Origin of the sequence: Paraburkholderia sp. 22099 (assembly GCF_052045835.1) — a bacterium.
GTDB lineage: Bacteria > Pseudomonadota > Gammaproteobacteria > Burkholderiales > Burkholderiaceae > Paraburkholderia > Paraburkholderia terricola.
Map to the genome: position 1 here is coordinate 114,235 of NZ_JBQEPU010000017.1, position 45,997 is coordinate 160,231.

Consider the following 45,997-nt stretch of genomic DNA (forward strand, 5'->3'; position numbering starts at 1 on the left):
CAATTGCCGGATCGATGCCTTGCTGACCGCGCAGCACGGCGACTTCTTTTGTCAATGCATCCACTTCGTCGGATTGCTCGCGCAATTGGGCATCGAGCCGGTCGCCGCGCGCCTTGGCCGCGGCGAGTTGTTGAATGAACTCGAACTCCTTGCGGCTCGCGTCACGTACCCCGGACTGATACGTCGCCGCCATGCTTCGCAATGAATCGAGTTCGACCAGCATCGGTTTCACGCGCCGCTCGGCTTCGGTCACCGCGTCTTTGATCTGTTGCGCATAGTGTTCCGTGCTTTGCCGCAGTTCCATGTGCAATGCGTCGATCCGGTCACGCAGCGTCGCATTGGTCGCCAATTCATTATCAAGGCGTTGACGAAGCGTCTCGTTTTCCTGATCGAGTCGCCGCACCGTTGCCTGCAAACCTTCCTGGTGGGCGTTGCCATGCGTCGTCGTGCTGGATAGCTCGGCCTCGAGCGCGCGGACACGTTCCCATGCGGCCTCGGCCCGCATTTCGCTGCGCTGGATCGCTTCCTCAGACGCATGTTGTCGAATTTCCGCATCTCGCGCACGCTGGTCGGCGGCGGAGAGTTGGGCGCGAATTTCCTCGCGCTCGTCGTCGAGCGTCGCGCGTGCATGGACAACAGCTTCTTCGAAGAGCGTGCCTAGCAGTTCACCAGCACGATCTTCCAGCGCTTTCGGGATGGCGCCAGCGCCGACCCTGACACGCGATACGTTGCGCAGGCGCTCCCAGAAATGGTCGATGTCTTTGGGAATATCGCTTGCGCTGCCGGTCTGGGTCAGATCGCGGACTGCGGCCATCGACGGACGGATGCCCAGATCGAAGAAGAGTCGCTTGCATGCATGCAGCGAAAGTTCTTGCCGTCGAGCCCCGGTATTTCGCATCGCTTCAAGCTCATTGCGGATGGCCTGCCTTTCCTCGTCCAGATTCATATGTGCCCCGATCTTGCGTAAATGGGATGAATCATAACAATTTACGTAACGTTTGCTACGTATTTAGCGCTAACCAACGCTGTGAGGCGAATTGCCCGGCTTTTGGGGTGAAGGTGGAGTGATGGACTAGGTCTAACGGGTTTTTTCCGTGAAACAAAACGAAGAATAGCCGATAAGTCCTTGTTGTAGAAAAGAATTGATCCGTTTCCAAACGATTGTGCACTGTTTCACGGATCCAGCGCCGGGTCGTGGCCAGGGTCGATCTGTTTTGTCCATGGACACGCGGGGTAAAGCTAGAGAGTAATAAAAGTAAACACCCTTGAACCCTAGTTAAAGACGTTAACGCCACGGCAAACCCTTGCTGGACGGGCGTTCGCGCCCGATGAGGTGAAGCTTTTCGGGAGCCAGGGTGAGGTATCTCGGGACCGTTGAGTGATGAGGTTCGGGGGACTCGGTGAGCAGGTGCGGGACAGAACGTGAGCGAGTTCAGGAACCGCCTAAAAATGCCGGCTTTCCAAAGGTGAGGTTTTGCGGGAGCTGAATCTGGGAGACTGCCCGCCAGGGCTCGACGCTCGCATGGAAGGGAGGAATGCCGAAGGTGAGCGCTTTCGGGACAGCCTTGTACGCCGGTTTTTACCCTCATTTCGATCCTGGCAGTGCGATTGGTGAGTCAAGACGGGAGAAAACGCGAGCCGGAGGTGAGACTTTGCGGGGCTTGCGTGGTTTTTTTGCCCAGATTAAGGGCATCCAGGGCTTAAGGTGAGCGTTTGCGGGAGTCGGGCGGCGTATTGGTGATGCGGTTCAAATGGGAACATCGATGTCGCTACTGTTGTCGTCGCCAGAGGTGAGGAAATTCGGGAGGCAGCAAATCGCGTCGATTATCGGTCGGCGAAATCCTCTGGCTCGAGGCAAAAGGTGAGGTTTTTCGGGAGCCGTTGCGTAGCATTGTGATCGATCAGGTGAGTCAATACGGGAAGAAACTAGCTGCGATAGCTCGGAAAGGCGCGACGGAGGCCGTCGGAGAGTCCGATCTTTATTGTCGGCCGGATTGCAATGGTGAGGTTTTTCGGGACTCTGGGGACAGCGGTTGATATCCAGAATTTCATGGAAAGGCTGCTTGAGGTGAGGATCTACGGGAGCGCCAGACGAGATCTCCGCCAATACGATTGATCTAAGCCCATGAAATCATTGAGAAATTGTAGCGATGTACGTTGAGGTGAGGTTTTTCAGGAGCGTATCATTGCGCCCGGTTGGAACTTCAAGCGAAGGAAAGGTGAGGCTTTTCGGGAGGGCTTCTCGGCGGTTCACTTGCAACGACGGTCGGAAGGCCGCGCCGTTGCAAGAGCTGGTTGTGGATTAAGGTGAGCCTTTTCGGGATCTTTGACGGCTGACTCCTGATGCAATCGCTTGGGCGCCCCGGTCAGTCATTGTGGCGACTTCCGCGCAAAGGATTTCAGGACCATTCATGCGAGCACGGTTTTCATGGCCGCGCGGCTGGCGAGCGGCATTCGCGCTCTGTATCGCCTTGCATTCTGATATGCCCATCTTGTCGAGCAGGCCGCAGTTGTAGGCGTGTCGCCCCTGCGTGCGATCTGCTGCCCATTGTTCAAAGCGGCAGCGGGCGTTCCCGCCGGCTCGGCACACGCGTTCCTTGCTCGGCGCACGGGTTCGAGCGCTGCTTGTCAGCGCGGTGGCGGTTCGACAGTGCGTTTTGCCACGCTGCCGGTTTGCCCGTGCTCTCGTTTGGTTTGCAGACAATCCGAGCGGTTCTCCCCCTCCGGGCGGCGTGAATCAATCGGACTTTCACGTCAGGGTCGCGAAATATCCAAAATTTTTTTAAGGTGAGAAGATTCGGGATTGGTTGGCTCCTGTTCGTTTCCCCGCCAAAATAGCGCCTATTTTCTCCAGGCCGCAGCCTGCAAGGATGGCCCGAACCTGGCGCCAAACGGTTGAGGTGAGGGTTTTCGGGAGCTACTCGAGGTGAGTTTCGCCTCGTAAACTTGCTTCACCCCGAACGGTGAGATTGGCGCTATAGACGCGTATCACCACAGTCGGTATGCTCTCGCCAAATCCCCTCCTCGATTCAGACGCATGGCCACGAAGCGCGCGAAGAAGACCGACGTTGTCAGCCCGAGCTCCGCCGAATTGCGCAAGGCCGTCGAGGCGATAGCGATTCAGCCCAAAAGCGGCAAAATCACGCTGCTTACCCGCAAGCTGTTCAACGTGCTGCTCGCCGTGGCGCAGCAAGCCGACGAATCTGGCGACACTTACCGGGCATTGCTGTCCGACATCGTCGCGAATTCCGCATTCGACTCGAACGATACCGCGCTCGTCAAGGAGCACTTGCGGCGCATGGTGTCGGTACAGGTCGAATGGAGTACCGGCACGTCGAGTCAGAAGCCGGGCCGGAAATGGGGCATCTCCACGCTGATCGCCGACGCGGAAATTCTCGAAGATCCCACCACCCGCCGCGTTTGGGTGGAGTTTTCCTTCGCGCCGAAGATCAAGAAGAAACTGCTTGATCCCGTTCAATACGCGCGTCTGAGTCTCCAGTTTCAGAGCCAGTTGCGCAGTAGCGCGGGGCTTGCGCTGTATGAGATTTGCGTGCGCTACCTGACCAACCCGAGTCATCTGACCATGCGGGAGTCTTGGGAATGGTGGCGCCCTATCCTGTCCGGCACGCCGGATACGGAGGCCGGTGACGAGGCGAAGCGCGAATACAAGTACTTCAAACGTGATTACTTGCGCCCGGCTATCGCGGAAGTCAATGCGGTTACCAATATCTTCGTCGAATTGATCGAGCACCGGGAAGGACGGCGCGTTGCCGAGATCCAGTTCCGCGTGACCGAGCGCAAGCAGCCCATGCTTGCACTCGATGAGCATCCGAATGTGTTCGACAGCACACTGGTCGACCGGATGGTGAAGATCGGCATCCCGCTGAAGGAAGCGCAAACGCTGTATGCCGATAGCGAGGAAAACCGTATTCGCGCGGCTTTGCAAATGACCGAACAGCGCATGCGCAGCACATCCTTGCCGCCTGTGCGCAGTGCGCCCGCACTGTTCAAGGACGCATTGAAAAAAGGCTACGCGCCGCCGGTCGAGGCACTGCCGTCGGGTGGCGGCAAGGCCGCGATGACTGCGCCGGCCGACGACCTCAAAGCCCGGCTGCTTGGCGAATACTCGGCATACCGTCGCAAGGAAGCACGCGAACTGTACGACGAGCAGGGTGAGTCTGAGCGGGAGATCGCGCGACAGTCCTTTGAAGAAGACGAGCTGCCGGGGCTAGGCACGCACATGCGCGACGACTGGCGCCGTCGCGGCCTGGACTCGAAGATTGTCGAGACGGCATTCTTCGACTGGCTGGCGCGCAAGACCTGGGGCGAGCCGACCGATGGCGATTTGCTCGCCTTTACGCTAAGTCAATCGCGCGCGGCGTAATCATTCATTGAGACGGCGGACACGATCATGTGCCGCAGTATCGTGTTCCGCGGTCATTCCAGCATCTCTTACTTCAGCATCTTTTCGATCTGCCGGAGGATGTCGTCGCGCTTTTCGCGCGTGAGCCCCTTCAGTCGCAATTCGATTCGATCGTCACCGTACGATTTGAGATCGCCCACCGAAACGCCCCCAAGCTTGATTTCGAGACGTTGAGCATAGCGTTGCCGGCCCGCCGGTTTGCTGCTTTCCTGGGCGGTGGCTCGGCCCTTCACGATGTCGGCGACTTGCCGCGTGCTGAGGTCATCGGAAATGATTTTGTTGATCAGGCGCAGCGTTGCATCCGCGCCGCGAGCGGTGTGATAGCGACCCACCTGATACGCCATGTTCGAGCCAAAACGGTCAGGCCGCGCGACCATTTCATGCATGACGGCCTCTGGCAACTTGGCGATCGACAAGGCAACGGCAACGGTCGACTCGTCCAATCCGAGATGTTCGGCGAGCTCCTTTTGGCTCTGGAAATGCCGATCATCGAGAAAGCGTTTCCATACGACTGCGTTGTCAAATACCGTCTGCGAATCGCGTTGGACGTTGAGGTCATAACCAAGCTTATAGCTCTGGATCCCGATCGGCAGGTCGATGACGACCGCCTTAACCGATTCCTTGTTCGCTTCTTTCAGCGCCCGCACGCGCCGCCCTCCGTCGCTGACGAAGTAGGTGCCGGGATTGTCGTAATCGGGAATGACGTGAATCGCCTGCTGCTGCCCCTGCCTTGCGAGATTGACGGCAAGCTCGGCAATGGACGGCTTTAGGTAAAAGTGCCGGGGATTGAAGGGGCTCGGCTTGATCGTTTTGAGCGCGAGGTCGATTACCTGGCCTGGCCGATAGCCGTGCTCGATTCGCCATGCGCGATAGGCTGCGGACTCATTGGACACCTCGTCAGCGTCGATTTCTACGTCGCTTTGCGGCACGACCGGTGAGCCTGGGCGCCCCGCTGCCTGGTTGCCCGTCGGGCCGTTCTTGACGAGACCGTCGATTGCATTCAAACGGTCGAGCGCGGTTCGCTTTTCGCTGCTGGTCGTGTCAGGACGTGCTTGAAAGCCTTTGGCGAATTGGGAGGGTTTCATTCAGGGTCCTTTATGCGCATAAATTCACGGGAGCAAGGCGGCGATCTCGTTGGCGCACGCCCGTACTTCGATGGCGGCGAGCTTGGCACCGCGATCGTTCATTTGAAGCACTGTCTGCCCTAACGCCATTGCCTGCTTGTAGGCCTCGCGTGTCGGAATCTGGGTTTTGAGCAACGGGAATCCAAGCTCTTCCAACGCACGCTTCAGTTCGCGCGTGAGCATCCGTTTCTCTTCCGTCTTGTTGAGCAGAAAGACCGCCCGGAGGTCCTCGTTCATTACTTGAGCTTGCTGGACCAGCTTCACCAATCCAACGCTCGACCAATAGTCGGCAGGCGATGACGACGTCGGAATTACCGCGACGCTAGCTGCGAGCAATACGACGCCAGAGACTTTCTCTGTGATAGAGGGTGGGCAATCGACGACGATGATGTCGTAGTCAGCCACGAACTTCTTGATCTCGCGATGGATCTGGCTACCGGCCTCGGAAAGATTGACGACTGGAAACGGGATGCCGGTGTCGCCGTCTGACGATGCACTGGCCCAATGGATCAGCGTGTTTTGACCGTCTGCGTCTACAACGAGGACGCGTTTCCCTTTCTCATGGAATGCGGCGCCTAGGTGCATCGCGATTGTGCTTTTCCCGACTCCTCCCTTCTGCTGGGTTACCGCGATGATTTCTGCTGCCAATCTTCACCTCCTCTTTTTAGACGCAAATGGATTTTACCTGGATGAATTGGCATTTCAATCAATTTGTGTAAACGCGAGAAGAAATAGCCATTTGGCCTAGTTTATGCGCATAAAGGTGTCGGGGGATTAGACTCCCTTTTGCGATGATCCCGGTCCGGTACCTACCGGCGGGTTGGCCTGTCAATGCGTTAAGCCGCGACACTGCGCGCTGTGGACGCGCCGCTGAGGGCTACCGCATGTTGTGTGTGTGGGCGAGGCGACGTTTGATTGATGTTCGTTGACGGTGCACTTCCTAGGCGGCCTCATATCATTGCCGCGGCCTCTAACGCGCGCATACACCGCAAGGGTTCGCGCGGGGAGCTTTATGCGCATAAAGCTCCGGACGAAGAGATTGTTTTGCCCGTTCGCTTGTGCTGGGTCGGCTGCTGTATATCGTTGCGTCAACAGGAAGGTCTATGGCTCAACGCGTAGGCGAACGCCATAAGGGCGCTGATAGCAACTCGGTGATGACGCTGACGTGGAGCCGTCCGCGATCTCCTACTAGGAATGCCCAACCCCGTCCTCATCGGAAACCCCCGCAAGCGCTTTATGCGCATAAACCGTGGATATCCCAACGATGTTGAGGCAGCCAACTTGCCAACGGTCGCAGGTGGGCGCGAAGCCGGCGCTTCAGCTCGGCGCTAAAACATAAAGAAAAGGCCACGGCTCCATCGATCCATCCGACGCCACGCCAAACAACGCATGATCACCATCTACCACGACCCCCGCTGCTCAAAATCGCGCGTCACATGCGACTTCGTCGCCAGCACCTACAACACCGCCAATAATGAGAGGTGATCGAAGTCATCGAATATTTGAAGCAGCCGTTAACGGTCGCCCAACTGGCGCAACTCAACGCGCAATCGGTTGTACCGTCCGCAAGGTGATTCGCGATTCCCACTCCGTCGACGAGCAAGAGCGCATTCGACTGCCGCTTCCCGCTTCGAGGAACGGATCACAGATCGCTCATGCGTCAATTGCGCCTCGCTGAAACGGCGCGCGCGTCCGCGGGCGGCAGAAAGACCGGCTGGACGTCGCTGTACTTCACGCCGCTCTTCCGTAGTGCTGAGACGAGTAACCAATGAACATCGGAACCTTTGTTGATCGCGATTGATCGGCCTGCGTTTTGATCGGCGTCTCTCGATGCACAAGAATGCCTTCGGCACGCGGTGTCGGAATCTCATAGGCGGTATAGACGAAGTTTGGGCCGGCTACCTGCGCAAACACCGCCGGCGCCTCGCCGACATAGCCGAAGTCGATGGCGCCCACGTTCAGTCCTTCGAGCAACTGCGGTCCGGCAGGAAACTCGGTCCACCTGACGGTTACGCGCGAGAAGTGCGAGCCGCTTTTCGAGCGTGCCGTGCAACTTCAGCAGCACAGGCGTATTGGCGGCTTTCCCATAGCCGATGCGAAAATCCTTCGTGGACAGTCGTCGGCAAAGACGGAAGGGGAGATGGCGGGTAGGGCGGCAGCGGCTAGCGCGGCACCCCACGCCGGCGATAAACGAACGGCGCGTGAGCAGCGAATGATGGGACATAAAAATGCTCGTCAAAAAAGACGAGCGCAAAACGGTCCGACTGGCCGCGACGATAATTCGTCCGCAAGCCTAGATGAACCGACAAATTCGCATAAGCAAATCATGTCCATGGACGGAACGAGGAACCTGCTGGTGCGCGGTCTACCCGTATCGGTCCGGACCCAGCAACGCGGTCGCCAGATTGCTGCTTAAAGCAGAACGTCCTTTTCAATACGCTGCGGTGAGCCGTTGGCCGCGCTCACGCTCACCGCAACGCGGTGAACCCGGTTGCTGACGCCGGCATGACGCATGACCGGAGACGGCATTCGGCGCAAAAAACATGCCGTCGATGGCCGCGCGCGTGCTCACCATCGTCGCCAGCGGCGGTCACAAGCAGCGCTGATAGTTGCCGGCATCCGCACGACGATTACCGAGGTCGCGGCCGACGCCCCAATGCCGCTGACTCCTGCCGCACACGGCTGGCTGCCGGCTCGGCGACCCTCCGCATGACCATCGCCCCAGCCGCGACGGCCGGCATCGTCGCACCGGTGGTCGCCAACCCGACATGATCGATCCAGCGTTCTGAACGATGCGAAAACTTCCAAACGATGCGAAAACATTTCGGGTTTCTTCAAAAATCACGACAAATACTCGTGCGCTCGACATACAAACAAATGATGCCCCCGTTGGCCTCACCGCGCCGCGCCGATTGCGAACCGTGCTGAACCCGACAGCACAGCACCAGCCGCCGCCGTGGCAGGAATTGACGCCTGGCTGTCCATTCCGCATGACCCGCGCCGCTTACACTGCAGCCCTGTACATGAGCGTACGACCCGTACCTCACTCCCTGTCACGCGGAGCCATCATGCTTGAACTGAGACCATCGTGCGAAGGATGCGGCAAGTCACTGCCGCCGAACGCCTCCGACGCAATGATCTGCACGTACGAATGCACGTTCTGTGAAATGTGCGCGCTCACCAGGCTGCGCAACGTATGTCCGAATTGCGGCGGCAATTTCCAGCGCCGGCCGATCCGTACCCGCGAGCAACTCGCAAAACATCCGGCTTGTACCGAACCGCATCCCGTCTCCATCGACGAAGCGTCGCACGCGAGTTTCTTCGAGCGCTATCGGAGCACGCCGCCCGGCGAGCGCTAAAAGAGCCTGCGTTTGCGCCGCCAATTGCGTTCAACAGTCGATGATCAACACTCGATGCGCCGTCAAGCACTTCAATCGTCACTACCCGTAGAGTCCGGCGTCGCAATCCCGCTCATCGAACGCGCCGCTACACGCAACAGGCGGATCTGCTTGCGGTAATTGCGACAGCCGCTGCAGGTCGGCAGATGCAGCCGGATCGCCACCCATTCGCCGGTTTTTAGAGGACGGTCGAGCGCGTCGGACAACAGGCGCGTGATGTTCTTACACTTCCCCATTCGCATCCTCCCTCGACAAACCCTTTTCGCTCAGACAAGTGCGTAAGCGCAGCCGCGCGCGGTAGATCAGCACGCTGCAATGATTGGCGGTCATCTTGAGTTCCGCGCAGATCGCCTCGGTCTCCAGGTCGAGAAATTCGCGCATCATGAACACGCGTCCGATGTGTTCCGGCAGATGTTCGAGACACATCTCGAACAAGGTCCAGAACTGTTGCTGACGCAGCGCGGTTTCGGGCGTGGGCCAGGGCCGCGGCTTGGTTTCGCTCGACCAGTGGCCGTTGTCCTTGAACAGTTCGCGATCGAGCAGCGCCTCGCCGTCGAGTTCAGACTCCAGCGCGGACAGGTTCACCGTGCGTTGCCGTGCTCGCAACGTGTCGACGAGCTTGTGACGCAGGATGCCGAACACCCAGGTCTTATGCTCCGATTGCGCGGCGAACCGGTCGGCTTGCGTCCATGCGGCGGCGAGCGCTTCCTGGACGGCGTCTTCGGCGGCGGCGGCGTCGCGCAGTTGCAGCCGGGCGAAGCGAACCAGGTCGCGCCGCAATTGCGTGAGATAAACGGGATCGTCGAGCGCCGGCCCATTTATACGCGCCATGACATGCTCCACGGCCGGGCATTTCTTGTTGAATCGTTGCGGTTCATAAGGGGGTGCTTTTGCTCGCGCGCTCTTTGGGATCGTGCGCCATTCTCCCGCACGTCCTTGCACAAGCGAAACGGTATCGAGCATATTCCCGCCGACAAGCGCTGACCGATGAGCTTGGTCGCGCCGGACGGGACGTTATGACAATCGAAAATAGATTATTGCGCAAATCGAAAAACGGGCGTGTGGGGCATACACACGTCAGCAGGCTGTAAGCGAAGCGGCCGTTGGCGGGCCAGAGCGGCACCCAATCGATTCGGACGGGCAATTATTTCATTCCTTGAAAAAATGTCTTCTTGGCTTCGCGGTTTTTAGGCCGACGCTGAATCGCTATCCTTCGCTCATTCGATCGCCCAGATCGCGAACCCAATGCCAAGGAGTAGCACCATGAAACGCATTCTTTCCGCCCTGATCGCTTCGGTCGCTCTGTTCGCCGCCGCCTCCGGCGCAGCTCACGCCGCCACTCCCGCGCAATGCAACGGCCCGGCATCCTACTGCAATGTGTTCTTCGGTAACTGATCCGGCTGGCTGCGCGCTGCCCGGACGCTCGTCGGGCGCGCAGCGCTAGGATAAGAAAGCCTTGGAAGAAGGGCGCCGCTACCGGCGCCCTTCGTGCATTCAAGCCACCGTGGAGCGAAATGCGACGCTGCCCTACGCGGCAAGCGCCAGCCCGCGACGCCTCGCGGACTCGCCCGACACCGCGCAAGAACAGAGCAAAGAGATAGAGAGCGCTCCCACGAGACACGACGCCGCGAGCGGCCTAAAGCAACACGCGCGCCCGTCTCGTAAATGCGCCTAACACTCGTCCTCTAACGTGTTACAGTGGGCCAACAGCCTGCAGTTCTCCTGCGCGCCTCGCGCAGTCACCGACGCAAACGTCCCTCGCCACGGCGCCCTGGATCGAGCAGGTCCCTTCCTCCTACCTGGTTTGCAGTGCCGTCAGCCCGGCCCAACTGACGCGGCTGCTGTTCACACGCACCCGTCGCTCACATTGTTTTTGCAGAAGCGCCGCGATCCGGCCGGCGTCACGCCACTGCGACACGGTTCACAAAGCCTTCACGGAGATCCGCACATGAGCAATACGATCAGAAGTTACCGCGGCCTTGAGATTTATCCGCTGGTTTATCCGCACCAGCCGAGCGGTCTCGATCGCGTTCGCCATTACGATGCGGGCTTCGATGCGGCCGTGCGAATCAGCCGGCGCGGAGCCGACGACACGGTGACCGGCAGCCGGGTGTTTCGCGTGCCGAGCCGTTCGCCTTTCGGCGCGGCCGGCGACGCCCGCATTGCCTCCGCCAACTACGCTGAACAGGTGATCGACGGCATGGTAGCCGGCCAGTCGATCGCCGGCCTTTGATGCGCGCGACAATGGCAAGTCCCGTTTCCAGGCGCTCGCAGAGCGCGCCGCTTCCCGCTCTCACAGGCCGCGCGAACTATCAGGTGACGGCGTCGTCACGCCGTACCTCGAGCGGCACGGTGCCGACGCTCAAAGTGCTCCGCTTGAGCGACGAACGGGTGATCTACCCGTTCCAGGGTCATGCGGATATGCCCTTTTTCGCCGAAGCCGGCGCGGCGCAGTCCTATGCGGAAGCCTATGGCTGGCAGCTTGTGGATGGCGACATCGCGGTTCCGGAGTGAGCGCGAACGCCCGCGCCTGAACCCGGCGGCAGGCGCCTGCCCTGGCGTCCCGCGCGCGGCATGCATGTCTTGCGGTTTCATCGATCCCGTGTCGCACGCAGCACACTCGCGCGGAGTCATCGCCGGTCAGATTTTTCCGCCGCCGTCCATGCCGTGTCCCTGACGCCATACTTCCTTGCCGCGTTCGGACAGCTCGCCGCTGCTGTGCGTTGCATCCGCTTGCGTATCGTCGACGGCCATGTCGCCGCCGGGCTGTTCCTGCGACCGCTGCTTCTGCTTCTTCCGGGCCGCCAACGCTTCATCGTGCGATTTACCCGCGTAGTCCCGAGTCATCGTGGGTTCCTCCATTGAGTGGCTTACCGCAACCATCCAGCAAGCGCCGTTCTTGCCGCGCGCCCATCCGCCGCCGATCGAGCCATTTGCCTCGAATCGTCCAACCCCGAAAGCACGCTTGATTGACAAGGCAAAAGTACGAGTTATCCACAAGGTTATTCAGTAAATCTGTGGATAACTTTATCGGCGGCGGGGTTATCCACCGGTGGTCTTGCAGGACACCTTCCCGCGCCGTCGACAACGCGCGTTTTTTGCCCTTGGCGACGTCATCCGGCGCGGCTTTGCCTATGATGGACAGTTCATCCCTTTCGCGCGTCAAGCGCCTTTCGTTGAGGAAGTGAACATGGCCTATCACATCGCAGTCGTCGTCGGCAGTCTGCGCCGCGAGTCGTTCAACCGCCAGTTGGCGCAAGCCGTGGTGTCCCTCGCGCCGGCCGATTTCACGTTCGAATTCATCGACATCGGTTCGTTGCCGCTTTACAGCCAGGAATACGACGCCGACTACCCCGAGGCCGGCAAGCACTTGAAGCAGCGCGTCGAAGCCGCCGACGGCCTGCTGTTCGTCACGCCCGAGTACAACCGCTCGATACCCGGCGTGCTGAAGAACGCGATCGACTGGGCATCGCGCCCGTGGGGCACCAATTCGTGGGGCAACAAGCCCGGCGCGGTGATCGGCACGTCGGTCGGCGCAACCGGCTCGGCGCTCGCACAACAGCATCTGCGCAATGTGCTGGCGTATCTCGACGTCGCGACGTTGGGTCAGCCCGAAGTGTTCATCAAGCACGACCCGGCGGTCATCAACGAAAAAGGCGAGATCCTGAACGACGGCACGCGCAAGTTCCTGCAGACCTTCGTCGACCGTTACGTCGCGTGGGTCAAGCGGCATACCGCCGCCTGACGATTCCGCCAGCGCCGAACCCGCCGTTGACCGATGCGGCGGCGTTGCCGCACCTCAGGCACGCCGCCGCGACCGCCTTCCCTATACGTGGTGATGCCCCGTCACCCGTTCCCAGCCGTGGCGCACGGCGAGCTTGAAGCGCTCCCACGTGCTTTCCGTCGACGTGGTTTCCCAATGACGACGGGCCTCCGGCTCGATGTCGTCCCACGGCCTGTCGCGGAAACGCATGTCGTTGCCGATCTCCGCGCCATAGCGATAAGCGGGCACGTAGTCTTCGTAGCGCGAATTTTCGGCTGCATATTGCTCGTCGTAGTGGTTGCGGAAGTCTTCCTCGTATTCCAGATATTCGTTCGGAATCTGGCCGCCCAAACCGGCGGTCGGCTCATCAGCGTTAGGGACCACCTCCGACGGACGCATGACCGCGCCGGAACCCGGCACGGAACCGGCGGCGATCGCGCTGCGTCCCGCGTCGCCCGTCAGCGGCTCCCTGATCGGCTCATTGACCGGGTCCGCCGTCGGCCGTTCGTTGGGCGGCGGCGGCACGAACCGTTCGGCCTCGGTACTGCGCGAGGGCGAGGTGTACATCGGATCGGCCGTCGATGTGGACCGCGCGGTGCTTCCCGGCATCGCTTCGCCGGGCGTCGTCACGCCGGGCGCGGCCGCGCCCGATGCGTTCGGTGTACGCTGCGCGCCGCGCGCCGCGGTGCCGATGCCCAGTTCGTCGAGCACCGAATGCTCGCGCGCGGCCTCCGGTGACACATCCTGATCCGGCGAGCGTTCGCCGACGTCGGTTGCGCCGAGCCGCCTGAACGTGTTGCGGGCGAGTTCCGCGTGCGATTCGCTCGCCGCGTTCACGCAGACCAGCACTGCGCCGCGCCGAATGGCTTCGGCGTAACGCGACTTCTCCGCCTCACGCGAACCGCTTGAGAACAGGCTGGACAGAAAGCGTTCGATGTTGGCGAGCACGCCCGAGCCCGCGACTTCGCCGGTGGCCGATCCGACGGACGGCCCCTCGTTCGCCTGCAATTCGATGGTGTCGCGTGCGAAGCCGGTTTGCACGAGCGTGTCGCGGGCGGCTTCCGCTTGAGAATAGGTGTCGAATAAACCAATCACGGCGTGTCGCATGGCTGTCTCCCGACATATTGAGGCGAGCGGCGGAACGCGCCGCCCTTCTATTTCCTCTGCCTTGCAACGATCGTGCCGGCATCTGCCGATGCGGCCGCGCGCCCGCTGTGAGCCCGCCGATCAACATGTCGGGCAAACGCGCACGCCATGCCGCTTCCGCGCTTTTACAACGCCCGGTAAATGGCGCTAGCGCCGGCTCGAGCCGGTTCTATGGCGCCGGATGCGGCGCCGGATCGGTGTCCGATTGCGCGAGGTCGCGCTGGATCGCTTGCAAAAGCTGGTCCAGCAACGCGATATCGAACGGCTTCGACAGCACCCGCACGTTCACATGACGCGCGCGGTCGAGTTCTTCCGCGTAGCCGGTCATCAGAATGACCGGCAGCCGCGTATCGAACGCGAGAACGGCTTCCGCCAGATCGATGCCGTTCATCTTGCCCGGCATGTGAATGTCCGACAGCACGAGATCGAACGGCAGCGGCTCGCCGGTGCGAGCCTGCTTCGCATGCGCGTCGTCGAACAGACGCAGCGCCGTATCGGCGTTGAAGACGCAGGTGACCTGGTGGCCCATCATCTGCAGCAGGGCTTCGGTGCCCGCGGCCACCTCCTCGTTATCCTCGACGAGCAGAATGCGCAAGCCATGCGGCGCGCCGCTTTCCTCGGCGCGCGCTTCGGCCGGTCCCTCGGCTTCCGGCGCGGCCGTCGCGCGCGGCAGATAGAGACGCACCGAGGTGCCCGCGCCGACCGCGCTGTCGATCGCGGCAAGTCCGCCCGAGCGCTCGCAGAACGCGAAAACCTGCGGCAGCCCGAGGCCCGTACCCATGCCCTTGGCCTTGGTCGTGAACAGCGGCTCGAAGGCGCGCGCGAGCACGTCGGGCGCCATGCCGGCGCCGGTGTCCTCGAGCGAGAGTTGCACGAAGTCGCCGGTCAGCGGAAAGCCGTCTTCGTGACGGAAATGGATGTTGGTGGCCCGCACGGTGAAGCGCCCGCCGTTGGGCATGGCGTCGCGCGCATTCACGGCGATGTTGATCAGCGCCAGTTCGAGTTCCGCCACGTCGACGCGCATCGGCCAGATGCCGGCGGCGACGTCGATCACCAGCGAAATCTTCGCGCCGAGCGACGCGCGCAGCAATTCGCGGCAGGCCGGCAGCCAGCGTTCGAGCGCCAGCGTCTCGTTGCGCAACGGCTGCTTGCGCGCGACACCGAGCAATTGCCGGGTCAGCGACTGACCGCTCTTGAGCGCCCGCTCCATCGCCGACAGTTCACGATCGAGGCCGGGCGCGCCGCGCCGCCGCGCGATCTGCAGGTTGGCCGAGACGATCATCAGCAGATTGTTGAAATCGTGCGCGACGCTGCCGACCAGCGTGCCGAGCGCCTCCATCTTGCGCGATTGCCGATACGCGGATTCGATCGAGCGGCGCATCGACGCTTCGGCCTGCCAGCGCTCCCACGCTTCCTCCTCGGCCCCCAGGCGCCGCAGCGACAGCCAGATCACGCACCACAGCGCAATCGACGGCGTGAACAGCGACAGCAGCAGCACGCTGAGATGCCGGTACCACGCCGCCCAGATCGCCGACGCGCGATACCCGCACAGCACGTACACCGGATACGAGCCGACGTGCCGGTAAGCGACGATCAATTTCTCGCCGTCGATGTCGGAATGCGTGCGCACGACGCCGGCCCGCCGCCCCTGCGCGAACGCTTCGGCGAGCGGCGATTGCGCCGGCATTGCGCTCGGCTCGCGCGGGCTGCGCGGATAGTGAGCGAGGATCGCGCCGTCCGTGCGTACGAGGGTCATCGTCATGGCCGTGCCGTCGCTGCCGCCGAGCAGTTCGCGGTAAAACGCGCTGAAATAGCTGGGCCGCAGCGCCACCGAGACCATGCCCGCGAACGCGCCGTCGGCGCCGCGCCGCTCGACGCCCATGTTGAACACCTGTTCGCCGGCGACGTGCCCCGTCATGACCTTCGACACGTGTTCGAGGTCGCGCCCGTCGCGAATGCCGGTGAAATCCTCGCGCCCGGCCACCGAGAGCGTCGGCACGGGATAGAAACGGCTGCTCGCGAGCAAGCGGCCATCGCGCCCGAAGATCGACACCGCGGCCACCTGCGGATAGCCGCCGCCCATCACGCGCAGCTTCTCGTGAATGTCGGCCTCGCGCGCGCTGATGCCGTCGTCGGTCAGATCCTGTGCGAGATCGACGATGCGCGAGTCGAGCGTCTCGTTCATGTCGAACACTTTCAGCGCGTGTTCTTCCGCTACCCGCACCGTGCGCAGCGCCATGTCGGTGGCGTCGGCCTCGCGCGCGCGGAAGTCGCTGAACGCCATGGCCGCGACATACACGCATGGCAGCACGATCGCGGCGATCAGAAGCGCGATCAGGGTGAGGCGCCGCACCTGGAAGTTCTGTTCCGGCACGGCGGGGAACAACGCCTCGTCCTGCCGGTTAGCGGAAAGGCGGCTCGCTTGAGACGGGTCGAACCGGTCAGGTGTCATTTTTCGATCGTGCTAAATGCGTTCGGCGCGAGGAGGCGGTGAGTCGGCATGATACGAGAAGCATAGACGCGCAGCGGCGGTAGAAGTTACCGCGATGACCCAGCATGCATTCGGCCCACACCTATTTGTCTGTTTTTTTAAACAGTGACGAATCGAGAAGCGCAAACGTACACAAAAGTATAAATATAAAAAATTGGCATCCGATGCTAATAAAATATGTTCAAAATTCGCTTGAAGCAGGAAAAAACGATTAGCGAACATCGAATTGTCGTGTTGCCTTTCCGCTGATTTGCTTCGAAAATCGACGCCACGATAAAAAATGCGCCCGCCATGTTCGGACGCATCTGCCGCGAGGGCCGCCGCACCATGCGTACAACGCGTGAGGGAAGGCGTTCGCGGAAACACGCGCGCGGCAAGAGACCATCCGATCCATCGAGCCGCGCGGGATTCCTCTACGGGGTAGGCTTCGAACATGCCGGTCATCGCCGTCGTCCACCGTGCGCGCACGCATCCCTGCATGCCCGACGGTTCCGCCATGCGCATCCCGCCTCACGCGCGCCCCGCTCGCCCGCAACGTGCATTCCCGCAAGCCGCGGCGCATCTTGCCGCCGACCGGCACATCACGCGCTAAAGAAAACGCCCCATCCGCCGATAACACGCAAGAGCTAATACCGCACTCCCACCGCCCATGCCTTTGCCTATCGTGATCGCCGATGATTCGCTGCTTGCCCGCAAAGTGCTCACCAAGGCATTGCCGCCGGACTGGGATGTCGACGTGTCGTACGCGTCGAACGGACGCGAAGCGCTGCGCCTCTATCGCGAAGGCAAGGCGTCGGTGATGTTCCTCGACCTGACGATGCCGGACATGAACGGCTACCAGGTGCTCGAAGCGTTGCAGCATGAGGATCTCAACACATTCGTCATCGTCGTGTCCGCCGATGTTCAGCCGATGGCCCAATCGCGCGTGCGCGCGCTCGGCGCCGCCGCGTTCATCGCCAAGCCGGTGACGCCCGCGGCGGTACTTCCGATCCTCAAGGAGTACGGGTTGTATGTCTGAGCGAGCCCTCACTGAAGATCAGCGCGACGCGCTGCAAGAGGTCGCCAATCTGGCGATGGGCCAGGCCGCGACGCGTCTCGCGCGGCTGCTCGATGCGTTCATCGAATTGTCGGTGCCGCGCGTGCGGGTGGTCGGCGTCAGCGAAGCGGCGCAAACGCTGCGCGAGATGACCGGCATTCAGGACACGGTGAGCGCGGTGCGCCAGGGCTTTCGCTCGGACATCAAGGGCGAGGCGCTGGTGATCTGCCGCAGCGACAGCATCGAGCAATTGTGTTCGCTCGTCAGCGATCCGTACTCGCGTTCGGCCTACGAGGCGGTGAGCCAGCAGGAGCTCGTGTTCGACGTCGCCAACGTGCTGACGGGCGCGTGTGTGTCCAGCATTCTCGACCAGCTCGGCCGCACGCCGGTGTTCTCGGCGCCCGGCCTGCTCGGCGAGGCCATGACGCTCGAGGAAGTGTTTCAGCCGGGCGTGCTGCAATGGGAAGTGGCGTTGCTCGTCGAAGTGAACTTCGCGCTCGAGGACCAGAGTTTTCGCGCGCACCTCGTGATGTTGATGGCCGAGGAATCGATTCGCCATATGAACGGAGCGCTCGACGCGCTGTTGTCCAGCCTATGACTGTGTCCGTGGATTCGCTCAGCGATCTGGTGGTTGAACGTGTCGGCTTCGGCATCTTCGTGCTCGATCGCGAGATGAACGTGCTCATGTGGAACCGCTTCATGCAGGACCACAGTGGCTTGCCCGCGGAGCAGATGGTCGGCAAGTCGCTCTTCACGCACTTTCCGGAACTGCCGCGCGTGTGGCTCGCGCGCAAGATCGAAAGCGTGTTCCAGCTCGGCAGCTTCGCGTTCAGTTCGTGGGAGCAGCGCCCGTATCTGTTCAAGTTCGATCACGACCGGCCGATCACGGGCGGCGTCGACTTCATGCAGCAGGACTGCACCTTCATGCCGCTCATGCGTGATCGCGAAGTGGTGGCCGTGTGCGTGACCATCTCCGACGTCACGCACGTGAGCATCGTGCAGCGCGAACGCGAGGAGGCGGTCGCCAAGCTTCAGGAATACGCGGACCGCGACGGTCTCACGGGCATCGCCAACCGGCGCTTCTTCGAAGCGCGCCTGCGCGACGAATACACGCGCTGGCAGCGCTACGGCGGCGACATGTCGGTGCTGCTGTTCGATCTCGATCACTTCAAGAAGATCAACGACCAGTTCGGCCACGGCGTCGGCGATACGGTGCTGCGCGTCATGGCGCAGCGGGTCGCCGGGGTGGTGCGGGCCCAGGACACGTTCGGGCGTTTCGGCGGCGAGGAGTTCGCGTTGCTGTTGCCCTGTACGCCGCTTGACGACGCTAAGCGGGTCGCCGAAAAAATCCGCTGCACGATCGCCGATACGCCGGTCGAAGTGCAGGGCACGAGCGTGCCGGTGACGGCGAGCGTCGGCGTGGCGGCGGCGCGCGTGGGTGCGCCGGCCTACGACGTGCTCATCAACGAAGCCGACGCCGCGCTTTACAGCGCGAAGCGGCAAGGGCGCAACCGCTCGGTGGCGTTCGTCTGACGGCGCGGCGTTTGCGCGCGTGGCGGGTGCCGTAAGCCGACACCCTGCACGAGGGTAGTATCGCGCTACGGCCGGACGGGCTTTCGGTCGTGCCCGGCTTCCAGCCCTGTATTGACCCCGCGATTCTGCGGCATCTCAGAAACGTTGCTATACTTTTCGCCGTTTCCGGCGTCCCTGCCGGGTGTTTCGCGCGTGTCCGCGCGCGCGGGCCGCGTGCCCTGCGGGTAGGCATTAAAACTTCTTGAACGCCTTTCAGCGGGCGCCTCCAGCGGAGATCGTCTTGGCTGTTTCCAATCTTGTCGTGGACGATACAGAAATCGACGCCGCTGCCGCCACCTCCGGCAGCTCGTTCTATATCGCAATGCGCATCCTGCCGGCCGCGCAGCGCGACGCGATGTATCAGGTCTACGCTTTCTGCCGCGCCGTCGACGACATCGCCGACAGCGATCTGCCGCGCGCCGAACGCGCCGCCGCGCTCGAGCGCTGGCGCGCCGACATCGACGCGTGCTACGCCGGCGCGCCGCGCGCTTCGTTGCGCGCGCTGACGCGGCACATTCACACGTTCCATCTGCAACGCGAGGATTTCCACGCGATGATCGACGGCATGGCGATGGACGCCGCCGCCGACCTCTGCGCGCCCAACGAAGCCACGCTCGACCTCTACTGCGACCGCGTGGCAAGCGCGGCGGGCCGTCTATCGGTGAGGATATTCGGGATGCAGGACGAGCCGGGCCGCCTGCTCGCGCACCATCTCGGCCGCGCGCTGCAACTCACCAACATCCTGCGTGATATCGACGAAGACGCCGGCATCAACCGCTGCTATCTGCCGCGTGAGTTGCTGGCGCGCGAAGGCATCGCCATCGAGAGCCCGGCGCAGATCGCCGACGACCCGTCGCTGCCGCGCGTTTGCGCGACGCTCGCCGAGCGCGCCAAGGAACACTTCGCCGCCTCCGACGCCGTCATGAACCGCGAGCCGCGCGCTCAGGTGCGCGCGCCGCGCATCATGTCGGGCGTCTATCGCGTACTGCTCGATCGCACGCTCGATCGCGGCTTCGACATTCCGCGCACGAAGGTCAGCAAGCCGAAGCTGCGCATGCTGTGGATCGTCGCGCGTTACGCGTTCTTCTGACCTGATGCAAAAGCTCGTACATGTGGTCGGCGCGGGCCTCGCCGGCCTCGCCGCCGCGGTGCAATTGCAGCGGCGCGGCGCGCAAGTCGTGCTGCACGAGGCCGCCGGCCAGGCGGGCGGTCGCTGCCGTTCGTACTACGACGCCAAGCTGGGCGCGACCCTCGACAGCGGCAATCACATGGTGCTGTCGGGCAACGCCGCCACGCTCAACTACGCGCGCGCGATCGGCGCCGCCGATGAACTCGTCGGCCCGGCGCAGCCCGACTTTCCGTTCGTGGATCTCGCGACGCGGGCGCGCTGGACCGTGCGGATGTCGCCGGGACGCCTGCCCTGGTGGATCTTCGATCCGAATGCGCGCGTGCCGAATACCGGGCCGGGCGAGTACCTGTCGCTGATACCGTTGCTGTTCGCCAAGCCCGGACGCAATCTCGTGCAGACCATGCGCTGCAATGGTCCGTTGTGGGACCGTCTGCTGCGGCCGCTATTTCTCGCGATGCTGAACGTCGAGCCACGCGAGGCGTCGGCCGAACTCACGAGCGCGATGGTCCGCGAAACGCTGCTTGCCGGCGGCCTCGCGTGCCGGCCTCTGATGGCGCGCAACGGACTCGGCAGTGCGTTCGTCGATCCGGCGCTGCGGCTGCTGCAACACGGCGGCGCGGCGATCCGGCTCGGCTCGCGTCTGCAAGAGATCGCGTTTGCCGCCGATAACCGCCGCGTGCACGCGCTGAATTTCGCGGACGAGACCATCGCGATCGAAGCGAATCACGCCGTGATTCTCGCGGTGCCGCCGCAGACCGCACAGACGCTCGTGCCCAACGTGCGCACGCCGAATCGCTTCGCGGCGACGCTCAGCGTGCACTTCGCCGTCGAGCCGCCATTCGGCTTGCCGCCGGTCACGGCGCTGCTGAACGCCACGGCCGACTGGCTGTTTGCGTTCGACGGCCGCGTGTCGGCGACCGTCTACGCCGCTGACCGCCTGCTCGACACGCCGCACGAAACGCTGGCGCAAACCGTCTGGGCCGAAGTGGCCCAAGCCGCCAACCTGCCGGCCGAGCCGATGCCGCCATGGCAAGTCACGCTGGAAAAACACGCGACATTCGCCGCGCTGCCGGATCAGGAAATGCTGCGTCCCGGCACGCGTACTCGCTGGAACAATTTGATGCTCGCGGGCGACTGGACGGCCACCGGCCTGCCCGCGACGATCGAAGGCGCGATCCGCTCCGGCCAGAAGGCCGCGGACACGCTGCTGAATCAACCGATGGAACGCCGATGAACGACTTATCCCAAGCCCAGCAGTTGGGCGCCGTCCCGCCAGAATTCGCCACCGAGCCGGAGCTTGATGCGCCCGCCGCCGCGCCGCAAGCGGCTGTAGAGCATGCAGCGCCCGATGTTTCGCTCGACGCCGCCCTCGACGCCACGATCACGCGCGCCACCGATGCGATTCTCGCCGCGCAGAAACCCGACGGCCACTGGGTCTACGAACTCGAAGCCGACGCGACGATTCCCGCCGAATACGTGCTGCTCGTCCACTACCTCGGCGAAACGCCGAACGTGGAACTGGAGCAGAAGATCGCGCGCTATCTGCGCCGCATCCAGTTGCCCGACGGCGGCTGGCCGCTTTTCACCGACGGCGCGCTCGACATCAGCGCGAGCGTGAAGGGGTACTTCGCGCTGAAGATGATCGGCGACCCCGTCGACGCCGAGCACATGGTCCGCGCGCGCGAGGCGATTCTCGCGCACGGCGGCGCGGAGCAGGCGAACGTGTTCACGCGGATTCTGCTCGCGCTGTTCGGCGTGGTGTCGTGGCGCGCGGTGCCGATGATGCCCGTCGAAATCATGCTGTTGCCCATGTGGTTTCCGTTCCATCTGTCGAAGGTGTCGTACTGGGCGCGAACCGTGATCGTGCCGTTGCTGGTGCTGAACGCGAAGCGGCCCCTCGCGCGCAATCCGCGCCGCGTGCGCATCGACGAATTATTCCGCGCCGCGCCGGTCAACACCGGCATGCCGGCGCGCGCGCCGCATCAGCATGTCGGCTGGTTCCGCTTTTTCCGTGGCGTGGACGTGCTGCTGCGCGCGGTCGACGGCCTGTTCCCGCATCCGCAGCGCGAACGCGCGGTGCGCGCGGCGGTCGCTTTCGTCGATGAACGGCTGAACGGCGAGGACGGCCTCGGCGCGATTTTCCCGGCAATGGCCAACTCGGTGATGATGTACGACGCGCTCGGCTATCCGGCCGATCATCCGAACCGCGCGATTGCCCGCCAGTCGATCGAAAAACTGCTCGTCGTCAAGGCTGACGAGGCGTATTGCCAGCCTTGTCTGTCGCCGATATGGGACACGTCACTCGCCGCGCACGCATTGCTCGAAACCGGCGAGGCGCGTGCCGAACAGGCGGCCGAGCGCGGGCTCGCGTGGCTGCGTCCGCTCCAGATTCTCGACGTGCGCGGCGACTGGATCTCGCGCCGCCCGAACGTGCGGCCTGGCGGCTGGGCGTTCCAGTACAACAACGCGTATTACCCGGACGTCGACGACACGGCGGTGGTGGCGATGGCGATGCATCGCTCGGCGGCGCTCACGCAATCCGACGTCGACCGCGAAGCCATTGCGCGCGCGCGCGAATGGGTGGTCGGCATGCAAAGCAGCGATGGCGGCTGGGGCGCGTTCGAGCCGGAAAACACCCAGTACTACCTGAACAACATTCCGTTCTCCGATCACGGCGCGTTGCTCGATCCGCCGACCGCCGACGTATCGGGCCGCTGTCTGTCGATGCTCGCGCAACTCGGCGAACTGCCGCAGGGCAGCGAGCCGGCGCAGCGCGCATTCGCCTACATGCTGAAAGAGCAGGAATCGGACGGCAGCTGGTACGGCCGCTGGGGCCTGAACTACATCTACGGCACGTGGACGGCGCTCTGTTCGCTGAACGCCGCCGGCATGCCGCACGACGACCCGCGCATCAAGCGCGCGGTGCAGTGGCTGCTGTCGATCCAGAACGAAGACGGCGGTTGGGGCGAGGGCGGCGAGAGTTACAAGCTCGACTACCGCGGCTACGAGCGCGCGCCGAGCACGGCATCGCAAACCGCGTGGGCGCTGATGGGCCTGATGGCTGCAGGCGAGGTCAATCACGAAGCGGTGGCGCGCGGCGTCGCCTATCTGCGGCGCGAACAGCGCGAGCACGGCCTGTGGGACGAAACACGTTTCACCGCCACGGGTTTCCCGCGCGTGTTCTATCTGCGCTATCACGGCTATCGCAAGTTCTTCCCGCTGTGGGCGCTGGCGCGCTTCCGTCATCTGAAGCGCAACGGGCTCACGCGCGTCGCGGTCGGGATCTGACGGATGCCGTTTTCGACATCGCCGTCAACCGAGGCGGGCGGCGGCAGCTTGCCGGTGATCTTCGTCACGGGGATGGCGTTCGAGGCGCGCATCGCGCGCGGCCAGGGCGTGGAGGTGGTCTATGCGGCGCGCGCCGATCTGCTCGAGCGCGCGTTGAGCGCGGCGGTCGCGCGCGGCTGTTCGGGGATCGTCAGTTTCGGAACCGCGGGCGGTTTGGCGCCGGATCTGGAGCCAGGCGCGCTGATCGTCGCCGAGGCCGTCGAGGGGCCATTTGGACGTCTGCCGACCGATCGTCCGTGGGCTGACAGGCTCGCCGCCGCATTTGCCAGCGGACCGCTGGCGGCGCGTCTACGGCGCGGCCTCGTGGCCGCTGTCACCGCACCGTTGGTGAGCGCGGACGACAAGCGCGTGCTGCATCGCTCCACCGGCGCGTTGGCGGTGGATATGGAATCGCACATTGCCGGCGCGACGGCCGCCGCGCATGGCGTGCCGTTCGCCGTGTGCCGGGCCATCGTCGATCCGGCGTGGCGCACGCTGCCGCCCGCCGCCACGGCCGGTCTGCGTGACGACGGCAGCACGGCGCTCGCGCCGATTCTGCGGGAATTGATGCGGCAACCGTCGCAGATCGGAGCGCTGATCCAGGTCGCCGCCGATGCGCGGGCCGCGCGGACTTCGCTGGTGCAGGCCCGGCGCGCAATGGCCGTGGCAGGCGCGTTGCTGCCGACAGCAGGCTGAAGCGGCTGCGAGCCGGAGCCGAGCCGCCGCTACGTCGAGCTGATCCAGCGCATTTTCTTTCCCACGCTGCGCCCCGGTTACGTGGGGGCCGCAATTCTTCCAGGTTTTGTCCTGTCTCCGTGGTGCGCTCATGTGAAGCGCACCACGGCGGCGCATTGCACGCCGCTACCGAATCGTTACTGCGCCGCCGGCATGGCGGCCGGCTGTTTCTCACCGACCGGCGCAACCTGAGGTGCCGGCGCAACCGCTCCTGACGCGCCCGCGGGTGCCGCCGCCGGCGTCGCCGGCGTTACGCCCGCTGCGCCGCTGGCGGGCGCAGGCGCGTCGCCGGGATCGGTGTAGTTAGGCACCCCCGCCGGAGCGCCTGTGGCGCTTCCCGAGGCTGCATTCGGCGCTTCTGCCGTATCGCCTGGGTCGGCGTAGTTCGGCAGGCCGGCGGGCGCACCGGCGGCCGCGCCCTTGGCCGGGATCGCCGGCGTGCCGGAATCGCCCTGGTCCTCGTAGTCCGGCAGCGGCGCGGCGTTGTCGCCCGTGCCGCGCAGACGCGCCCGGCGCTGCTGCGTGTACGCGTCGCGCACGAACGAGTATTTGTCCAGCGCGGCCTGTTGCAGCAGATCGGTCGCGCCCAGCAAATCAGAACGCACGCTCACGAATTGCAGCACGTACAGCGGATTGCGCTCCGCCGGCTCGATGTAGTTCAACGGATTGAATTTCACATCGACCACGAGACCCATGCTGTCGCGCACCGTGCTCGGGCCGAACAGCGGCAGCACGAGATACGGGCCCGACGGAATGCCCCAGTGGCCGAGCGTCAGCCCGAAGTCCTGATGGTGTTTCGGCAGGCCGGCCGGCGTCGCCCAATCGAGCAGGCCGCCCAGGCCGAAAGTGGAATTGAACGCGAAGCGGACGAGGTCTTCGGTCGCGTCGGTGATCTTCAACTGCAACAGGGCGTTGGCGGCGTTGCTCAGGTCGCCCAGGTTCGAGAAGAAGTTGCTCACGGCGGTGCGCAGCGGCTGCGGCGTGACCTTCTGATAGCCCTTTGCAACCGGCACGGCGATGTAGCGGTCCACCCCGTCGTTGAAGTTGAACACGGCCCGGTTCACCGGTTCGAACGGGTCTCCCGGCTTGCGGTCGGGGCCGGTCGCGCAGCCCGAGATCAGACCGGTGGCGGCGAGCGCCAGCACGGTGGTACGCAGCTTCATTCTGATATTCCTTTGTGCTTCGCGCGACGGGCGCGCGGCTTGCCCATCAGCACGGGTTGGAACACCACCGCGCCGATCAGAGTGCAAAACAACGAGAGCGCCAGCAGGCGTCCCATGCTCGAGGTTCCCGGATGATGCGACAGCCAGAGGCTGCCGAATGCCGTCGCGGTGGTCGCCGCGCTGAACAGCACCGCGTGCGTGAGGCTCGATTGCAAGAGGCCGGTTTGGCCGTTGCGCCACGCCATCACGAAGTAGATCTTGAATGCGACGCCGACCCCCAGCATGAGCGGCAACGCGATGATATTCGCGAAGTTCAGCGGCATGCCGAATACCACGCACAGTTCCAGCGTGACGAGCGCCGACACCAGCAGCGGCACCAGCGTGCGCAGCATGTCGCCGAAGCGCCGCAGCGCGATCCACAGCAGGATCGCGATCGACAGCAGCGCCCAGCCCGCCGCCTGCAGGAACGCCTTGATGATCGTGTCCGCCGAATGCAGGATCGAAATCGGCCCGCCGATCGCGCCGGGCTCCGCCTTCTTCACCGCGTGAGCGAAGCGGGCGAGCATTGCGTCGTCGTTCGGATCGGTGCCGGCCTGGACCTTCGGCGCGATGTCCACCAACGCGCGGCCGTCTTTCGAAACCCAGCCCGCCGAGATTTCCTTGGGCAGATTCTCGCGAGTGATCTGAGTCGGCTGCAACAGATTTTCCAACTGCTTCAGCGCGATGCGCAGCGGCTCGGACATCGCGGTTTCGGCGCGCTCGCGCACGGCGGCGTCGGCGGCGGCCAGCTTTTGCAGCGTCGCCGACAGATGCTTGGCCTCGGCGGCGCCGGGGCCCGGATGGTCCTCGGCGGCGAGCGCGAGCTGATTCGACGCGCGCTTTAACGCCGCGACGCGCAGCGCGTCCGTGGCTTGCGGCGCGGGGGGCTGCTGCAACGCGGGCAACAGTTGCTGCGCGGCGCTCGCGACCAGCATCAGCTTTTGCTGCTGCTCGGTGGGAATGAACGTGTCGAGCGTGGTGACGCGGCCCACTTCCGGCAGCGTGCGCAAATGCGCGGCCATGCGGTCGGCGTCGGCTTGCGAGGCGGCGAGCGCATGCACGTTGTTGACGGCGGCTTCCGGCGAATCCTTCAGCGAGATCAGCGTCGCCATGGACTCCGTATGCGGGTCTTTCAGATGCAGCGGGTTGAAGTCGAAACGCAAATGGGCGAGCAAGGGCGTCGCGCCGAGCACGACGATCAGCGTGCCGATCAACACCGGCTTGCGGTTTTGATCGAGGAAATCGTCGACGGGAGCAAGTTGCTTGAAGCCCGGCGAAGCGGGTTCGCCCGGTGGACTGAAGACTTTCAGCAGCGCGGGCAGCAACGTCATGTTGGTGAAGTACGCGACGAACATGCCGACGCCCGCGATCTCGCCCAACTCCGACACGCCGCGATAAGCCGTCGGCAGGAACGAGAAGAAGCTCAACGCGACGGCGACCGCCGCGAGCGTGAGCGGCACGCCGATGCTGTGCGACGTGTGCATGAGAGCCGCCGAAAGGCGGTCGTCGCGATTGCGCTCCTCACGATACTTGACCCCGAACTGCACGCCGAAATCGACCCCGAGTCCGACGAACAGCACCATGAACGCGACCGAGATCATGTTGAGCGCGCCCACCAGCATCAGGCCGAGCGCCGCGGTGATCGCGAGCCCGACGAACAGCGTGATGAACACGGCCGCGATCATGCGGCCCGAGCGCAGCGCAAGCCACAAGATGATGAGCACGACAATGAACGTGCCGATGCCGTTGAGCACCGCGCCGTCCTTGACCGAGGCGAATTCTTCGTCGGCGAGCGGCTGTTCGCCGGTCAGGCGGACCGTGGCGCCATAGCGTGAGTCGAGGTGCAGCGAGGCGGCGGTGTCGCGGATCGCCTTCGACGCGCTCGCGCCCGGCTCCAACGCGTCGTAATTCACGACCGGCTGCACGACGACGAAAGCGCGCGCCGGATGGGTGGCGGCGCTCTTGTCGACCAGCGCGCGCCACGAGAATGCCGCCGGCTGGCCGGCCAGTACGCGATCGAGCGTGGTCGCGCTTTGCGCCAGCAGATGGCTCATGTCGGCGAGCTTCACCTGGCCGAGCTGAAGCGGCAGCAACAGGCTCGTGGTGAGCGTGCCGGCGAGGCCGGTCAGGCTCGGATCGTGCGCAAGAGCGTTGACGAGCGGGCGCGACTGAACGAGTTGCGAAGTGGTCGACAGGACTTCTTCGGTTGACGGAAACAGCAGGCCGTTGTGTTCGAAGAACGGACCGCCCGCCGGCTGCGAAACCGCCACGAACTCCTTCGGATCGGCTTTGAGCGCGGCGGTGAGCGCGCCAGCGGCGGCGTCGGCGAATTCGGGAGCGCGCGCCTCGACCACCACCAGCACGGTTTCGCCGCGATCCGGGAAGGCCTCGCTCATGGCATGTTCGAGCGCCGACCATTGCGGGTCCGTCTCGATGAGACGGCTGATGTCCGTGTTGATCTTGAAGTGATGAGCGACGTAGATGCCGCTCAAAACGGCGAGCACGAGCGACAGGGCGATGATCCATAGCGGATGACGCACCGAATAGGCGACGAGACGGACGATGGATGACTTCAGCATGTAGGCGAGACGGGCCTTATCGCGGGTGTTGTTCTTGACGAAAGAGCACAAGTATACAGAGCCGAAGCGATCTGACTCAGGTTCGTCGGCAACCGTCGGCAACCCGGCGTAACAAATCGAGGTAGCAAACGCGGCTCCCGGTCCGGCCATGCCGAGCGGGAACGCAATATCGGTATACTGGTCTATCCTGTTTTCGCCGCGGACTTGCGAACTTCGCGGCGCTGACTTCTTCCAGTTCTGGCGAGCGTATGAAACGTTATCTGTCTGCTTTTCTGGCTGCGGCCGTGGTGTCCACGGCGGCCTATGCGCAAAGCGCGCCCGATGCGTTGGTGAAGAGTGCCGTCGAGGGCACGGTGAGCGCCATGAAGGCCGATCCGCAGGCGCGCGGCGGCGACATGGCGAAGATCACGCAACTGGTCGAAACGCGGTTCGTGCCGGCAACGGACTTTCAGCGCACCACGCGCATTGCTGTCGGAAAGGCCTGGAGCACCGCGACGCCCGAGCAGCAAAAGCAGTTATATGAGCAATTCACGCTGCTGCTCGTGCGCACTTACGCTTCCTCGCTTTCGCAACTGCGCGATCAGGATGTGAAGTTCAAGTTCTTGCCGGCCAATGTTCCGGCCGGCGCCAAGGACGTCGTGGTGCAGTCGCATGTACTCAGTCGCGGCGGCGACGACGCCATCGACTACCGGCTGACCAAGGGTCCCTCCGGCTGGAAGATTTACGACATCAACATGATGGGCGCCTGGCTGATTCAGGTCTATCAAACGCAGTTCGCCGATCAGCTTTCGAAGGGCGGGGTCGACGGGCTGATCAAGTTCCTGACTGCGCACAATGCGCGCGGCGCGGGGTAAGCCCTCTTCCTTGCCTGCAGATAAAAAAGCGCGGTGGCTTTGATTGCCACCGCGCTTTTTTTATCACCCTTTATAACCCTATACGGAGCGGCGCAACACCGCCCCTGAACCAACCCTCTCAGTGCGCAGTAGCCGTCTGCACCTTCTTGCCTTTGCCGCTGCGCTGAATCTCTTCCAGCTTGATCTCGACGTGGCGGGAAAACACGTAATCGGCGGGGCGTTGCTTGTCCAGCGGAATGTCCTTGGTGAACGCGCCTTCCGTTTTCGGACCGCGCAAGCTGACCTTGAGTGCCTTCAGCGGATGCGCCACCGTGTCCATCACGGCCGTTGCCTCGAAGCCGCAGTGCACCATGCAGTCAGCGCACTTCTCGTAGTTGCCGGTGCCGTACTTTTCCCATTCCGTGGTTTCCATCAATTCCTTGAAGGTCTTCACATAGCCTTCGCCGACCAGATAGCACGGCTTTTGCCAGCCGAACACGGTGCGCGCCGGGTTGCCCCACGGCGTGCATTCGTAGGTCTGGTTGCCGGCCAGGAAGTCGAGGAACATGGCCGACTGGCTGAACGACCAGTTCTTGCCGTTGTTGCCGCGCTTGAAAATCTCGCGGAACAAATGCTTGGTCTTGTCGCGGTTCAGGAAGTGCTGCTGATCCGGCGCGCGTTCATACGCATAGCCCGGAGAAACGGTGATGCCGTCCACGCCCATCGGACCGACCGTGTCGAAGAACGCGGCCACGCGTTCCGGCACGGCGTCGTTGAACAGCGTGCAGTTGATGTTCACGCGGAAACCGCGGCGCTTGGCTTCCTTGATCGCCGCGACCGCCTTCTCGTAGACGCCGTCCTGCGAGACCGAGTGATCGTGCATCTGCTGGTCGCCGTCCAGGTGAACCGACCAGACGAAGTACGGATTCGGCTCGTAGTCGTCCATTTTCTTTTCCATCAGCAGCGCATTCGTGCACAGGTACACGAACTTCTTGCGCGCGATGATGCCCTTCACGATCTGCGGCATTTCCTTGTGCAGCAAGGGTTCACCGCCTGCGATCGACACCACCGGCGCGCCGCATTCGTCGACTGCGCCCAGGCACTCTTCCAGCGACAGGCGCTGATTCAGGATGGGATCCGGATAGTCGATCTTGCCGCAGCCATTGCAGGCGAGATTGCAGCGGAACAGCGGTTCCAGCATCAATGCGAGCGGGTAGCGTTTGTTGCCTGAGAGATGCTGACGCATGATGTATGCGCCGACCCGAACTTTCTGTAGCAGCGGAATAGACAAGACGTCCTCCTTAAACTTCGCGTGCAGCGAGTGGTTGCATCAGCTTCGATGGCAACTTGAATTCGACTTTTTCTTCACGGCCCGCCATCGTCGTGACATCGACAGGCCCCAATGCGCTCAGCGCATCGATCACGTTCTTCACCATTTCTTCCGGCGCCGAAGCGCCCGCCGTGATGCCGACGGTCTGCACGTTGGCAAACCATTCCGGCTTCACTTCCGAACCGTCGGCGACGAGATAACTCGCCACGCCGCTTTCGCTGCCGATCTCGCGCAGCCGGTTCGAGTTCGAACTATTGGTTGCGCCCACCACGAGCAGCACGTCGACCTGCTTGCTCAACTCGCGCACCGCCGCCTGGCGATTTTGCGTGGCATAGCAGATGTCGCGCGTATCGGGACCGACGATGTCGGTAAAACGGCGCAACAGGGCGTCGATGATGCCGCGGGTATCGTCCACCGACAGCGTGGTTTGCGTCACATAAGCGAGCGGCGTGTCGAGCGGCAGGTCGAGATGCGCGACTTCGGCTTCGCTCTGTACCAGCAGCACCTTGCCCGGGATCTGGCCGATCGTGCCTTCCACTTCGGGATGCCCGGCGTGGCCGATCAGAATCAGCGTGCGCCCCGCGCCCACATACTGGCGCCCTTGCACGTGCACCTTGGTGACGAGCGGGCAGGTCGCGTCGAGCACGTCGAGGCCGCGTGCCTCGGCGTCGCGTTCGACGGTTTGCGCGACACCGTGCGCGCTGAAGATCGCCACGGCGCCTTGCGGCACTTCATCGAGCTCCTCGACGAAGCGCGCGCCCTTCTGGCGCAGATTGTCGACCACGTGCCGATTGTGGACGATCTCGTGGCGCACATACACGGGCGCGCCGTGTTGCTGTAGTGCGCGATCGACAATCTCGATTGCACGAACAACGCCCGCACAAAAGCCCCGGGGTTGAGCAAGGATGACTCGCATAAGTTGGCGAACTCCGACTGACGCGGGATTCGAAGAAGCCGGTAAATCTGACTTTATCGCCGCGATCATCTAATTAGTTGACGTCTTGAACGCCGGCGCCATGCCGCCGGGTAGCAAAACCAAACGCGCATTCTAACGCTATCAGGCCGGCTTTGCTTTGTCAGGCCCGCCAGGCGTTGGACGCACGCCGCAGTGGAGCGGTGGCCGTCCGGCGGCATATTGGCTGCGCGCGCGGCAATGCGCGGCAATGATTACACGCTGCACCGGATTATCGGAACCCTTAAACTACGTGGTCCCGCGGCGCGGTTTCGCGGCCGCATTACAGACTGGAATCGAGGCTCGCTGGATGGACGTCGATCAATACGAAAACTTTCCGGTCCCGAGCGTGTTGCTGCCGAAGGCGCTGCGCGCGCCCGCCGGCATTCTCTATCAGGTGGTGCGCACCGCCGCCGACATCGTGGACGAAGGCGACTGGAGCGCGGCCGAGCGGCACGCGCGCCTTGCCGATTTCCGCGCCGGTCTCGACGCGGTGGCGGCGCGCCGCGCCGCTCGCGTGCATCCGCTGCTGTTCGGCAAGCTGGCCGGCGTGGTGGCGCAATACAGGCTGCCGCTCGCGCCGTTGTACGACCTGCTGCTTGCGTGCGGGCAGGACATCGACGCCAACCGTTACGCCGACCGCGCCGCATTGCTCGATTATTGCCGGCATTCGGCGAACCCGATCGGGCATCTGCTGCTGCATCTGATGGACGCCGCCACGCCGGAGAATCTCGCGGACGCCGACGCGATCTGCACGGCGTCGCAGTTGATCAGCTTCTGGCTCGACGTCGCGGCCGACTGGAAACAGAACCGCCTGTATCTGCCGCTCGCCGACCTGCAGCGCTTTAACGTGACCGAGGCGCACATCGCCAACGGCGTCGTCGACGACGCGTGGCGCGAACTCATGGCGCACGAAGTCGCGTTCGCGCGCGAGATGCTGGTGCGCGGCGCGCCGCTCGCGTTGCGCATTCCGGGGCGGCTGGGTATCGAGCTGTGCGGCGCCGTCCACGGCGGTCTGCGTTTTCTGGAGCGCATCGAGAGGGCGGGCTACGACGTGTTTCGCGCGCGCCCCGAACTCAACACGTTCGACTGGTGCGTCGTCGCGGTACGCACGGTGGTGATGCGCCTGTCGCGGCGCGTCGGCGGGCAAGCGCGTTCAATCGAGGGTAATGCTTAATGGCGGCGGTTCTGTTTCTTCTTTCGTGTCTTTCCCTGTTGATCTGGTGTGTGCTGCTGTTCGCGCGCGGCGGTTTCTGGCGCGCGCGTCCCGCCGCGCCGCTCGCGCTCGAGCCGCGCGAAACCTGGCCGGCGGTCGCCGCCGTGGTGCCCGCCCGCAATGAAGTCGACGTGATCGCCCAGGCGGTCAGCACGCTGCTTCAGCAGGACTATGCGGGCGATTTGCACGTGATCGTCGTCGACGACCACAGCACCGACGGCACCGCCGACGCGGCCCGTGCCGCCGCGCTGCAACTGCAATGCCCCGACCGCTTGACGGTGCTCGCCGCGAAACCGCTGCCGCCTGGCTGGTCCGGCAAGGTGTGGGCGCAGTCGCAAGGCATCGAGGCGGTGCGCACGCTCGGCGTGCCCGCCGATTTTCTGCTGCTGACCGACGCCGACATCGGCCATCCGGCGGATGCGCTCGCGCAACTCGTGGCTCGTGCGGATGCGGAGCAGCGCGACCTCGTCTCGCTGATGGTGCGTCTGCGCTGCGATTCGTTCTGGGAAAAGGCGCTGATTCCGGCGTTCGTGTTTTTCTTCGCCAAGCTGTATCCGTTCGCATGGGTCAACAACCCGCGCAATCGCACGGCGGCGGCGGCGGGCGGCTGCATGCTGGTGCGCCGCGGCGCGTTGGAGGAAGCGGGCGGCATCGAGTCGATCCGTGCCGAGCTGATCGACGACTGCAGTCTCGCCGCGCGGATCAAGCATCGCGGCACGGGGCGTCATCCGATTCGTCTGGACGTGGCGGCGCGCAGCGTGTCGCTGCGTCCGTACGATAGCTGGCGTGACATCTGGAACATGATCGCGCGCACCGCCTTCACGCAGTTGCATTACTCGCCGCTGCTGCTGGCGGGCACGCTGGCCGGCATGACGATCATTTACCTGATGCCGCCCGTGGCCGCGCTCGTGCTCGGTCCGGTGGGCTGGCCCGCGTGGCTGGCGTGGGCGGCCATGTGCTGCGCCTACGCGCCGATGCTCGGCTACTATCGCCGCTCGCCGTTGTGGGCGCCGTTTCTGCCGCTGGTGGCGCTGTTTTATGTCGGCGCGACGTTCGCGTCGGCGGTGCGCTACTGGCGCGGCAAGGGCGGGCAATGGAAGGCGCGCGTGCAGGCGCCGGTGCAGGAGCGTTGAGGCGTCGCGCCGCGTGTTGCGAAGAACGGCTTGAACGAAAAGCGGCGCCCGGGAGCGCCGCTTTTTCATCTCAACCCTTGGTGAGCATCATGTAAAGCTGGATCACCATGTCGGGCGAGAACGTGAACGGCACCCAGCCGTGGCCGGTGTGGCGCATGACCAGCAAACGGTCGCCATTCGACTGTTTTTGCACCGCCATGACCGGATTCCTGGTCGACACGAAGCGCCAACCCGGCGGGATGCCGGGCGGCGGCTCGGGCGTCATCGACGCGCGCGCGTTCGACAATTCCTCGATCAGCTTGCCGATCTGGTCAGCACGCAACGCGACCGTCCGACCGCCGATCGTCATGGTGATCTCGTTCTGCGCGGGGCGATTGATTTCGAGCGTGGGCTGAAGCTGCGCGGCGGGCTCCTCCACGGACGCCGGCGCTTGCTCCACGGCGGCAGGTGCGGGTGTCTCGGGGATGTTTTCGGCCTGCGGGGCCACGACAGCCTGAATGAGCTGATCGACGCCCGTTTCCAGTGCGCCGAGCTGTTCGTGAAGGTTCATGCGAGGTTTCTCTGGTAAGACCCGCGATTTTACCTGCTGCGCGTAGGCTTTTACCTGTCGCAACCACGTTGACGTTGTAACAAAATGCTGACGCCCGCGCCGGGTCGTGCGGCGCGGGCGTGATCGTTCATGCGCGCGTCAGCGCGTTTGTCAGGGCTTCAGGAAGCCGGCTTGCCGGAACCATTCGAGCGCATCGCTCAAGCCTTCACGATAGGGCCGCGCGCGATAGCCGAGTTCGCGTTCCGCCTTCGCCGATGTGAAGTACATCTTGTTCTTCGACATCTTCAGGCCGTCGACGGTGACGAACGGTTCGCGCTTCGTGAATCTCGCGACTGCTTCCGCGCCCATCGCGAGCGGATAGAGCGGCCAGCGCGGCAAGCTCAGCGTGGGCGCCTTGCGGCCGGTCAGCGCCGCGATGTCCGCGAGCATTTGCTGAAGCGGCAGATTCTCGCCGCCGAGCACGTAGCGCTCGCCGATCTTGCCGCGTTCGAGCGCGAGAAAATGGCCGGCCGCCACGTCGTCCACGTGCACGAGGTTCAGCCCCGTATCGACGAACGCCGGAATCTTGCCGAGCGCCGCCTCCACGATGATGCGCCCGGTCGGCGTGGGCTTCACGTCGCGCGGACCGATCGGCGTGGACGGATTGACGATCACCGCCGGCAGCCCGTCTTCGGCGATCATGCGCTCCACCGCGCGCTCGGCCAGCACCTTGCTGCGCTTGTACACGCCGATGGCCTGATCGGCCTTGAGCGGCGAGGTCTCGTCCGCGGACTGGCCCGAACTGGTGACTTTCAGCGTCGCCACGCTGCTCGTATAGACGATGCGCTCCACGCCTTCGTGCAATGCCGCGCGCATGGTCGCTTCGGTGCCTTCCAGATTCGCGCGCTCGATTTCGCTTGGGTCCGGCGCCCACAGGCGATAGTCGGCGGCGACGTGCAGCAGGTAACGCACGCCGCGCAACGCGACGCGCATCGACGCTTCGTCGCGCATATCGCCCACGACGATTTCCGCGTCCAGCGCCTCGACGTTCTTGCGCGGACTGGTGGCGCGCACCAGCACGCGCACCTTGAAACCCTTTTGTTGCGCGATGCGCGCCACCGACGAGCCGACGAAGCCGGATGCGCCGGTCACGAGCACGAGATCGCGATTCTGTTCGGACATTCTGTTTCCATTTCCCGCGTGACAGTCGACGGATTGTACGTGGCGCGCGCGCCGCGTGTCGCGCGGTGCGTGCCGGGCGCGTGCGCAAGGCAAACCCGCAAGCCGCCGAGCAAGCTCGCCGCGACGCGACTAGAATGCCGGCTTGAAAGTTTCGTGTAGCGAGGACGGCATGGCCCCGGATCTGGATCAGCGGATCGAAACATATTACGTGCGGGTGCGCGGCATCGTGCAGGGCGTCGGTTTTCGCCACGCGACCGTGCGCCAGGCTCACGCGCTCGGTATCAAGGGATGGGTGGCGAACCTCGACGACGGTTCCGTCGAAGCGATGCTGCAAGGTTCGGCCAATCAGGTCGACCGGATGCTGTCGTGGCTGCGTCACGGCCCGCCGGCGGCGCGCGTGACCGAGGTGGCCGGCGAGGAGCGCGCGACCGAAAAACGCTTCGAGCGTTTCGAGCAGCACTGAGCGGCCATTACGAAGATCCGTAAAGGCAAAGGCGGCGGGCCATCGGGTTGATGGCCTGCCGCCTTGCTGTTTGAGCGTCTCGCGTCTCGGGGCGCCGACCGCCTATTGGCCTATTGCGCCACCAGCAAACTCTCCGCGAACCCCCATTCCTTTTCGACCCACTGATGGGTACACGCGAAGCCGGCGTCGTCGGCGATCGGGTGCATTTCTTCCGCGCGATATTTGTGGCTGCTCTCGGTCCAGATGGTTTCGCCCGCCTTGAGCGACACCGTCAACTCCGCCGCGCCCACGCGCACGATGAGGTCGCGTGTGGCGCGCAAATGCATCTCGATGCTGCGCGCGTCCGGGTTGAAGCGCGCGACGTGTTCGAACGCATCGAGCGGGAAATCGCCGTCGAGTTCGCGATTGATGCGTGCGAGCAGATTCAGATTGAACGATGCCGTCACGCCGATCGAATCGTCATAGGCCGCGATCAGCACCGGCGTCGGTTTGATCAGATCGGTGCCGAGCAGCAGCGCGTCGCCGGGCGCGAGCATGGTGCGGATATCGCGCAGAAAACGCGTCGCCGCGAGTCTGCCGAAATTGCCGATCGTGCTGCCGAGAAACAGCACGAGCAGCCTCTCGTCCGCCGCGCGTTTCTTGCTGACTTCGGCGAGACCGGCCAGGTAATCGCGCTCATAACCGACGATCGAAATCCGCTCGATGTCGCCGAGTTCGCGCCTGCACAACTGCAACGCGCTGCGAGAAATTTCAATCGGACAGTAAGAAGTAGGGCGCTTTTTACACAGTGCTTCCAGAATGCGCCGTGTTTTACGGCCGCTGCCGCTGCCGAGTTCGGCGACCGTCACGTCATGCGGCAAATGGGCGACGATGTCGGCCGCATGCCTCGCGAGCAATCGTTCCTCGGCGCGCGTCACGCCGTATTCGGGCAGCACGGTGATGACTTCGAACAGCGCGGAGCCTACTTCGTCATACAGATACTTCGACGGCAGCTCTTTCTGCGGCGTATGGGTGAGTCCCGCGCGAACCTCGGCGGCGAAGGCTGAGCGCAGGTCGGGGGATGCGTCGTGCGAGAGGGCTGGCTGGGTCATGCTGGCTCCAGTAGTCACATTCGATGAGCAGGATTGCTGGCCGGGCGGCGGCATGCGGATTCGACGAAACGTTGATGCATGCCGCAGGGAAAGAAGGGGGCTCGGTCCGTGTGACCATGTTGTAGCCGGCCCGGCTCGTTGAGGTGGCAAATGCGTTCAAACGGCGTTGCAAACGAAGTCGAGAAGCGTGTCGTCGGCAAACGATGCCGCGACAGACCGTCTAGCAAGATTCGCGCTTGAAGCATGGCGCGCGACGTTGCGGGTGAAATGTCTCCGATTCGCCCATCGCGCGTGAAGTTATGTTCTAGTGCATCGACGCGCGATGCGCACGAAATAAATTGCGGCCCGCGGCTCGACAACGCGCGAAGCGGCAAGCGGATAACCCGTCTAGAATGCCGCTTGCCTCGTGATCTGTCGAATACATCCAATGACAACAATAACCGCCGGACCGCGCGATGTTGCGCTGCACACATCCGCATTCGCGCCTGCGCGCGCATCGCATGCGCAACGGTTCGCGCGATGAACCCGTACGACCTCAGACGCGGTATCGCATTGTCGGTGGTGGCATCGGCGATGTTCGCCTTGCTCTCGGTTTACGCGAAGCTGCTCGCGCCGCTGAGCGGCCTCGACATATTCGCGTGGCGCATCGTGTGGACCGTGCCCGGCGCGCTGTTGCTGATCGTGCTGCGCCAACGCATGCCGATTTTCCGGCAACTTGTTTACCGCATGGTGACGGAGCCGAAGATTGCCGCCGCGATGGTCGTGAGCGCCGCGCTGCTCGGCGCGCAACTGTGGGTGTTTTTGTGGGCGCCGTTACATGGCCGCATGCTCGAAGTCTCGCTCGGCTATTTCCTGTTGCCGCTTGCGATGGTGCTGGTGGGGCGCTTCTACTATCACGAGCGCCTCGACGGCTTGCAGTGGCTCGCGGTTGTCTGCGCCGCCGTGGGGGTGGGTCATGAACTGTGGATGACACGCGCTTTTTCGTGGCCCACCTTGCTCGTCGTGCTCGGCTATCCGCCGTATTTCGTGCTGCGCCGCAAGATCCAGCACGATTCGCTCGCGATCTTCACGGTGGAGATGGCGCTTCTGTTGCCGGCGGCGGCGGTCTTTATCGTCAGCGGCGATTCGCTGACGGTGATCGGCGGCCGCCTCGACATGTGGTGCCTGTTCTTGCCGGGCCTCGGCGCGCTCAGTACCCTTGCGCTAGCTTCCTACCTGAAGGCGAGCCGTCTGTTGCCGGTCGCATTGTTCGGCGTTCTCGGCTATGTCGAGCCCGTGTTGCTCGTGCTCGTTTCGATCACGTTGCTCGGCGAAACACTGCGCGCCGAGCAATTGGCCACCTATATTCCGATCTGGATCGCGGTCGCGCTGACCGCCTTGCATAGCGTGCGGCTCGTTCGGCTCGCACCGACCTAGGACTTGGCCGGGTCCTGCCGCGTTGCTCAACGATGCGCCGCCGCATGATCCGCATTGATGCGAGTCGGGCCGACTTGCGCCTCGATCGCTTCGCGCAGCGCAGGCCGCCAGCCGAAAGCGAACAGCGCTTCGGCGAGAACGAATAGCGGGCCGATCAACAGGCCGATTACGTCGTCGACGAACGCCGGCTTGCGATGTTCGTAGGCCACGTGGCCGACGAACTGAAATACCCAGCCGACCACGAAGAGGCCGATGCCGGTGGCGAGCCACATGAGCGTGGATTGCGCGCCGAGCCACTGGCCGAATGCAACGCACAGCACCGACACGAGCGCCATCATCGCGCCGAGCGGCGCGTCGAGCACGAGGTAATAGACGGTCGCAGCGCCAAACAAGATCCACGCCGGCGACAACGCAAACGGCAGCGCGCCGACAGCGAATGCGGGCCGGCTCGACAACACCCCGAGAGCCAGCACGATTAGCGGAATGCCGATGAAATGCGTGGCGATGTTGCGCCGGTCGCGATGATAGGCCGCGTATTGCGTAAGCTGTTGCGTCAGCGTTCTCATGGATGCCGCTCCTTTGTCAAAGTCAGCATAATCGCGGGCGGCGGAATTTGAAACCATCGGCTAGCCGACAATCGGACAGGGACGTCGTCGCATGACTGCGAGATTTGCATCGAATGAGCTTGCCGCGTTGCTTGCGCGCAGCGCGTGGTTTCGCTCCGCGCCTGCCGCCATGCGGGCACCGTTGCTGGAAGCGGGCCGCGTCGAACATCTTGCGCCGGGCGAGCGGCTCTTCACACGCGGCGATTCCGACGATGGCCTCTATTGCGTGCTCGACGGCCCGATGAGAATCGGCGCCGCCAGTTCGAGCGGCAAGGAAGCGTTGCTCGCCGTGATCGAGCCGGTGAACTGCTTCGGCGAGATCGCGTTGTTCGACAATCGCGCGCGAACCCACGACGCGCATGCCGAACGCGATTCCGCGCTGTTTCATACTGCTGACGCAAAAGCTGCGGCTCGCCGTCGATGCCATTGAAGAGGCGGCCTTGCAGCTTGTCGCGTGCCGTGCCCAGACGTTCGATGAATTGCGCCGAGGCGCGCATGATCGGCATGCGCGTTTCGTCGGTGAGCGGGTGATCGAACGCGAGCATCGCCTTCGTCAGCGCGCCTTTGCGAGCGTGCGCTGCTTCAACGGTCCGATCAGTGCTGCCGGAAGCGTCGAGATCAGCGTATGCAGCGTGAAATCGAGGTCGTCGCGCGCAATGTCGAGCTCCACGCGAATTTCTTCGCGGACGGTTTCCGTGCCGACGACATACACGCCAAGCGGGGAGTGAAGCAGTGCGCGCAGAAGCGTTGCTGGAAGTTCGCGCGACGAGTGCGGCAGCGTTACCTGCAAGCGGGCGCGTGACGAGCGGAAGGGAATGACGTTGTTATGCTGAACCGGCGGCGCGCTGAGCGGCTGCGCGGCGAAGCTGTTGTTCGATTGGGTGAGAACCATATGACGCGGCATGGGTTGATGCCGTGGTGAGTCGAGACAGTGTCAGATTAGATGCATGCGAGTAAACGCAGCGCAAAAATTGCGGGGCTCGCCGCAAAAATCATGCGGTCGCCGCGTTAGTCGGCTTCACGGAATTGCGTGTCGAACGCGCATGAAAAAAGGCGAGTCGTCAGACTCGCCCCTCCCTGAACGGCACAGCTCAGCCTGAGTTATTTACGTCTGCGTGGCCGCTGCGTGCCGAAACCGTACACGTGTTATTGCGTTTTCGTCGTGTCGGTCGTTGCGCCGTCGGTTTTTACCGGGGCAGTGCTGGCCTCGTTCGCGCTCTCCGTCTTGTCCTTGGCAGCGCCGGTTTCAACGGTCTTCTTCGTGGCTTTATGCGTCTTTGCCTTGTGCGTGGTGGAGGTCTTTTTCACATGCGCCTTGCTCGCGGCCTTCGTGGGCGCTTTGCTCGTGGCGGTGCTTTCGTCCGCGGCGCCGGTTTGCGCGGCGGTGTTCGCCTTCAGATTCGCCTGACCGGCGGCTTGCGTTTGCGCGGGTTGTGCGGATTCGGTGGTCGACGGTGCGGCCGTTTGTGCAAAAGCGGTCGACACGAGCAGGGCGGAAGCAACAGCGGCGAAAAGCGTCTTCATGGTGTAACTCCTGTTTTAACCGATCTAACCGATTGGTTCTTCGGTCTTACGGTGGTTTCGTCTTCGGCGGCCGAACTGGAATGTTCAGCGCTGCCGGTTTAACGTTGACCGGAAGACAGGAGTTGACGGCGCCGTGGTGACAAAACGTAAGCTATGAAACAGGTTGGATCAGGGCGAAGGCGGCGCGCGTCTTTCCGCCTTCGCGTGACCGTCGCGGCGAGCGCGTTATTGAAACGGGTTCTGCACGACGCCCGGTTTCGCATCCGGCTCGTCTTTCACTTTCGCGGGCAATTGGCTGTCCGCCTGCAATGCGGCGACGATCGCGTCCACCGCGTCCTTCAGCGCGAGCGCCGCCTTCAGTCCACGCTGGTCCCTGGTCAGTTCGAGCGTGCCGTTCACGACGACGCGCGTGGTGCCGTTGCTCACGGTCAGCGCGTCGCAGTGAATGTTGAGCACGTCGTCATCGTTCGAATAGGGTTTAAACACCTTTCAGTCCTCCCGGTCGCTGATCCTTGAGATTCTCCGGTATGCCCGGAAAGCGGATGCCCGATGCCGCTTCGAGTTCGTGAATCGTCCTGATCTCGTAACGGCTGGTCGAGACATTCTCCACCACCACGGCGAACGCCAGTTGCCGCGAAGGCACGTAGACGGCCTTGAATAACTGCGTCGGCACGAACACGCGCGTCGGCCCGATGGTCTGCAACTGCTGGCCGCTGAAAATCGGCCCGGTGACCACGTAGGTATCGTCATACGACACGGCGATCTTGCGCACCGCCGTTTCGATGCGCGACCACAAGCGCTGATTGTTCTCACGGTTTTGCGGCACGACGTTCGCCAGCGAGAACGATTGTGCCATCGCTTGCTGATTCCAGCGATTGCCCGCCGGACTCATGTGAAATACCCGGTACGGATTCATACTTAAACACAGACGGGTTGGCGGCGGAACGCGTCTGGCGAGTGGCCGGCGCGAAACCACTGACTGAGTGACAGGCGTGTGATGAGCTTCCTCGCCCCGAATTTTCGAAGGTAACCTCGTTGCGCTCACTGACATTGGCAGGCACGACGAGCAGAAAACCGTCACCAATGATATTGAGAATGTCCTCGCGACACTCACCGAGGCCGACGGCCTATCAAGGGCCGCTTGTATCAGCATGTGTTGTGTTACGTAGCGAGGGATATTGGGATGATGTTGTGATCGACAGTCAATGCCGGTTCATGAGGTTGAAGCGCATTAGCGAGAACCCTGAGGTTCGTAAGCCTGATCCCGACGCCGATCCTCTTTCTATGCTCGCGACACTGCTGCTGTTCGAGGTCAAGCGACGTACGGGTGCCGACGATGCCCATTGAGCTAGAGAAGGATTAAGCTGTTGTTTCGGCCCGTCGTACAATGCGTTTTACGTACCGCAAAACAACCACAAAGAGAGCACCAATGGATCGTGATGCAATCATGGACGCAATGCCTGGCGACGAAGAGTTCCACGCTGCGCCGGACTACCGAAAGAAAGAGATTGTGGAAGGTTTCATCGGCGCGATTCTCGACGCACTCATTCAGGAAGGTCGCGAGCCGGATCGCTGGGAAGCGGAGCATATTGCATAGGCGATCGGTCTCGATCTCGTAGGCTGGTATCACGCCGCGATTGTGAAGGCTGACTTGACGCTTACGCCTTCGGACATGCGCGCGAAGCCCGGAACATGGGTTAGGGCGGACGGCACCGCAACTGTGCGTGCGCTCCGTGACGGTCTCGACTATGCAGCCGGGAAACCTGCGAGAAATTTCTAACTACATGGGTGGGGGACATGGCTGATATGGACACGTTCGCAGATGATCTCAAACTAAATTCTTTGCCCGACCTCGATTGCCTACGCATCGTTGGCACGGCCATAGATAAGGCGCGTGATGATGATGACACAACCCTGAATGCTCGTGCGCTGGCGTGGTGTGAAGAGCTAGATGCACGCACCCTGAGCGGGGAGCACGCAGTGATGCTCGATTACTTTCGGTCAAACGCGTTGGCATTTGTCGGTGCTCATCGACGCTCGGCGGAGGATTCGGCGTGGGAATGGGACCAAGAGGAGTTGCAAAAGCAGATCTACTTTCTTAGGCGGGCAACGCGGCATCAAGAGTACGAACAGGTAGATCCCCGGTTGCAGTGTGAAATCTTGACGAATCTAGCGGGCGCTCTGAGTCATTGCGGACGATTCGTGGAAGCAAGTGCAGTTTGGAGCGAGGCCTTGCGCAAAAATCCAAAATTTTGGATGGCTAGAGGTAATCGCAGCAGCTCCTTGATGGACTATGCCCGTTCACACAACGATGGTCCGCATGAACCCATCTTCATGTGGTTTGCACATCGCGAGCTGGAGAAAGTGCTTAAACATATTGATGAAGAGCCAACTTTAGGCAATCAGGGCCTGCGCCCACATTTTGCATCCAAAGTTGATCACATCGAGCGCTGCTACAAGCTGGATGCAATCAATGAGGCGTTCTCGTTGGAGGCCTCGGGGAAGAACTTGGATGTCGACAGCGAATATCGTCGCTGGTGTCTGTTCAGTGGACTGTATCTGAACACGTTGAATGACATTGGGCCGATCGAGTTAGCGGCGCACGATGATCTCGATTTACCCGACATGGTCACGAAGCTCGGTAAAGCTCCGGTTGTTGTTGGTTTTTTCAATCAACTCAAGCAGGAGTTCGTTTCCACTCGCTGGTTATATTTCGAAGCAGTAAATGCCGATGAGGTCCATGATTCGGACTTAAAAGTCCATCTCTACAACACGCTGGATTACTCCGCATATGGTCTTGCCGTAGAGAAGCTCAAGGTCTCGTTCCGCATGGCGTACTCGATCTTGGACAAGATCGCCTATTTCCTGAACCGCTATCTCGATCTGGGCATCGCGGAAAACGATGTTTCATTTCGCCGCATCTGGAAGCAGGGAAAGCCTCCCACGGTTAGACCGGAATTCAACGCATCCAAAAACTGGCCCCTGCGCGGCCTTTATTGGCTTAGCAAGGATCTGTTCGAGCCCGAGTTTGCGGACGTTACTGATCCAGATGCACAAGGACTCAGCAAGCTCCGAAACCATCTGGAACACAAGTACGTAAAGCTGCACTCATTCGCGAGACCGGAATCGGATGCCTCGGATATGTGGTTCGATGACTTTGCGTATTCGCTCACAGTCGATGAGCTCGAGCGCCGCACACTTCGCCTACTTCGGCTTGTCCGCGCTGCCTTGATTTACCTCATATTAGGTATGCACGCAGAAGAACGGCGTCGGCACGATAAATTGCCTGCAGATGCGTTGCTCGGAGGGTTTGATCTCATACCCTTGGAGGATGAGCGAAAGCGGCGGAACTGAAACGGTGAGGGAGTCAAGCGTACATGGCAGATACACAAGTATCCGGCGAGCCGACTTTGCATGATCTACTCACGCTAGCCGTCAAAAAGTCCGAGGGAATGCGATTTTCGAGTCAACCTGTTGGACTGATTGAGGCCCTAAAAAGCCCGGATCTGAACACATGGTTTGAGGCAGGTGAGGCGATCAGAGCATTATGGACAGACCTGGCCGAAACGGTAGTGAAAGACGGCAGCTTCCTCGGCGATGCCGTGAGAATGATCAACACCGGTTCGGGAGCGATGGGCTTTTACCCGAGTTTTCTGGGCCAGCAACTCGTGATTCAGGCAGTGAGGGCCGGGTCCGCAGATGGTGCCACTGCTTGGCTCAAGAAAATACTCGAAACGAATGATGCGACTGGCAAAACAATTCAGACCTTGTGGGGGGAGTGCCAGTTGCCAAGGCATTCTACCTCACCCCCGACGTGAGAATCGTTCCCATAAGTGAGCTGGCAGATAGGTGCACACGTCATTCGACGGTGGGCCCGTCGACGCGGCGCAGACGAGCGGCGGCGAGGGGCTCGTTACCGGCGTCAAACCGACGTTCGAATGGCCGCCTGATGCCCGGATCGAGCGGCCGTGGTTGGCCGAACCCGGAAACACGCGTTCGCCTCGAACACCGCGATCCCTAGTTGAAGGCCGAACTTCCGTAGGCAACCCACTTCGGCCATTGGCTCCTATGGTTTCGCACTGGATCTCAGCGGCCGTGACACTTCTTGTACTTCCTGCCAGAGCCACAGGGGCAATGATCGTTGCGTCCGACTTTCAGTGCCGGCCGATCATTCGTGGACGGTCTGCCCGGCTGAACGAACTGTGTAATATGGTCGTTGAACTGGCGCAATTGCGGCGTGCTAAAAAAATTCCAATGCGCGTTCTGGGCTTCATAGTACGCGCGCATTTCGTCGGTCCACTTTCCACACGGCAACAGAATGAAATCTTCGCCATTCGACGTGCCTGCGAATTTCGGGGCGTCGATGCCGATGCCGATAATTTTGGTCAGTTCCGGCATCTTGTTTTTGGCAGCACCGCAGGCAATCTCCAGCAACGTCTGGCGCTTCTCGCGATAATCCTGCTCGGCCTTAAATGCGCCAGGAGCGCGCAATTGCAGCAGCACGTAACCAACATTTTCATGAAACGACGGTACAAACGTCACCTGACGGGAGAACTCTCCAGGAATGTCTGGGAAACGCTCAACGGCGGAAAGCAGTCTTTGCGATATACCGCGGCGCATAAACCGTGGTTCCTTGACCATTTCGAAGATGGCGCTCTGCCCACGAAGCAAATCTGTGTTACCGCCGAGGGTTCCATCTAAAGCGTTCTGGCACGTTCGCTGGATCAACTGGTCCCAGAAATACGAGATGCGATCCTCGTTCTTCGTATTTTTATACACATCGCTTTCAATGAAATCCCGCCATTCGCCTTCGCCGATTCCTACGCCATTGACCTGTTCGTTCTTCGGACCAATAAAATGTCGCTTCAGCTTGGCGTCGAAGCTCAACAAGTAATGCCCGAGAAGGTCTTCCTCGCCGCAGTAGCTCAGAACATCGAAGCGAGCGATCGCTCGTGCTTTCTCGTCGAGATAGTTTGAAAAATCCGTGACCGTATCCAGTTCTGCGAGGACGATTGGCATGTTGTGGCTGTCGAGAATATGAACAGGATTACGCCTGTCTATCTCGATATGGAACGGCGCAGTTGCGCCGCCGCCGCTCTCGCAGTAGGAGACAGCCAAACTCCCATACACGTTCTCATCGGACGCTTGCTGGCAGGCTTCCTTGGCACCATGCGCAATCACAATTTTATGTATAGTGACCTTTGAGACATCAATGGATAGTGGAAACGATATAGCTTTCTTCGCGTCGAGGAAGATCGGTCTCCCACTTCGAATGTATCGCTCAGCCCCGTGTGCAGTCGCAACCTGTCGGTCAATTACGGTGCGCTTCCATCTATCCCACAGAACCTGCGGGTCTCTGTCCGGTACAGCTGGCAGAAGCTTTTCGCGGTCGAAGAAGACAAACACGTAGTTGTCGAATACTGCGAGCAGATCGCAAAGCTCATGACCATCGTCTTTGCATGGATTCGGATATGTCCATAGCTTCAAGAACGAACGCTCGCAGAAATCCGCGAGAAGCCGTTCTGTGTCCGTTACTCCGCTCGATTTTTCGAACATGATCGCCTCATGGGGTGATTTTTTTCAGTATTTGGACGACGGAGCGCTCATACAGTTTGTGCATCTTGCGGACATTCTAACGGAGACATTCCCTTTCCCCGGCGGAGGGTTATGGAAGAATGGCTGTAGTGGTCCAATGACTCTGGACACCTCTAAAGGGGATAATCTCCAACCGAGGTGAGAAATGAGCAGACGGAACATAACCGACGAATTCAGGGCCGAGGCGGTGCAGCTGGTTGTCG

The 45,997-nt window shown here is 62.4% G+C and carries 42 protein-coding genes and 3 pseudogenes (1 of these 45 cut by a window edge); 22 read left to right on the forward strand and 23 right to left on the reverse strand.

The window, feature by feature from the left end; all coding sequences use genetic code 11:
• A protein-coding gene (locus ACTJLC_RS17820; RefSeq protein ID WP_310130752.1) for a DNA-binding protein crosses the window boundary here: on the reverse strand, positions 1-946 show its 5' portion. 260 nt of this gene lie to the left of the window's left edge; only the first 946 of its 1,206 coding nucleotides appear in the window; the start codon lies at positions 944-946; its stop codon lies off the left edge, out of view.
• Between the two features lie 2,091 nt (positions 947-3,037).
• On the opposite strand from ACTJLC_RS17820, the gene ACTJLC_RS17825 reads away from it, so the two are divergent.
• Complete coding sequence (locus tag ACTJLC_RS17825) at positions 3,038-4,384, forward strand: replication initiation protein (protein WP_073429640.1); 1,347 nt, start codon at positions 3,038-3,040, stop codon at positions 4,382-4,384.
• Positions 4,385-4,452: 68 nt separating this feature from the next.
• Here ACTJLC_RS17825 and ACTJLC_RS17830 read toward each other — a convergent pair whose 3' ends face one another.
• From ACTJLC_RS17830 to ACTJLC_RS17840, 3 genes and pseudogenes are all read right to left on the reverse strand, one after another.
• Positions 4,453-5,508 (reverse strand): ParB/RepB/Spo0J family partition protein, encoded by a 1,056-nt coding sequence (locus tag ACTJLC_RS17830; RefSeq protein WP_310130750.1) that lies wholly within the window; start codon positions 5,506-5,508, stop codon positions 4,453-4,455.
• Between the two features lie 24 nt (positions 5,509-5,532).
• Positions 5,533-6,195 (reverse strand): ParA family partition ATPase, encoded by a 663-nt coding sequence (gene parA / locus ACTJLC_RS17835; RefSeq protein ID WP_073429642.1) that lies wholly within the window; start codon positions 6,193-6,195, stop codon positions 5,533-5,535.
• Positions 6,196-7,117: 922 nt separating this feature from the next.
• A pseudogene (locus ACTJLC_RS17840) lies at positions 7,118-7,771 on the reverse strand (twin-arginine translocation signal domain-containing protein); the annotation flags it as partial.
• An 844-nt stretch (positions 7,772-8,615) separates the two neighbouring features.
• Between ACTJLC_RS17840 and ACTJLC_RS17845 the strand changes: the two are divergent.
• Positions 8,616-8,906, forward strand: a complete 291-nt coding sequence (locus tag ACTJLC_RS17845) for a DUF1272 domain-containing protein (RefSeq protein WP_310130747.1) — start codon at positions 8,616-8,618, stop codon at positions 8,904-8,906.
• A gap of 71 nt (positions 8,907-8,977) precedes the next feature.
• Here ACTJLC_RS17845 and ACTJLC_RS17850 read toward each other — a convergent pair whose 3' ends face one another.
• Positions 8,978-9,187, reverse strand: coding sequence for a zf-HC2 domain-containing protein (locus ACTJLC_RS17850; RefSeq protein WP_176035781.1), 210 nt, complete (start codon positions 9,185-9,187; stop codon positions 8,978-8,980).
• Positions 9,168-9,776 (reverse strand): RNA polymerase factor sigma-70, encoded by a 609-nt coding sequence (locus tag ACTJLC_RS17855; protein ID WP_083081874.1) that lies wholly within the window; start codon positions 9,774-9,776, stop codon positions 9,168-9,170. Before ACTJLC_RS17855 ends, ACTJLC_RS17850 begins: the two co-directional genes overlap by 20 nt.
• 432 nt (positions 9,777-10,208) lie before the next feature.
• On the opposite strand from ACTJLC_RS17855, the gene ACTJLC_RS17860 reads away from it, so the two are divergent.
• The 3 genes from ACTJLC_RS17860 to ACTJLC_RS17870 all read left to right on the forward strand — a co-directional run bounded on the left by ACTJLC_RS17860 (position 10,209) and on the right by ACTJLC_RS17870 (position 11,459).
• Entirely contained in the window at positions 10,209-10,340 is a 132-nt protein-coding gene (locus tag ACTJLC_RS17860) for a hypothetical protein (protein WP_310130743.1), read from the forward strand.
• 553 nt (positions 10,341-10,893) lie between these two features.
• Complete coding sequence (locus ACTJLC_RS17865) at positions 10,894-11,178, forward strand: hypothetical protein (protein ID WP_073429646.1); 285 nt, start codon at positions 10,894-10,896, stop codon at positions 11,176-11,178.
• An 11-nt stretch (positions 11,179-11,189) separates the two neighbouring features.
• The gene (locus ACTJLC_RS17870) at positions 11,190-11,459 is read left to right on the forward strand and encodes a DUF6723 family protein (protein ID WP_310126419.1); all 270 of its coding nucleotides are present in this window, start codon (positions 11,190-11,192) and stop codon (positions 11,457-11,459) included.
• Positions 11,460-11,585: 126 nt separating this feature from the next.
• Here ACTJLC_RS17870 and ACTJLC_RS17875 read toward each other — a convergent pair whose 3' ends face one another.
• Positions 11,586-11,792, reverse strand: a complete 207-nt coding sequence (locus ACTJLC_RS17875) for a hypothetical protein (RefSeq protein ID WP_073429648.1) — start codon at positions 11,790-11,792, stop codon at positions 11,586-11,588.
• Between the two features lie 343 nt (positions 11,793-12,135).
• Here ACTJLC_RS17875 and ACTJLC_RS17880 point away from each other — a divergent pair, with 343 nt between their 5' ends.
• Complete coding sequence (locus ACTJLC_RS17880) at positions 12,136-12,690, forward strand: NADPH-dependent FMN reductase (protein ID WP_073429734.1); 555 nt, start codon at positions 12,136-12,138, stop codon at positions 12,688-12,690.
• Positions 12,691-12,771: 81 nt separating this feature from the next.
• On the opposite strand, the gene ACTJLC_RS17885 is transcribed toward ACTJLC_RS17880, so the two are convergent.
• From ACTJLC_RS17885 to ACTJLC_RS17895, 3 genes are all read right to left on the reverse strand, one after another.
• A complete protein-coding gene (locus ACTJLC_RS17885; RefSeq protein WP_310130740.1) occupies positions 12,772-13,815 on the reverse strand; it encodes a hypothetical protein in 1,044 nt (347 codons plus the stop codon).
• Between the two features lie 208 nt (positions 13,816-14,023).
• Positions 14,024-16,306: a hybrid sensor histidine kinase/response regulator gene (locus tag ACTJLC_RS17890; RefSeq protein WP_310130737.1), complete on the reverse strand. Its 2,283-nt coding sequence runs from the start codon at positions 16,304-16,306 to the stop codon at positions 14,024-14,026.
• A gap of 12 nt (positions 16,307-16,318) precedes the next feature.
• Positions 16,319-16,843, reverse strand: coding sequence for a hypothetical protein (locus ACTJLC_RS17895; RefSeq protein WP_310130735.1), 525 nt, complete (start codon positions 16,841-16,843; stop codon positions 16,319-16,321).
• Between the two features lie 151 nt (positions 16,844-16,994).
• On the opposite strand from ACTJLC_RS17895, the gene ACTJLC_RS17900 reads away from it, so the two are divergent.
• From ACTJLC_RS17900 to ACTJLC_RS17930, 7 genes are all read left to right on the forward strand, one after another.
• Positions 16,995-17,363 carry a response regulator gene (locus tag ACTJLC_RS17900; RefSeq protein ID WP_073429651.1) on the forward strand — a complete coding sequence of 123 codons (369 nt, stop codon included), beginning with the start codon at positions 16,995-16,997 and terminating at the stop codon, positions 17,361-17,363.
• Positions 17,356-17,979 carry a chemotaxis protein CheC gene (locus ACTJLC_RS17905; protein ID WP_073429652.1) on the forward strand — a complete coding sequence of 208 codons (624 nt, stop codon included), beginning with the start codon at positions 17,356-17,358 and terminating at the stop codon, positions 17,977-17,979. Before ACTJLC_RS17900 ends, ACTJLC_RS17905 begins: the two co-directional genes overlap by 8 nt.
• Positions 17,976-18,914, forward strand: a complete 939-nt coding sequence (locus ACTJLC_RS17910; protein WP_310130732.1) for a sensor domain-containing diguanylate cyclase — start codon at positions 17,976-17,978, stop codon at positions 18,912-18,914. Before ACTJLC_RS17905 ends, ACTJLC_RS17910 begins: the two co-directional genes overlap by 4 nt.
• A 280-nt stretch (positions 18,915-19,194) precedes the next feature.
• Positions 19,195-20,043, forward strand: a complete 849-nt coding sequence (hpnD, locus tag ACTJLC_RS17915; protein ID WP_310126403.1) for a presqualene diphosphate synthase HpnD — start codon at positions 19,195-19,197, stop codon at positions 20,041-20,043.
• A gap of 4 nt (positions 20,044-20,047) precedes the next feature.
• On the forward strand, positions 20,048-21,316 hold the full coding sequence (gene hpnE / locus ACTJLC_RS17920; RefSeq protein WP_310130730.1) for a hydroxysqualene dehydroxylase HpnE: 1,269 nt from the start codon (positions 20,048-20,050) through the stop codon (positions 21,314-21,316).
• Positions 21,313-23,370 carry a squalene--hopene cyclase gene (gene shc / locus ACTJLC_RS17925; RefSeq protein ID WP_310130728.1) on the forward strand — a complete coding sequence of 686 codons (2,058 nt, stop codon included), beginning with the start codon at positions 21,313-21,315 and terminating at the stop codon, positions 23,368-23,370. Before hpnE ends, shc begins: the two co-directional genes overlap by 4 nt.
• A gap of 3 nt (positions 23,371-23,373) precedes the next feature.
• A complete protein-coding gene (locus tag ACTJLC_RS17930) occupies positions 23,374-24,105 on the forward strand; it encodes a phosphorylase (RefSeq protein WP_310130726.1) in 732 nt (243 codons plus the stop codon).
• Positions 24,106-24,281: 176 nt separating this feature from the next.
• On the opposite strand, the gene ACTJLC_RS17935 is transcribed toward ACTJLC_RS17930, so the two are convergent.
• Together ACTJLC_RS17935 and ACTJLC_RS17940 are read right to left on the reverse strand one after the other, a co-directional pair.
• The gene (locus tag ACTJLC_RS17935) at positions 24,282-25,307 is read right to left on the reverse strand and encodes an MlaA family lipoprotein (RefSeq protein WP_310130722.1); all 1,026 of its coding nucleotides are present in this window, start codon (positions 25,305-25,307) and stop codon (positions 24,282-24,284) included.
• A complete protein-coding gene (locus ACTJLC_RS17940; RefSeq protein WP_310130719.1) occupies positions 25,304-27,925 on the reverse strand; it encodes an MMPL family transporter in 2,622 nt (873 codons plus the stop codon). Before ACTJLC_RS17940 ends, ACTJLC_RS17935 begins: the two co-directional genes overlap by 4 nt.
• A gap of 248 nt (positions 27,926-28,173) precedes the next feature.
• On the opposite strand from ACTJLC_RS17940, the gene ACTJLC_RS17945 reads away from it, so the two are divergent.
• Positions 28,174-28,779: an MlaC/ttg2D family ABC transporter substrate-binding protein gene (locus ACTJLC_RS17945; protein ID WP_154872448.1), complete on the forward strand. Its 606-nt coding sequence runs from the start codon at positions 28,174-28,176 to the stop codon at positions 28,777-28,779.
• Between the two features lie 118 nt (positions 28,780-28,897).
• Here the strand turns inward: ACTJLC_RS17945 and hpnH are convergent, their stop codons facing one another.
• The gene (hpnH, locus tag ACTJLC_RS17950) at positions 28,898-30,049 is read right to left on the reverse strand and encodes an adenosyl-hopene transferase HpnH (protein ID WP_073429660.1); all 1,152 of its coding nucleotides are present in this window, start codon (positions 30,047-30,049) and stop codon (positions 28,898-28,900) included.
• Between the two features lie 10 nt (positions 30,050-30,059).
• The gene (gene ispH / locus ACTJLC_RS17955) at positions 30,060-31,004 is read right to left on the reverse strand and encodes a 4-hydroxy-3-methylbut-2-enyl diphosphate reductase (RefSeq protein WP_073429661.1); all 945 of its coding nucleotides are present in this window, start codon (positions 31,002-31,004) and stop codon (positions 30,060-30,062) included.
• Positions 31,005-31,350: 346 nt separating this feature from the next.
• On the opposite strand from ispH, the gene hpnC reads away from it, so the two are divergent.
• Positions 31,351-32,217 (forward strand): squalene synthase HpnC, encoded by an 867-nt coding sequence (gene hpnC, locus ACTJLC_RS17960; RefSeq protein WP_154872447.1) that lies wholly within the window; start codon positions 31,351-31,353, stop codon positions 32,215-32,217.
• The gene (locus ACTJLC_RS17965; protein ID WP_310130714.1) at positions 32,217-33,389 is read left to right on the forward strand and encodes a glycosyltransferase; all 1,173 of its coding nucleotides are present in this window, start codon (positions 32,217-32,219) and stop codon (positions 33,387-33,389) included. Before hpnC ends, ACTJLC_RS17965 begins: the two co-directional genes overlap by 1 nt.
• 70 nt (positions 33,390-33,459) lie before the next feature.
• Here ACTJLC_RS17965 and ACTJLC_RS17970 read toward each other — a convergent pair whose 3' ends face one another.
• A complete protein-coding gene (locus ACTJLC_RS17970; RefSeq protein ID WP_310130712.1) occupies positions 33,460-33,939 on the reverse strand; it encodes a hypothetical protein in 480 nt (159 codons plus the stop codon).
• Between the two features lie 150 nt (positions 33,940-34,089).
• The gene (gene hpnA / locus ACTJLC_RS17975) at positions 34,090-35,100 is read right to left on the reverse strand and encodes a hopanoid-associated sugar epimerase (RefSeq protein WP_073429665.1); all 1,011 of its coding nucleotides are present in this window, start codon (positions 35,098-35,100) and stop codon (positions 34,090-34,092) included.
• Between the two features lie 169 nt (positions 35,101-35,269).
• Here hpnA and ACTJLC_RS17980 point away from each other — a divergent pair, with 169 nt between their 5' ends.
• Positions 35,270-35,563 (forward strand): acylphosphatase, encoded by a 294-nt coding sequence (locus ACTJLC_RS17980; RefSeq protein ID WP_073429666.1) that lies wholly within the window; start codon positions 35,270-35,272, stop codon positions 35,561-35,563.
• A 110-nt stretch (positions 35,564-35,673) separates the two neighbouring features.
• Here the strand turns inward: ACTJLC_RS17980 and egtD are convergent, their stop codons facing one another.
• Positions 35,674-36,654 carry an L-histidine N(alpha)-methyltransferase gene (gene egtD / locus ACTJLC_RS17985; protein ID WP_073429667.1) on the reverse strand — a complete coding sequence of 327 codons (981 nt, stop codon included), beginning with the start codon at positions 36,652-36,654 and terminating at the stop codon, positions 35,674-35,676.
• Between the two features lie 519 nt (positions 36,655-37,173).
• On the opposite strand from egtD, the gene rarD reads away from it, so the two are divergent.
• Entirely contained in the window at positions 37,174-38,070 is an 897-nt protein-coding gene (rarD, locus tag ACTJLC_RS17990; RefSeq protein WP_310130708.1) for an EamA family transporter RarD, read from the forward strand.
• Positions 38,071-38,096: 26 nt separating this feature from the next.
• On the opposite strand, the gene ACTJLC_RS17995 is transcribed toward rarD, so the two are convergent.
• Entirely contained in the window at positions 38,097-38,636 is a 540-nt protein-coding gene (locus tag ACTJLC_RS17995; protein WP_310130706.1) for an Mpo1 family 2-hydroxy fatty acid dioxygenase, read from the reverse strand.
• Positions 38,637-38,727: 91 nt separating this feature from the next.
• Between ACTJLC_RS17995 and ACTJLC_RS18000 the strand changes: the two are divergent.
• Positions 38,728-39,136 (forward strand): annotated as a pseudogene (locus ACTJLC_RS18000) (cyclic nucleotide-binding domain-containing protein); the annotation flags it as partial.
• Positions 39,137-39,228: 92 nt separating this feature from the next.
• Here ACTJLC_RS18000 and ACTJLC_RS18005 read toward each other — a convergent pair.
• The 4 genes and pseudogenes from ACTJLC_RS18005 to ACTJLC_RS18020 form a co-directional block, all read right to left on the reverse strand.
• Positions 39,229-39,567 carry a hypothetical protein gene (locus tag ACTJLC_RS18005; RefSeq protein WP_310130703.1) on the reverse strand — a complete coding sequence of 113 codons (339 nt, stop codon included), beginning with the start codon at positions 39,565-39,567 and terminating at the stop codon, positions 39,229-39,231.
• Between the two features lie 254 nt (positions 39,568-39,821).
• On the reverse strand, positions 39,822-40,199 hold the full coding sequence (locus ACTJLC_RS18010) for a hypothetical protein (protein WP_083081898.1): 378 nt from the start codon (positions 40,197-40,199) through the stop codon (positions 39,822-39,824).
• 225 nt (positions 40,200-40,424) lie between these two features.
• Positions 40,425-40,685, reverse strand: a complete 261-nt coding sequence (locus tag ACTJLC_RS18015; protein ID WP_310130699.1) for a hypothetical protein — start codon at positions 40,683-40,685, stop codon at positions 40,425-40,427.
• Positions 40,678-41,094 (reverse strand): annotated as a pseudogene (locus ACTJLC_RS18020) (DNA/RNA non-specific endonuclease); the annotation flags it as partial. The gene ACTJLC_RS18015 and the pseudogene ACTJLC_RS18020, both read right to left, overlap by 8 nt.
• A 534-nt stretch (positions 41,095-41,628) precedes the next feature.
• Here ACTJLC_RS18020 and ACTJLC_RS18025 point away from each other — a divergent pair.
• The 3 genes from ACTJLC_RS18025 (at position 41,629) to ACTJLC_RS18035 (ending at position 44,017) form a co-directional block, all read left to right on the forward strand.
• Positions 41,629-41,796, forward strand: a complete 168-nt coding sequence (locus ACTJLC_RS18025; protein WP_440844761.1) for a hypothetical protein — start codon at positions 41,629-41,631, stop codon at positions 41,794-41,796.
• 200 nt (positions 41,797-41,996) lie between these two features.
• On the forward strand, positions 41,997-43,553 hold the full coding sequence (locus ACTJLC_RS18030; RefSeq protein ID WP_440844763.1) for an LA2681 family HEPN domain-containing protein: 1,557 nt from the start codon (positions 41,997-41,999) through the stop codon (positions 43,551-43,553).
• Positions 43,554-43,576: 23 nt separating this feature from the next.
• Positions 43,577-44,017: a hypothetical protein gene (locus ACTJLC_RS18035; RefSeq protein WP_440844765.1), complete on the forward strand. Its 441-nt coding sequence runs from the start codon at positions 43,577-43,579 to the stop codon at positions 44,015-44,017.
• A 268-nt stretch (positions 44,018-44,285) separates the two neighbouring features.
• Here the strand turns inward: ACTJLC_RS18035 and ACTJLC_RS18040 are convergent, their stop codons facing one another.
• On the reverse strand, positions 44,286-45,755 hold the full coding sequence (locus ACTJLC_RS18040; RefSeq protein ID WP_440844767.1) for a YecA family protein: 1,470 nt from the start codon (positions 45,753-45,755) through the stop codon (positions 44,286-44,288).
• Positions 45,756-45,997: the final 242 nt, after the last annotated feature.

Coding starts and splice junctions, on each gene's coding strand:
- ACTJLC_RS18025 (WP_440844761.1), top strand. CDS start 41,629: ATGGATCGTGATGCAATCATGGACGCAATGCCTGGCGACGAAGAGTTC.
- ACTJLC_RS17870 (WP_310126419.1), top strand. CDS start 11,190: ATGGCAAGTCCCGTTTCCAGGCGCTCGCAGAGCGCGCCGCTTCCCGCT.
- ACTJLC_RS17980 (WP_073429666.1), top strand. CDS start 35,270: ATGGCCCCGGATCTGGATCAGCGGATCGAAACATATTACGTGCGGGTG.
- ACTJLC_RS17940 (WP_310130719.1), bottom strand. CDS start 27,925: ATGCTGAAGTCATCCATCGTCCGTCTCGTCGCCTATTCGGTGCGTCAT.
- hpnA (WP_073429665.1), bottom strand. CDS start 35,100: ATGTCCGAACAGAATCGCGATCTCGTGCTCGTGACCGGCGCATCCGGC.
- ACTJLC_RS17860 (WP_310130743.1), top strand. CDS start 10,209: ATGAAACGCATTCTTTCCGCCCTGATCGCTTCGGTCGCTCTGTTCGCC.
- ACTJLC_RS17930 (WP_310130726.1), top strand. CDS start 23,374: ATGCCGTTTTCGACATCGCCGTCAACCGAGGCGGGCGGCGGCAGCTTG.
- ACTJLC_RS17965 (WP_310130714.1), top strand. CDS start 32,217: ATGGCGGCGGTTCTGTTTCTTCTTTCGTGTCTTTCCCTGTTGATCTGG.
- rarD (WP_310130708.1), top strand. CDS start 37,174: ATGAACCCGTACGACCTCAGACGCGGTATCGCATTGTCGGTGGTGGCA.
- ACTJLC_RS17845 (WP_310130747.1), top strand. CDS start 8,616: ATGCTTGAACTGAGACCATCGTGCGAAGGATGCGGCAAGTCACTGCCG.
- ACTJLC_RS17885 (WP_310130740.1), bottom strand. CDS start 13,815: ATGCGACACGCCGTGATTGGTTTATTCGACACCTATTCTCAAGCGGAA.
- ACTJLC_RS17875 (WP_073429648.1), bottom strand. CDS start 11,792: ATGACTCGGGACTACGCGGGTAAATCGCACGATGAAGCGTTGGCGGCC.
- ACTJLC_RS17830 (WP_310130750.1), bottom strand. CDS start 5,508: ATGAAACCCTCCCAATTCGCCAAAGGCTTTCAAGCACGTCCTGACACG.
- ACTJLC_RS17935 (WP_310130722.1), bottom strand. CDS start 25,307: ATGAAGCTGCGTACCACCGTGCTGGCGCTCGCCGCCACCGGTCTGATC.
- ACTJLC_RS17865 (WP_073429646.1), top strand. CDS start 10,894: ATGAGCAATACGATCAGAAGTTACCGCGGCCTTGAGATTTATCCGCTG.
- shc (WP_310130728.1), top strand. CDS start 21,313: ATGAACGACTTATCCCAAGCCCAGCAGTTGGGCGCCGTCCCGCCAGAA.
- ACTJLC_RS18030 (WP_440844763.1), top strand. CDS start 41,997: ATGGCTGATATGGACACGTTCGCAGATGATCTCAAACTAAATTCTTTG.
- ACTJLC_RS18040 (WP_440844767.1), bottom strand. CDS start 45,755: ATGTTCGAAAAATCGAGCGGAGTAACGGACACAGAACGGCTTCTCGCG.
- ispH (WP_073429661.1), bottom strand. CDS start 31,004: ATGCGAGTCATCCTTGCTCAACCCCGGGGCTTTTGTGCGGGCGTTGTT.
- hpnC (WP_154872447.1), top strand. CDS start 31,351: ATGGACGTCGATCAATACGAAAACTTTCCGGTCCCGAGCGTGTTGCTG.
- ACTJLC_RS17855 (WP_083081874.1), bottom strand. CDS start 9,776: ATGGCGCGTATAAATGGGCCGGCGCTCGACGATCCCGTTTATCTCACG.
- ACTJLC_RS17945 (WP_154872448.1), top strand. CDS start 28,174: ATGAAACGTTATCTGTCTGCTTTTCTGGCTGCGGCCGTGGTGTCCACG.
- ACTJLC_RS17905 (WP_073429652.1), top strand. CDS start 17,356: ATGTCTGAGCGAGCCCTCACTGAAGATCAGCGCGACGCGCTGCAAGAG.
- ACTJLC_RS17895 (WP_310130735.1), bottom strand. CDS start 16,843: ATGGCGGAACCGTCGGGCATGCAGGGATGCGTGCGCGCACGGTGGACG.
- egtD (WP_073429667.1), bottom strand. CDS start 36,654: ATGACCCAGCCAGCCCTCTCGCACGACGCATCCCCCGACCTGCGCTCA.
- ACTJLC_RS17910 (WP_310130732.1), top strand. CDS start 17,976: ATGACTGTGTCCGTGGATTCGCTCAGCGATCTGGTGGTTGAACGTGTC.
- ACTJLC_RS17825 (WP_073429640.1), top strand. CDS start 3,038: ATGGCCACGAAGCGCGCGAAGAAGACCGACGTTGTCAGCCCGAGCTCC.
- hpnE (WP_310130730.1), top strand. CDS start 20,048: ATGCAAAAGCTCGTACATGTGGTCGGCGCGGGCCTCGCCGGCCTCGCC.
- ACTJLC_RS17995 (WP_310130706.1), bottom strand. CDS start 38,636: ATGAGAACGCTGACGCAACAGCTTACGCAATACGCGGCCTATCATCGC.
- ACTJLC_RS17850 (WP_176035781.1), bottom strand. CDS start 9,187: ATGCGAATGGGGAAGTGTAAGAACATCACGCGCCTGTTGTCCGACGCG.
- ACTJLC_RS17890 (WP_310130737.1), bottom strand. CDS start 16,306: ATGACACCTGACCGGTTCGACCCGTCTCAAGCGAGCCGCCTTTCCGCT.
- ACTJLC_RS17900 (WP_073429651.1), top strand. CDS start 16,995: ATGCCTTTGCCTATCGTGATCGCCGATGATTCGCTGCTTGCCCGCAAA.
- ACTJLC_RS17880 (WP_073429734.1), top strand. CDS start 12,136: ATGGCCTATCACATCGCAGTCGTCGTCGGCAGTCTGCGCCGCGAGTCG.
- ACTJLC_RS18005 (WP_310130703.1), bottom strand. CDS start 39,567: ATGGTTCTCACCCAATCGAACAACAGCTTCGCCGCGCAGCCGCTCAGC.
- ACTJLC_RS17970 (WP_310130712.1), bottom strand. CDS start 33,939: ATGAACCTTCACGAACAGCTCGGCGCACTGGAAACGGGCGTCGATCAG.
- ACTJLC_RS18010 (WP_083081898.1), bottom strand. CDS start 40,199: ATGAAGACGCTTTTCGCCGCTGTTGCTTCCGCCCTGCTCGTGTCGACC.
- ACTJLC_RS18035 (WP_440844765.1), top strand. CDS start 43,577: ATGGCAGATACACAAGTATCCGGCGAGCCGACTTTGCATGATCTACTC.